Source organism: Nonomuraea rhodomycinica (assembly GCF_013363995.1).
GTDB classification, from domain to species: domain Bacteria; phylum Actinomycetota; class Actinomycetes; order Streptosporangiales; family Streptosporangiaceae; genus Nonomuraea; species Nonomuraea rhodomycinica.
Genome location: NZ_JABWGO010000001.1, coordinates 2096634 through 2152928, shown reverse-complemented (window position 1 = coordinate 2152928; position 56295 = coordinate 2096634). Strand labels below are relative to the sequence as shown.

The 56295-nt window shown below is 73.1% G+C and carries 52 protein-coding genes and 1 pseudogene (2 of these 53 running past the window's edge); 28 read left to right on the top strand and 25 right to left on the bottom strand.

Annotated features, from left to right (window positions below; genetic code table 11):
• Nucleotides 1–403, top strand: partial view of an ROK family transcriptional regulator gene (locus HT134_RS09865; RefSeq protein ID WP_175599820.1) — the final stretch only. It extends 776 nt beyond the left edge of the window; 403 of the gene's 1179 nt are visible here — the last part of the coding sequence; its start codon lies beyond the left edge, outside the window; it ends in the stop codon at nt 401–403.
• A gap of 10 nt (nt 404–413) precedes the next feature.
• Here HT134_RS09865 and HT134_RS09860 read toward each other — a convergent pair whose 3' ends face one another.
• From HT134_RS09860 to HT134_RS09845, 4 genes are all read right to left on the bottom strand, one after another.
• The gene (locus HT134_RS09860; RefSeq protein ID WP_175599819.1) at nt 414–1931 is read right to left on the bottom strand and encodes a glycoside hydrolase family 3 protein; all 1518 of its coding nucleotides are present in this window, start codon (nt 1929–1931) and stop codon (nt 414–416) included.
• 88 nt (nt 1932–2019) lie between these two features.
• Nucleotides 2020–2871, bottom strand: a complete 852-nt coding sequence (locus tag HT134_RS09855; RefSeq protein ID WP_175599818.1) for a carbohydrate ABC transporter permease — start codon at nt 2869–2871, stop codon at nt 2020–2022.
• Nucleotides 2868–3878: a carbohydrate ABC transporter permease gene (locus HT134_RS09850; RefSeq protein ID WP_175600260.1), complete on the bottom strand. Its 1011-nt coding sequence runs from the start codon at nt 3876–3878 to the stop codon at nt 2868–2870. The genes HT134_RS09855 and HT134_RS09850 overlap by 4 nt, the downstream gene beginning before the upstream one ends.
• 2 nt (nt 3879–3880) lie before the next feature.
• Nucleotides 3881–5206, bottom strand: coding sequence for an extracellular solute-binding protein (locus tag HT134_RS09845; RefSeq protein ID WP_175599817.1), 1326 nt, complete (start codon nt 5204–5206; stop codon nt 3881–3883).
• 171 nt (nt 5207–5377) lie between these two features.
• On the opposite strand from HT134_RS09845, the gene HT134_RS09840 reads away from it, so the two are divergent.
• Both HT134_RS09840 and HT134_RS09835 read left to right on the top strand, forming a co-directional pair.
• Nucleotides 5378–6619 (top strand): ROK family transcriptional regulator, encoded by a 1242-nt coding sequence (locus HT134_RS09840; RefSeq protein WP_175599816.1) that lies wholly within the window; start codon nt 5378–5380, stop codon nt 6617–6619.
• 12 nt (nt 6620–6631) lie between these two features.
• A complete protein-coding gene (locus tag HT134_RS09835) occupies nt 6632–7288 on the top strand; it encodes a M15 family metallopeptidase (RefSeq protein WP_175599815.1) in 657 nt (218 codons plus the stop codon).
• Here HT134_RS09835 and HT134_RS09830 read toward each other — a convergent pair.
• Nucleotides 7267–9306, bottom strand: a complete 2040-nt coding sequence (locus tag HT134_RS09830) for a N,N-dimethylformamidase beta subunit family domain-containing protein (RefSeq protein WP_175599814.1) — start codon at nt 9304–9306, stop codon at nt 7267–7269. The genes HT134_RS09835 and HT134_RS09830 overlap by 22 nt on opposite strands.
• A gap of 183 nt (nt 9307–9489) precedes the next feature.
• Between HT134_RS09830 and HT134_RS46830 the strand changes: the two are divergent.
• The 3 genes and pseudogenes from HT134_RS46830 to HT134_RS09815 all read left to right on the top strand — a co-directional run.
• Nucleotides 9490–9807 (top strand): annotated as a pseudogene (locus HT134_RS46830) (NADPH-dependent FMN reductase); the annotation flags it as partial.
• A 57-nt stretch (nt 9808–9864) separates the two neighbouring features.
• A complete protein-coding gene (locus HT134_RS09820; protein ID WP_175599813.1) occupies nt 9865–10758 on the top strand; it encodes a hypothetical protein in 894 nt (297 codons plus the stop codon).
• A gap of 84 nt (nt 10759–10842) precedes the next feature.
• A complete protein-coding gene (locus tag HT134_RS09815) occupies nt 10843–11928 on the top strand; it encodes a carboxylate-amine ligase (protein WP_175599812.1) in 1086 nt (361 codons plus the stop codon).
• Between the two features lie 601 nt (nt 11929–12529).
• Here HT134_RS09815 and HT134_RS45400 read toward each other — a convergent pair.
• Both HT134_RS45400 and recA read right to left on the bottom strand, forming a co-directional pair.
• Complete coding sequence (locus tag HT134_RS45400) at nt 12530–13006, bottom strand: regulatory protein RecX (protein ID WP_312888050.1); 477 nt, start codon at nt 13004–13006, stop codon at nt 12530–12532.
• Between the two features lie 2212 nt (nt 13007–15218).
• A complete protein-coding gene (gene recA / locus HT134_RS09805; RefSeq protein WP_175599810.1) occupies nt 15219–16316 on the bottom strand; it encodes a recombinase RecA in 1098 nt (365 codons plus the stop codon).
• A gap of 434 nt (nt 16317–16750) precedes the next feature.
• On the opposite strand from recA, the gene HT134_RS09800 reads away from it, so the two are divergent.
• Nucleotides 16751–17035, top strand: coding sequence for a hypothetical protein (locus tag HT134_RS09800; protein ID WP_175599809.1), 285 nt, complete (start codon nt 16751–16753; stop codon nt 17033–17035).
• Between the two features lie 65 nt (nt 17036–17100).
• Here the strand turns inward: HT134_RS09800 and HT134_RS09795 are convergent, their stop codons facing one another.
• Nucleotides 17101–17295, bottom strand: a complete 195-nt coding sequence (locus tag HT134_RS09795; RefSeq protein ID WP_175599808.1) for a DUF3046 domain-containing protein — start codon at nt 17293–17295, stop codon at nt 17101–17103.
• A 43-nt stretch (nt 17296–17338) separates the two neighbouring features.
• Between HT134_RS09795 and HT134_RS09790 the strand changes: the two genes are divergently transcribed.
• Nucleotides 17339–17533, top strand: a complete 195-nt coding sequence (locus HT134_RS09790; RefSeq protein ID WP_175599807.1) for a hypothetical protein — start codon at nt 17339–17341, stop codon at nt 17531–17533.
• 116 nt (nt 17534–17649) lie between these two features.
• On the opposite strand, the gene HT134_RS09785 is transcribed toward HT134_RS09790, so the two are convergent.
• Complete coding sequence (locus HT134_RS09785; RefSeq protein ID WP_312888049.1) at nt 17650–18138, bottom strand: VOC family protein; 489 nt, start codon at nt 18136–18138, stop codon at nt 17650–17652.
• A gap of 88 nt (nt 18139–18226) precedes the next feature.
• On the opposite strand from HT134_RS09785, the gene HT134_RS09780 reads away from it, so the two are divergent.
• The 3 genes from HT134_RS09780 (at nt 18227) to HT134_RS09770 (ending at nt 26407) form a co-directional block, all read left to right on the top strand.
• Entirely contained in the window at nt 18227–23023 is a 4797-nt protein-coding gene (locus HT134_RS09780; RefSeq protein WP_312888048.1) for an ATP-dependent helicase, read from the top strand.
• Nucleotides 23024–23685: 662 nt separating this feature from the next.
• Nucleotides 23686–25302: a ribonuclease Y gene (rny, locus tag HT134_RS09775; RefSeq protein WP_175599806.1), complete on the top strand. Its 1617-nt coding sequence runs from the start codon at nt 23686–23688 to the stop codon at nt 25300–25302.
• Between the two features lie 304 nt (nt 25303–25606).
• The gene (locus tag HT134_RS09770) at nt 25607–26407 is read left to right on the top strand and encodes an SDR family oxidoreductase (protein WP_175599805.1); all 801 of its coding nucleotides are present in this window, start codon (nt 25607–25609) and stop codon (nt 26405–26407) included.
• A gap of 6 nt (nt 26408–26413) precedes the next feature.
• Here the strand turns inward: HT134_RS09770 and HT134_RS09765 are convergent, their stop codons facing one another.
• The gene (locus tag HT134_RS09765) at nt 26414–28270 is read right to left on the bottom strand and encodes a S9 family peptidase (RefSeq protein ID WP_175599804.1); all 1857 of its coding nucleotides are present in this window, start codon (nt 28268–28270) and stop codon (nt 26414–26416) included.
• A 158-nt stretch (nt 28271–28428) separates the two neighbouring features.
• Here HT134_RS09765 and HT134_RS09760 point away from each other — a divergent pair, with 158 nt between their 5' ends.
• Both HT134_RS09760 and HT134_RS09755 read left to right on the top strand, forming a co-directional pair.
• Nucleotides 28429–29673, top strand: a complete 1245-nt coding sequence (locus HT134_RS09760; protein ID WP_175599803.1) for a hypothetical protein — start codon at nt 28429–28431, stop codon at nt 29671–29673.
• Nucleotides 29673–30182 carry a hypothetical protein gene (locus tag HT134_RS09755; protein WP_175599802.1) on the top strand — a complete coding sequence of 170 codons (510 nt, stop codon included), beginning with the start codon at nt 29673–29675 and terminating at the stop codon, nt 30180–30182. The genes HT134_RS09760 and HT134_RS09755 overlap by 1 nt, the downstream gene beginning before the upstream one ends.
• Before the next feature lie 83 nt (nt 30183–30265).
• Here the strand turns inward: HT134_RS09755 and HT134_RS09750 are convergent, their stop codons facing one another.
• From HT134_RS09750 to HT134_RS09735, 4 genes are all read right to left on the bottom strand, one after another.
• Nucleotides 30266–31171 (bottom strand): amino acid ABC transporter permease, encoded by a 906-nt coding sequence (locus HT134_RS09750; RefSeq protein WP_175599801.1) that lies wholly within the window; start codon nt 31169–31171, stop codon nt 30266–30268.
• Nucleotides 31168–31836, bottom strand: a complete 669-nt coding sequence (locus HT134_RS09745) for an amino acid ABC transporter permease (RefSeq protein ID WP_175599800.1) — start codon at nt 31834–31836, stop codon at nt 31168–31170. The genes HT134_RS09750 and HT134_RS09745 overlap by 4 nt, the downstream gene beginning before the upstream one ends.
• Before the next feature lie 58 nt (nt 31837–31894).
• Nucleotides 31895–32704, bottom strand: a complete 810-nt coding sequence (locus HT134_RS09740) for a glutamate ABC transporter substrate-binding protein (RefSeq protein ID WP_312888078.1) — start codon at nt 32702–32704, stop codon at nt 31895–31897.
• 71 nt (nt 32705–32775) lie between these two features.
• Nucleotides 32776–33531 (bottom strand): amino acid ABC transporter ATP-binding protein, encoded by a 756-nt coding sequence (locus HT134_RS09735; RefSeq protein WP_281387389.1) that lies wholly within the window; start codon nt 33529–33531, stop codon nt 32776–32778.
• Between the two features lie 136 nt (nt 33532–33667).
• Here HT134_RS09735 and miaB point away from each other — a divergent pair, with 136 nt between their 5' ends.
• A complete protein-coding gene (gene miaB / locus HT134_RS09730) occupies nt 33668–35164 on the top strand; it encodes a tRNA (N6-isopentenyl adenosine(37)-C2)-methylthiotransferase MiaB (protein WP_175599798.1) in 1497 nt (498 codons plus the stop codon).
• Nucleotides 35165–35183: 19 nt separating this feature from the next.
• On the opposite strand, the gene HT134_RS09725 is transcribed toward miaB, so the two are convergent.
• Nucleotides 35184–35921: a hypothetical protein gene (locus HT134_RS09725; protein WP_175599797.1), complete on the bottom strand. Its 738-nt coding sequence runs from the start codon at nt 35919–35921 to the stop codon at nt 35184–35186.
• Between the two features lie 237 nt (nt 35922–36158).
• Between HT134_RS09725 and HT134_RS09720 the strand changes: the two genes are divergently transcribed.
• Entirely contained in the window at nt 36159–36755 is a 597-nt protein-coding gene (locus tag HT134_RS09720; protein ID WP_175599796.1) for a hypothetical protein, read from the top strand.
• 77 nt (nt 36756–36832) lie between these two features.
• Nucleotides 36833–37741 (top strand): isocitrate lyase/PEP mutase family protein, encoded by a 909-nt coding sequence (locus HT134_RS09715; RefSeq protein WP_246363606.1) that lies wholly within the window; start codon nt 36833–36835, stop codon nt 37739–37741.
• On the opposite strand, the gene HT134_RS09710 is transcribed toward HT134_RS09715, so the two are convergent.
• Nucleotides 37729–38142 carry a VOC family protein gene (locus HT134_RS09710; protein ID WP_175599795.1) on the bottom strand — a complete coding sequence of 138 codons (414 nt, stop codon included), beginning with the start codon at nt 38140–38142 and terminating at the stop codon, nt 37729–37731. The genes HT134_RS09715 and HT134_RS09710 overlap by 13 nt on opposite strands.
• 124 nt (nt 38143–38266) lie before the next feature.
• On the opposite strand from HT134_RS09710, the gene HT134_RS09705 reads away from it, so the two are divergent.
• Nucleotides 38267–38947 carry a class III extradiol ring-cleavage dioxygenase family protein gene (locus tag HT134_RS09705; protein ID WP_175599794.1) on the top strand — a complete coding sequence of 227 codons (681 nt, stop codon included), beginning with the start codon at nt 38267–38269 and terminating at the stop codon, nt 38945–38947.
• Between the two features lie 34 nt (nt 38948–38981).
• On the top strand, nt 38982–39335 hold the full coding sequence (locus tag HT134_RS09700; RefSeq protein ID WP_175599793.1) for a hypothetical protein: 354 nt from the start codon (nt 38982–38984) through the stop codon (nt 39333–39335).
• A 12-nt stretch (nt 39336–39347) separates the two neighbouring features.
• Here HT134_RS09700 and HT134_RS09695 read toward each other — a convergent pair whose 3' ends face one another.
• Entirely contained in the window at nt 39348–40262 is a 915-nt protein-coding gene (locus HT134_RS09695; RefSeq protein ID WP_175599792.1) for a ribonuclease Z, read from the bottom strand.
• Nucleotides 40263–40438: 176 nt separating this feature from the next.
• On the opposite strand from HT134_RS09695, the gene HT134_RS09690 reads away from it, so the two are divergent.
• Nucleotides 40439–40957, top strand: coding sequence for a methylated-DNA--[protein]-cysteine S-methyltransferase (locus tag HT134_RS09690; RefSeq protein ID WP_175599791.1), 519 nt, complete (start codon nt 40439–40441; stop codon nt 40955–40957).
• A gap of 33 nt (nt 40958–40990) precedes the next feature.
• Here the strand turns inward: HT134_RS09690 and HT134_RS09685 are convergent, their stop codons facing one another.
• Nucleotides 40991–41431 carry a hypothetical protein gene (locus tag HT134_RS09685; protein ID WP_175599790.1) on the bottom strand — a complete coding sequence of 147 codons (441 nt, stop codon included), beginning with the start codon at nt 41429–41431 and terminating at the stop codon, nt 40991–40993.
• Nucleotides 41432–41518: 87 nt separating this feature from the next.
• On the opposite strand from HT134_RS09685, the gene miaA reads away from it, so the two are divergent.
• Entirely contained in the window at nt 41519–42427 is a 909-nt protein-coding gene (gene miaA, locus HT134_RS09680; protein WP_175599789.1) for a tRNA (adenosine(37)-N6)-dimethylallyltransferase MiaA, read from the top strand.
• A gap of 13 nt (nt 42428–42440) precedes the next feature.
• Here miaA and HT134_RS09675 read toward each other — a convergent pair whose 3' ends face one another.
• The 4 genes from HT134_RS09675 to HT134_RS09660 all read right to left on the bottom strand — a co-directional run bounded on the left by HT134_RS09675 (nt 42441) and on the right by HT134_RS09660 (nt 45601).
• A complete protein-coding gene (locus tag HT134_RS09675; protein ID WP_175599788.1) occupies nt 42441–43019 on the bottom strand; it encodes a hypothetical protein in 579 nt (192 codons plus the stop codon).
• Entirely contained in the window at nt 43016–44272 is a 1257-nt protein-coding gene (locus HT134_RS09670) for a DUF7224 domain-containing protein (RefSeq protein WP_175599787.1), read from the bottom strand. The genes HT134_RS09675 and HT134_RS09670 overlap by 4 nt, the downstream gene beginning before the upstream one ends.
• A gap of 3 nt (nt 44273–44275) precedes the next feature.
• A complete protein-coding gene (locus HT134_RS09665) occupies nt 44276–45073 on the bottom strand; it encodes an ABC transporter ATP-binding protein (RefSeq protein WP_217707259.1) in 798 nt (265 codons plus the stop codon).
• Between the two features lie 102 nt (nt 45074–45175).
• Nucleotides 45176–45601, bottom strand: coding sequence for a hypothetical protein (locus HT134_RS09660; protein WP_175599786.1), 426 nt, complete (start codon nt 45599–45601; stop codon nt 45176–45178).
• Between the two features lie 359 nt (nt 45602–45960).
• Here HT134_RS09660 and HT134_RS09655 point away from each other — a divergent pair, with 359 nt between their 5' ends.
• The 8 genes from HT134_RS09655 to HT134_RS09620 all read left to right on the top strand — a co-directional run bounded on the left by HT134_RS09655 (nt 45961) and on the right by HT134_RS09620 (nt 54763).
• Nucleotides 45961–47154, top strand: coding sequence for a sensor histidine kinase (locus tag HT134_RS09655; protein ID WP_217707258.1), 1194 nt, complete (start codon nt 45961–45963; stop codon nt 47152–47154).
• 47 nt (nt 47155–47201) lie between these two features.
• Nucleotides 47202–47873 carry a response regulator gene (locus HT134_RS09650; RefSeq protein ID WP_175599784.1) on the top strand — a complete coding sequence of 224 codons (672 nt, stop codon included), beginning with the start codon at nt 47202–47204 and terminating at the stop codon, nt 47871–47873.
• A 47-nt stretch (nt 47874–47920) separates the two neighbouring features.
• Nucleotides 47921–48733, top strand: a complete 813-nt coding sequence (gene dapF, locus HT134_RS09645; RefSeq protein WP_175599783.1) for a diaminopimelate epimerase — start codon at nt 47921–47923, stop codon at nt 48731–48733.
• A 52-nt stretch (nt 48734–48785) separates the two neighbouring features.
• A complete protein-coding gene (locus HT134_RS09640; protein ID WP_246363604.1) occupies nt 48786–49541 on the top strand; it encodes an SCO6745 family protein in 756 nt (251 codons plus the stop codon).
• A gap of 19 nt (nt 49542–49560) precedes the next feature.
• Nucleotides 49561–51837 (top strand): tetratricopeptide repeat protein, encoded by a 2277-nt coding sequence (locus HT134_RS09635; RefSeq protein WP_175599782.1) that lies wholly within the window; start codon nt 49561–49563, stop codon nt 51835–51837.
• 289 nt (nt 51838–52126) lie between these two features.
• Nucleotides 52127–52489 (top strand): phosphomannose isomerase type II C-terminal cupin domain, encoded by a 363-nt coding sequence (locus tag HT134_RS09630; RefSeq protein WP_175599781.1) that lies wholly within the window; start codon nt 52127–52129, stop codon nt 52487–52489.
• 268 nt (nt 52490–52757) lie between these two features.
• Nucleotides 52758–53315 carry a hypothetical protein gene (locus tag HT134_RS09625; protein WP_175599780.1) on the top strand — a complete coding sequence of 186 codons (558 nt, stop codon included), beginning with the start codon at nt 52758–52760 and terminating at the stop codon, nt 53313–53315.
• Nucleotides 53316–54079: 764 nt separating this feature from the next.
• Nucleotides 54080–54763, top strand: a complete 684-nt coding sequence (locus tag HT134_RS09620) for an HNH endonuclease family protein (RefSeq protein ID WP_312888047.1) — start codon at nt 54080–54082, stop codon at nt 54761–54763.
• Nucleotides 54764–55053: 290 nt separating this feature from the next.
• Here the strand turns inward: HT134_RS09620 and HT134_RS09615 are convergent, their stop codons facing one another.
• The 3 genes from HT134_RS09615 to HT134_RS09605 all read right to left on the bottom strand — a co-directional run.
• The gene (locus HT134_RS09615; RefSeq protein ID WP_175599779.1) at nt 55054–55434 is read right to left on the bottom strand and encodes a PepSY domain-containing protein; all 381 of its coding nucleotides are present in this window, start codon (nt 55432–55434) and stop codon (nt 55054–55056) included.
• 114 nt (nt 55435–55548) lie between these two features.
• A complete protein-coding gene (locus HT134_RS09610; protein WP_175599778.1) occupies nt 55549–55794 on the bottom strand; it encodes a hypothetical protein in 246 nt (81 codons plus the stop codon).
• A gap of 133 nt (nt 55795–55927) precedes the next feature.
• Nucleotides 55928–56295, bottom strand: partial view of a sensor histidine kinase gene (locus HT134_RS09605; RefSeq protein WP_175599777.1) — the 3' portion only. It continues 871 nt past the right edge of the window; 368 of the gene's 1239 nt are visible here — the last part of the coding sequence; its start codon lies beyond the right edge, outside the window; it ends in the stop codon at nt 55928–55930.

Below are 56295 nucleotides of genomic sequence, written 5' to 3'. Positions count from 1 at the left end.
CCTGCCCGCGCTGGCGGGCGGCCTGCAGTCGCTGGTCAGCGCCGAGGCGGTGGCCGAGCTCGCCGCCGGCTACGGCTTCGCGGCGGCCGGCGCGCGGGAGTGCGTGGAGGTGGCCCTGGCGGCGGGCGACCGGGGCGAGCCGCTGCTGGACGAGCTGGCCCACCGGCTCGCGCTCGGGGTGGCCGCCGTGTGCGTGATCCTCGACCCGGGGCTGGTCGTGCTGGGCGGCGAGGTGGGCCACGCGGGCGGGCGGGCCCTCACCGCCCGGGTGGAGGAGGCCGTCGCCCGCATCTGCCCCGTACGTCCCCAGGTGACGACCAGCACCCTGGAGGGCAACCCGGTGCTGCGCGGCGCCGTCCTGGCCGCTCTCCAGCAGGCCCGCGAGGAGATCTTCGCCTCCTGAGAACCCGCCGTCAGGCGGTGAGGAGCTCCATCGCCGCCTGGGCGTTGGCGCGGGCCGCGCCGTACGTGGCGATGTAGGCGGCGCTGCCCGGCCGCCACACCGGCAGGCCCATCTCCACCACGATCGCGTCGGGCCGGGCGGCCACCAGCGCCGACACCAGCGCCCGGCTGTCGGCGTAGCGGTGGGCGTCCTTGACGATCACGACCAGCGACCGGCCGGCGGCGCGCTCCAGCAGGGCGCCCGCGTCCGCGTCGGCGGGCCGTACCCGGACGACCTCCGCCTGCGGCAGCCACGGCGCGACGCCCCACGGCACGTCCCCGACCGCGATGGTGGGCGGCGTGTCCACCTCCACCACCAGCGGGTCGGTCAGCGGCCCGGCCGAGCCGTCGAGACGGACGGCGCGCCGCGCGGCGTGCAGGCCGATCGAGGCCGCCCCCGCGCCGCCCTCGCCGCGCCCGTCCTCCGCCGTCGCGCCATCGTGTCCGCCCTCCGGCGCGTCGGCGGAACGGACCTCCCGGGCCGCGCCGGCGCGCGTGCCGAACCAGGTGCGCAGCGCCGCCGTACGGCCGGCGGCCTCCTCCAGGCGCTCCACCGGCAGCCGCCCCTCCCGGGCCGCCGCCACGATCGCCTCGATGATGCCCGCCACGTCCTCCGGCCCCGGCTTCGGCCCGAGGCACAGCAGGTCGGCGCCGGCGGCCAGGGACTGGACGGCCCCCTCGGCCAGTCCCACGCCGTCGGTGATGGCCTGCATGTCGAGCGCGTCGGAGATCACCACGCCCCGGTAGCCGAGCTCCTCGCGCAGCAGCCCGGTGAGCGCGGCCGGGGAGAGGGTGGCCGGCCGGTCGCCGGTCAGCGCCGGCACCGCGACGTGCGCCGTCATGATCGACTTGGTGCCCGCGGCGACGGCCGCCCGGAACGGCGCGAGCTCCCTGGCGCGCAGCACGTCCAGCGGCACGTCCACGAACGGCACGTCCAGGTGCGAGTCCACGGTGGTGGCGCCGTGGCCGGGGAAGTGCTTGACGCAGGCGGCGACCCCGACCGCCTGGAGCCCCTCGACGGCCGCCACGGTGTGCCGGGCGACCAGCTCCGGGTCGTCGCCGAACGCCCTGGTGCCGATGACCGGGTTGTCCGCCGCGGTGTTGACGTCGGCGTCCGGCGCCATGTCGAGGTTCACCCCGCAGGCGACCAGCTCCGCGCCGATCGCCCGGTAGACGCGGCGGGTGAGGTCGGGATCGTCCACCGCGCCGAGCGCGGCGTTGCCCGGGTACGGGCTGCCGACGTGGTAGGCGAGCCGGGTGACGTCCCCGCCCTCCTCGTCGAGCGAGACGACGGGGTCGCCGGCCGCCCGCAGGGAGGCGGTCAGCTCGGCCAGCGCCTCCGGCTCGGTGACGTTGAAGCCGAAGAGCGTGACGCCGCCGAGGCCGTTCTCCAGCTCTCTCAGCACCCATCCGGGCGCGGTCGTGCCCTCGAACGCGGCCAGCAGCGTGCCCGCCGCGAGGCGGCGCAGCCCCCGATCACTGTGACTCATGGCTCCTCAATCGTGGACAGGGCGGTCCGCGGCACGGACCGGCGGGTGGAGGGACGCCGGCCGTGCCGGGGACCGCGGCAGGGGAGGGTCAGCCCTTGACGGCGCCGGCCACCAGGCCGGAGACCATGCGGCGCTGCACCAGCAGGAAGAAGGCGATGACGGGCAGCGTCATCAGCGTGGAGGTCGCCATGATGGCGCCCCAGTCGGTGCCGCGCTGCCCGAAGAAGTACTGCAGGGCGACCGGCATGGTGTAGCCGGAGCTCTCCTTCATCAGCACCAGCGCGAAGATCAGGTCGTTCCAGGCGGTGATGAACGAGAAGATGCTCGTCGCCACCAGCCCGGGCGCCACCAGGGGGAAGAGCACCTTCCTGAACGTGGTGAACCGGCTCGCGCCGTCGATCCACGCGGCCTCCTCCAGCGACCTGGGCACCGCCGCGACGAACGTGCGCAGCATCCAGACGCCGAACGGGAGGGTGATGCCGACCTGGATCACGATGAGCCCGAGCAGGTTGTCGTACAGGCCGAGGCGCTTGACGTTCAGGAAGAGCGGGATGACCAGCGCCTCGCACGGGATCATCTGCACGACGAGCAGCGTGATGAGGAACGCGGTGCGCCCCTTGAACCGGAAGCGCGCCACGGCGGTCGCCGCCAGCAGCGCGAACGCCGAGCCGACGAGCACGGTGCCGAGCGCCACGATCGCGCTGTTGCGCATGTAGACCCAGATGGGGTTGCCCGCCACGCCCTCGGTGAGCACCCGCTCGACGTGGTCGAGCGTGAAGTGCGTGGGGAACGGGATGAAGTCCGTGGTGAAGATCTGGTCGTTCGCCTTGAACGAGGTGGAGATCATCCAGTAGACGGGGAAGACGGCGAAGAGGAAGACCAGCACTCCGGCCGTGTTCAGGGCGGCCCGGGTGAGCCGCTTGCGGGCCAGCGGGTTCATGCCAGGTCCTCCTGTTTGACCATCTGCCGGGTGTAGAAGGCGGTCACGACGAGCAGGATGATCGTCAGCACGATCGCGATCGCCGCGCCCGTGCCCATCTTCGGCGGCGCCTTGAACGCCTCGGCGTACGAGTAGAGGGACAGGTTGAACGCCTCGCGGTTGGTGGGCCCGTTGAGCAGCACGTAGAGCTGGCTGAGCACCTTGAAGTCCCAGATGATCGACAGGATGGTCAGCACCGCGAAGACCGGCTTGAGCAGCGGGAAGGTGATCGTCCTGAACGTGCGCCACGGCGTGGCGCCGTCCACCCGGGCCGCCTCGTACAGCTCGGCCGGGATGCCCTTGAGCCCGGCGAGCACCGACACCGCCACGAACGGGAACGACGCCCACAGCACGGTCAGCACCAGCACCACGTACACCGACCAGGCGTCGTTCAGCCACGGCTGGCCCGACCAGTCGCTCCGGCCGAACACCAGCGACGACAGCCAGTCGGGCAGCAGGTTCAGCGCCCAGTTGACGACGCCGGCCTCGGCGTCGAACAGCCACCGCCAGATCGTGCCCTGCGCCACCGGGGGCACCGCCCACGCCGACATGATGCCGATGATCACGAAGGCGGACATGCGCTTGCTCAGCCGGTGCAGCAGCACGCCGACCGCCGTGCCGAGCACCAGCGTGAGCGTCACGGTGACGAGCGCGAAGACGACCGTGTTGCGCAGCGCGGACCAGAAGATCTCGTTGTCCAGGACGCGCTGGTAGTTCCCGAACCCGACCCACTTCGGCTCCGCGACGCCGCGGATCACCCGCAGGCTGATGTCCTGGAACGAGATGATCGCCATCTGCACCATCGGGTACAGCAGCAGCCCCGCGATCACCAGCATGCCGGGGATGAGCAGGACGTAGGGCACCGCCCACGCCGGCATGCCGCCGGCGCGGGAGGGCCTGCGCGAGCCTCGGCGCCGCCCAGGGGCGGAGGTGGCTCCGCCCCTGGCGAGCGTTGACGTGTCCGCCATCGTCACGACTGGTTCAGGATGTCTTCGAGTTCCTTGTTGGCCGCGGCCAGCGCGTCGTCCGCCGTGGCCTTGCCCTCGATGACCGAGCGGGCCGCGTTCTGCAGGACGGCCTTGGTCTCGTTGGCCTCGGTCCACTGCGGGTCGGCGGGGAACGCCTTGGCCTTGGCGAAGGCGGCGGCGAACGGCGCCTGCGCCGGGTCCTTGGCCAGCTCGGCCAGGGTGTCGGGGTAGACCGGGAGCAGGCCGCCGTCCTTGGCGTACCGGTCGGCCCACTTCTTGCCGGAGGCGAGCTTCACGAACTCGGTCGCGAGCTCCTTGTTCTTGGCGTCGTTCCACACGGCGATGTCGTTGCCGCCGAAGAACGCCGGGGTCTCGCCGCCGCTCTTGGAGGGCAGCGGGAAGAACGCCATCTGGTCGTCCTTGATCTTGCCCTTGCTCTCCTCCTTGATGGTGGCGATGTCCCACGAGGCCGTGAGGTACATGCCGACCTTGCCGTTGGAGAAGCGGGTGCGGATGTCGGTGGTGTTCTGCGTCAGGCGCGACTTGCCGGACACGCCGGAGGTGACGATCCCCGTGTACGACGCGAAACCGGCCTTGAAGGCGGGGTCGGTGAGCTTGCCCACCCACTTGTCGCCCTCCTTGACCGCGTACTCGCCGCCCTCGGACCAGGCGAGCGCGCCCAGCAGGTGGTTGGCGTCGGAGCCGCCGTTGAAGGCGAACCCGTCGACGTCCTTGCCCTTCTTGTCCTGGATCTTCTTGGCGGCGGCCAGCAGCTCGTCCCAGGTCTTCGGGACCTCGATCTTGAGCTCCTTGAACCAGTCCGTGCGGTACATGACCGCGCGGGTGCCGGCGCCCCACGGCATGGCGTAGACCTCGCCGTCGATGGTCTCCAGGCCGAAGAGGTTCTTCGGGATCTGGGCCTGCTCTCCGGAGGTGGTGATCGAGGTGACGGGGGCCAGCGCGTCCTGGCTCTGCCACAGCGGCACCTGGTCGTTGCCGATCTCGGTCACGTCGGGGCCCTCACCGCCGGCCGCGGCGGCCGTGAACTTGTCGTTGACCTGCGGCCACGGGATCCACTGGACCTTCGCGTCGGCGCCGGTCTGCGTCTTGAACTCGGCGACGAGGTCGTCCATGTACTTCTGCGACGGCTCGTTGGGGTCGCCGAGACGCCAGACGGTGAGGCTCTGGCCCGCGAACTTGGGACCGGCGGCCGAGGCGGACTGCGCCGGCTGGCTCTTGGACGGCTCGGAGGAGCCGCCGCACGCGGCCAGTCCCAGGGCCAAGGCGGCCGTGGTGACCGTAGCGGCCGTGGTCTTCGCGATCCTCACTAGGGTTCTCCCTTCCCGGCTAAAACGCGTCGGGGGTCTGCGCTCATACGGGTGCCGAGCCCGGGGGTCCCGCACCTGGCTGATCGTCAGTGTCGAATGGTGGTAAACTAACAAGAAACTTTCTTAAAAGAAACCGGCGTTAGCGTTTCGTGACGAGAGGGGAGGGAGCTCGTGACACTCAACCCGGGCGTCCCCAGGCTGCTGCGCCGGCTCAACGACCGCAGCGCGCTCGAACTGCTCATCTCCGACGGCCCGCTGACCCGCGCCGAGCTGGGCGAGCGCACCGGCCTGTCCAAGGTCACGGCCGGGCAGCTCCTCGCCCGGCTGGAGGAGCGCGGCCTCGTCCAGGTGGCCGGCGAACGGGCCGGCGGGCGCGGCCCCAACGCCGCCCTCTACGGCGTCGTGCCCTCCAGCGCCCACGTCGCCGGGCTGGAGGTGCTGCCCGACTCCATCACCGTCGGCGTGGCCGACATCACCGGCCGCGTCGTGGTCGAGGTCGTCGTGGACCCCGCCGGGGGAGAGGACCCCGTCGCCGCCGTCCACGACGCCGTCCAGCGGGCCTGCGCCTCGGCCCGCATCACGCTCGGGCGGCTGCGGTCGTTCGTCATCGGCACGCGCGGCGTCGTGGACCCGCGTACGGGCGACATGCGCTTCTCGCACGACCTGCCCGCCTGGCACACCGGCGTGCTCGCCAGCCTGCGCCGCTCGCTCGGGGCGTCCGTGACCATCGAGAACGACGTCAACCTCGTCGCCCTCGCCGAGCACAGGCACGGCGCAGCCGCCGGGCACGACGACTTCGTGGTCATGTGGGCGGGCGTCGGGCAGGGGCTCGGCGTCATGCTGGACGGGCGGCTGCGGCGCGGCACCACCGGAGGGGCGGGGGAGATCGGCTGGCTGCCGGTGCCGGGGGAGCCGCTGCCGGACGACGTCGCGCGTCCGCAGTCGGGGTCGTACCAGCGGCTCGTGGGCCGCAAGGCGCTGACCGCCCTGGCCCGTGCCCATGGGCTGACCGATCCCGCCGGCCTGCCGCTGCCTCCGGACGGGCCGGCCGCTTCCGGTGCCGACGGGGACGGCGTCGCTCCGGCTTCCCGTGCGGGGTCGGTCGCCGGGCTGGTGGCGGCCGCGGTCGCCGCCGGCAACAGCGGTTTCCTCGACGCCGTCGCCGCCCGGCTGGCCGTGGCCGTCGCCGCCGTCAGCGTCGTCCTGGACCCCGGGCTCATCGTGCTCGCCGGCGACGTGGGCAAGGCGGGCGGCGCGGAGCTCGCCGGCCGCGTCGAGACCGCCGCGGCCAGGATCAGCCCCAGCCGGCCCACGGTCGCGGCCACCGGGGTGACCGGAAACCCCGTGCTGCGCGGGGCTCTGGTGGCCGCGTTGGAGCAAGCCCGGGAGCAGGTCTTCTCCGACACTGTGTGAGAATTGCTGCACATGTGGCACCCAACTGGCGACATCGTGCTGATCTCCGATCCGCGTGTCGCCGCGATCCCCCTCGAAGACAGCGGCGAGCCGCTGGTGGACGTCCGCGGGCGGCTGCGGGTCGACGAGCGGATGGCCGATCCCGGGGGCGCGTACGCCCACCTGCGGCAGGGCGTCGTCGACCGGCTCGAACGCGCCGAGCGGACCCTGCCCGACGGGTACCACCTGCTGATCGTCGAGGGGCACCGGACGATCGCCTCGCAGCGGCAGATCTTCGACGGCTACCGCGCCGAGCTGGCCGAGCGCTTCCCCGGCCTGACCCCGGACGAGCTGCGCTCGGCCACCAGCCGCTACGTCTCACCGGTCGAGGTGGCCCCGCACACGGCCGGCGCCGCCGTGGACCTCACCCTCTGCGACCCCGACGGGGCCGAGTACGACATGGGCACGGCGATCAACGACACGCCGGAGCGGAGCGGCGGACTGTGCTACACGGCGGCCCCGGACCTGCCGGAGACCGCGCGCCGGCACCGCAAGATCCTGGCCGGGGCGCTGGAGCCGGTGGGGCTGGTCAACTACGCGACGGAGTGGTGGCACTGGTCGTACGGCGACCGTTACTGGGCCTTCACCGTCGGAGCCCCGCACGCCCTCTACGGCCCGGCGTCCCTCTGAGCCCCGCCTCCGTCGCCGCCGCTCGTGGATGACGGCGGGCTGTCCTGGCGGCGGCGGACGATGTGGCGGCTGAGCGGGGTCTCGCGGCCGGCCGCCACCAGCGCGCCGGCGTGCGCCGTGAAGGCCGCCGCGACGAGCCTCACGTCGTACTCCTCCCATGGGCCGCCGGGAAGCGAGGTGAGCACCCGGCCGTCGGCGAGCCCCGCGAACAGCCGCCCGTTCATGGCCGCCAGCCCGCTCACCCGCAAGCCCTCCGGGGCGGCGCCCGCCACCGGTCGGATCGCGCCCGCCGGCTCCCACCCCCGGGACGCGAACGGCCGCCGCCACAGCTCCCCGCCCTCGGTCACCGCGAAGAACGTGCAGTCGGCGATCGCCAGCCCCGTCGCCCCGGGGGGCGCCGCTTCGAGGTCCGTCCAGGCGTCGCCGTCCTCCCGGCCGTCCCACCGGACGAGCCGCCCGGCGGCGGTCAGGCCGTACAGCGCGACGGGGAACCCCGCCGCGGCCTCCCTGGGCACGGCCAGCGCGACCACCTCCCCGGAGACTTCGCGGGCTTCGCCGGCTCCGGCGAGTTCGGAGGCCTCGGAGGCTTCGGTGAGTCCGGCGAGTTCGGGGGCCGCTGCTGTCCGGGCGGCGCGGGCGGTCGTGGCGGGCTCCCACGGCAGGTTCTGCCCGCACAGCTCCCGCCGCAGCAGCGCCCCCGACCCGTCCACCGCGTACAGCGTCCGGTCCCGCACCGCCAGCGCCCGGACGTCCGTCCCGGCGGGTCCGACGACCTCCCACGCGGGGGCGGGCGCCGCGCCGCTGAAGCGGTCGAGCACGTTGCGGGTCACGCGTTCCACGACCGGGTCGTGCAGGGTGTTGCCCCAGTTGACGGTGGCGGCGTTGAACACGGCGCCCAGGCCGCTGGTGAAGATCCCCATGGTCGCCGTCCCGCCCTGGCCGTAGGCGCTCCAGTGCCGCAGGTCCGCCGTGGCCAGCACGACGAACGACGCAGGTGTCCCGTCGCGGCACGTGACCCGGGGCACGCCGCCGATCTCCTCGATCTCGGCCGCGTCCGTCTCGTAGCCCAGGCATCCCCGCCCGAACGGGTCGCCGTCCTTGAGTCCCGTCCCCTCGAACACCCAGTGGTCGGCGAAGCGCGCCGTGTAGGACTCCTCCAGCATGCGCCGCATGTCCGGCCCCCACGTCCCCGCCCCGGCGCGGAAGCTGACGCCGGTGAGCGTGTTCTCGGGCCGCCCGGCGGACGACCACTCGACGGTCGCCAGCCGGGGGTCGTCCACCGTGTCGCACAGGGCGTCGCGGTGGCACACCATGGTCCGCCCGCCGTCCTCCAGCCGGATCCGCCACCACGCGGTGTTGCCGGAGAGGACGGCCAGGTTCCCGCCGCGCCGGACGAACTCCTCGACCGCGTCGCGCATCGCCTCCGACCAGTACTCGTCGTGGCCGTTCACGACGAGGACGCGGTGCCTCGCCAGCAGGTCCGGTCCGTCGCCGAGGTCGAGGTCGAGGTTCGAGCAGTACGCGACGTCGTAGCCGGCCGGTCGCAGCCACCGGATCAGGCCGAACTCCCAGCGCTCCGGGCAGGGGCCGCCGCCCGGCCGGTCGAAGCTCACGCGGCCGGCGCGCACCGGCGACTCGGTCCAGTAGAGGCCCTGCCCCGGCCGGCCCGCCCTGTTGTAGGCCTGCCAGGTGGCGAACGGCACGCTCACCAGGATCGGCGCGGCCGGCACCGCCTCGCGGACCACGAAGAAGACCTCGTTGTCCGGGCACGGAGCCTCGCCCGGCAGCCCTTGCGGCCACGGCACCTCGGGCCCGAACCGCGCCCGGTAGAGCGAGCTGGGCCAGTCGGCGCCGATCTCCAGCTCCCAGCGGGGCGTCGCCACACCGGTGAACACGACCCGGTCGCTCGCCACGTCGGCCACCTCGACCGGCGCGGCCTCGGAGACGACGAAGGGCAGCGTGCCGCCCTGCGCGCACGAGGTCGCCCTGGCGTAGGCCCACGTCGGGGGGTTGTCCATGCGGTTCGAGGCTCCCTCGGGAAGGGGGACGGGAGGCTTACTGGAAAGATTGTTAACAGTTATGTCCGCTCGGGAGTCTTCCACGACCGCCGGACCCGCACAAGAGTAAGCGGGTGATGCGAGCGGCGTGGCCGGGGTCGTCCCCATCTCGGTGGGCGCGGCGCCCACGGCAACCACTCCGCCCCCGCCGCCCTGAAGAACGCCGTCGACTTCCTGTACGCCGAGCGGGCCGACAAGGCGGCCGGATTCGTCAGCCACGGCGTGCACGGCGGCGTACGCGCGGTCGAGCACCTGCGTCAGGTCATGACCGAGGTCGGCGCGGCCAACGTGCGCGCCCAGGTGGCGCTGTCAGCGTTCACCGACTTCGAGCTCACCGACCCCGCCGAGCCCGGCGTGATCACGCCCGGCCCGCACCAGGAGGCCACCCTGACGGAACTGCTCGACGAGGTCGTCGCCTGGTCCAAGGCGCTGCGGACGCTGCGCGAGCCGGCAGCGGCATGACCGTCGTCATCGACGGGAGCCGATCCAGCCAGGCGGCGAGCGTGGGAGTCTGGACATGTGACGACTGAGTGGGGCCGGCAGGCGGTTCTCGAAGCGGTCAGGACGCGCTTGCTACGTCCGGGCGCTGTGACGACGGGGTACTCCGCCGTCGACGTCGTGGCAGAGCCCGACGCCATGTCGGTGACCTTCCGCTGGCGGCGAGACCCGACCGTCTACGCCGTCGAGGTCGGGTTTCCGGCAGCGCCGAAGAGTCCGTGGACCGGCCTGCCGGTGACCTCGGTCGAGGAATGGGCCGCGGACGTCGAATCTCTCCTCATGGAGGAACTCGACACCGGACTGGTTCGCCGGAGCCGCCGGACGGTCCGGGAGGGCTACGTCCTGTTGGACACCGGCGATGCTCCGGACCCCTGGCCGGCCGGGTTCTCCATCAGTCCGGTCCCTTACGGCGACGACGTCGTCCTCTCCGTCCGAGAGGGCGCCTACGCCATTCGGAGATCGCGGTCGGCATCGCGCTCCCCGCATGCGGCCGAGCCTGGCAGCTGGCTGGCCGAGGCGGGGATGGACGTCACCATCCCCCGACAGCTGATCGCCGAGGCCAGGCTCGCGTGCTGGCTTCAGGCCTACGCCGACAACGCCCGTGGGGAACCTCATGTCGGTCATGCGGCCGCATCCTGGGAGGACGAACGGCACACCATCGCCCGTCTCGACGTGGCGCACATCCTGCCCGGCGTCCCGTCAGAGGTACGCCAGGCGCTGATGCGCGTCGCGGTCCGCGAGGTCGTCGAGGCCGGCGCCGTGCGCGTGGTCACCGCGATCGGCGACCCCGAGCTCCGCGGACTCGGGTTCCGGCCCGCGAACGACGGCGGCCTCGTGCTTCACGCCGGGAGCACTGAACCGCCAGAGGACCCCGCGGCCGAGGCCGGTCGCGCGAACGGCGGCGAAGATCCGTGAAGCGGTTCGCTCGGGCGCACCAACGGGCACAAATCACAAAAGAACGGTACGGAGGTGGTTCCCTGAACGCGCTGTGAGGTGGTCATGGCTCTGCTGATCGGGATCGAGGAAGAGTACCTCGTCGTCGACCCGCGCACCCGTCAGGTGGTTCCCCGGGCGGCCGAGGTCCTGGCCAGAGCCTCCGGGATGCTCGACGTCGACCAGGAGATCACCCGTTTCCAGGTGGAGGCCCGCACGGCGCCGACGTCCGATCTGGACGCGCTGGCCACCGACCTGCGCCTGACCCGCAAGGACGTGGCGGGGGCGGCGCGGTCGTGCGGCCTGTCCGTGATGGCCAGCGGCAGCCCCGTCCTCGGCGACGTCGCCCGGCCCCCGCTCGGCGACGACGTCCGTTACGAGCACGGCCGTGAGCTCTACCGCGCCCTCCAGGACGAGATCAGCATCTGCGCCCTCCACGTCCACGTGGACGTGCCGGACGACGAGCACGCCGTCTACGTGGCCAACCATTTTCGGCCCTGGCTGCCCACGCTGATCGCGCTGGCCGCCAACTCGCCGTTCTTCGCGGGCCGCGACACGGGTTACGCCTCCTGGCGGGTGATCAGCTGGGGCCGCTGGCCCGTCTCGGGCGCCCCGCCGTACTTCCCGTCCTACGCCGCCTACGAGCAGACGCTGGAAGCGCTGACGGAGTCGGGGGCGCTGATGGACCGGCGCACGGTGTTCTGGGACGTGCGCCCGTCGCCCCGGCTGCCGACCGTCGAGGTGCGCGTCACGGACGTGCCGCTGGACGTGGGCGACAGCGCCACCCTGGCCGGCCTGGTGCGCGCCCTCGTCGTGACGGCCCTGCGCGACGTGTCCGGCGGCGACCGGGGACTGCCCGTGCCGCCGGAGGTGCTGCGGGCCGCGTACTGGCGCGCCGCGCGCGACGGACTCGCCGGCGACAGCCTGGACCTGCGTACCGGCATCCTGGTTCCCGCGCCCGTACTGGCCTGCCGCCTCCTGAACCATGTACGGGCCGCGCTGGCCGAGTCCGGTGACCTGGAACTCGTCCAGGACGGCCTCGGCCGGCTGCTCCGGAGAGGCTCGGGCGCCACCCGCCAACTCCGCACCCACGCGACCACCGGAGACCTCACCAGAGTGGTGGACGACCTGATCCGGGCGACGACCGCCTGACCTGCGACGCCCGGCCGATGTCCCTGCGGGCGAGGCGCTGCGCTACACAGAGACTGCGCCCACAAGGGAGCCGTCCACACGAGCCCCTTCTCGCGCGGGCTCGCGCAGGGCCGTTCACGCGGGCCCCTTCCCAGTTCCCCACGCCCCCGGCGCGCGAAGAGGCATGCCGCTTCACACGGGCAACTCATAGGCCCCTTCACAAGCGGGCCCCTTCACGCAGGACACAGTCCCCCAAGGATGCCCCTTCCCATGAGCACTCACGGAGGCCCCTTCACGCGGGGCACAGTGCCCCCACCGGATGCCCCTTCCCATGAGCACTCACGGAGGCCCCTTCACGCAGGACACAGTCCCCCACCGGATGCCCCTTCACATGGGCACCCACGAAGGCCGCTTCACATGGGAGCCGTGCAGGGCCCTTCGCCCCGAGCCCCTCACCCGGAGCCCCTCACCCGGCGCCCCTCACAACGGGGCCCTCCACGCAGGGCCGAGGGACACGGGAGCCCTCACACGGGGCGGCCCACACGGGGGGCCGCGTCCTCACGTGAGTCATCCTCACGGGGTCGTCCGCGGAGAAGACTCCCCTCCGGGAGCAGTCATCCCTCTAGGGATAGTCGTCCTCCACCTCCACGCCCTCCTGCTCCAGCGCCTCCTTGATGACGCGGAAGGCGAGGCCGGAGGGGTAGCCCTTCCGGGCCAGCATGCCGGCGAGGCGGCGGGTGCGCGTCTGGGGGTCGAGGTTGCGGGTGGAGGCGAGCTTGCGGTCCACGAGGCGGCGGGCCGTCTCGGCCTCCTGGTCGGGGTCGAGCCGCTCCACAGCCTCGTTCACCGTCTCGGAGTCGACGCCGCGGTGGCGCAGTTCGGCGGCCAGGGCGCGCTTGGCGAGGCCGCGACCGTGGTGACGCGAGTCGACCCAGGCTTCGGCGAACGCCTCGTCGTTGATCAGGCCCAGCTCGGAGAACCGGTCGAGCACCGCCTGCGCCGCTTCGTCGGGTACGTCACGTTTGCGCAGTGCCTCGGCGAGCTGAGCGCGCGTCTTGGGCGCCATCGTGAGCAACCGCAGGCAGATGGCTCGTGCCACCGCCTCGGGGTCGGCCGGTGGTGCGGCTGCCGCGGGTGTGCCCTCGTCGGGTCCGTCCGGCAACCACCCCCGGTCCGCCCCCGAGGACCGCCTGCCACGCCCTCCACGGCCGTCCCGGGAACGCCCCTTCCCGGACCGGCGCCCTCGTCCCTTGGCGCGGGGCCCGGCTGTGCTGTCGTCCCCGCTGTCACCGGCCCACTCATCCGAGGGCGTTTCGGGGCTCGCCGCGGCGGTTCCACCTTCTGTCTCGGACCGCGCGAACCACGGCGCCCAGTCAGCGGAGGACTCTTGCGGACCTGCGATGGGCCTCTCGCTCGTGCTGGCCTCGGCACTCGCCGTCGCTTCTGCGGCTGTGGGTTGCTGCTGACTGATGGAGGCTTCCTTGCCTGCAGCGGGTTCTCCGTTTGAGGTGGATTGCCCGCTTGCGGTGGGGTCCCCGGTGGTGGTGGGCTCCCGGTTTGCAGTGGGGCCTTCGTTGGTGGTGCCGTCGGGGTCTCTGGTCGGGTCTTCGTTCGTGGCGCGGTCCGGGTCTGTGGTCGGATCTTCGCTGGCGGTGCGGTCCGGGTCTGTGGTGGGGTCTTCGCTGGTGGCGCGGTCCGGGCCGGCGGTGTGTCCTCGGCTCGTGGCGGAGTCGCGGGCGACGATGGACGCCTGGTCTGTGATGGGCGTTCCGCTCGTGCTGGGCTCTCCGGCTGCAGGGGACTCTCGGCCGGCGGCGGGTTCGCTGCCCCAGCGGGATTCCCCGTTCGCCGGGTGGTCGATGACCGCGGTCATCTCGGGAGCGGACGGCGCGGGGCCGGAAGAGTCGTGGGTGTCGAGGAGCGGCTTCCCCTCCGAGGGAGCCTTGGCCTCCTCGGAACGTCCGGCAGCCGAGGACGGCTCCTCGTCACGTGACGGCTCGGCCTGGCGAGAGGGGTGAGCGTCCCGCGGCTCCGGTACCGAGGAAGAGGGCGAGGGGTCGGCAGCCGACGATGGCGCGTCTGCCCAGAACGGGTGAGTGTCCTGCGAGGTCGGCTCCCAGGAGAATTGCGAGGGCTCGGTCTCCGACGACGACAGTTCACTTCCACGAGAGTGCTGGGCGTCCTGCGGCTCCGCTCCCGGCGCGGGCTTCGAGGGATCGGTGGCCGGGACGGGTGCGCTCTCCCAGAACGGGTGAGCCTCCTGCGGCTCCGGCTCCCAGGAGAACCCGGACGGGGCGGCTGCCTGCGACGGTGTGCTCTCCCAGAACGGGTGAGCCTCCTGCGGCTCCGGCTCCCAGGAGAACCCCGACGGCGCGCTCGCCGACGAAGGCCGGCTTCCCCTGGCAGGCTGAGCGTCTCGCCGTTCCAGTTTCCACGCAGGCTTCGACGGCCCGGACGTCCGCGACGACTCGGCTTCCCAGGAGGGCTGGGCGGTCTGTGACCCTGGCTCCCATGCAGGCTTCGAAGCCTCGGGTGCCCACGATGACTCCGTCGCCCAGGAGGGCTGGGGGGCCTGGGACTCCGGATCCCACGCAGGCTCCGAGCCGGCGATTGCCCACGACGGGCCGATGCCCGGGGATGGTTGGGCGTCCCAGGAGAGGGTGGGGGATCGGCGGGCGCCGCTGTCGTGGGTGCGTTCGGTCTGGTCTGATGCGCTGGAGAGGACGGTCAGGTCGCCTGCGGTGCTGGGCTGCTTCGGGGGGTGGGAGGGCTCTTCGTGCTGGGGATGTTCCCGATCTTCCTGGTGGGGATCTGGGGTGGGGGAGGCCGCGCGCTGGGCGCGTTGTTCCTGCCACTCGGCCAAGGACGGCCAGCCGTCCACGGACGGTGAGGCGTGAGGCGCCTGACCGCGCCGCTCCTCGTCACGCCGGTTCTGGTCGCGCGCGTCACCCCACGCCTGGCCCCGCGGAGCGCCCGTGCCATCCTCGGACGCGGCGCCTCGCCTTCGGGCGTTCCGTCCGTCCTGGCTCTGGTTCCAGCCCGCGCCCGATCGGCGCCGGGAACGGAAGCCCGACGACGAGCTCGATCGGGAGCCGGACGGCAGGCCGGAACGCGTCGAATCGGATGTCGCGCCCGAGCCTGAGCCCGCCCCCGCGCCGGCCGCCGAATCGCGTCGGCCGCGTCGGCCCTTGCGGTCGGTGGGGGAGGACGGGAGGTCTGGCCAGGCGCCCCAGTCGCGATCGTGGGGCGCCTGGTCGTCGCCGCTCATGGCGCCGCCGATGGCCGGTGTTCACTCATGGGGGGATGACCGATCAGACGTCACCGGGCTTCGGCGTGGCGGCGGCCTTCGAGCCGCGGCCCGTGGAGGCGGGGGCGGGCGGCGCCGGCGGGGCGGCCTCGGCGGGGGCGTCGAGGCGCGGGCCCACACCCAGCTTGTCCTTGATCTTCTTCTCGATCTCGTTGGCCATGTCGGGGTGGTTCTTCAGGAAGTTGCGCGCGTTCTCCTTGCCCTGGCCGAGCTGGTCGCCCTCGTAGGTGTACCAGGCGCCGGACTTGCGGACGAAGCCGTGCTCGACGCCCATGTCGATCAGGCCGCCCTCGCGGGAGATGCCCACGCCGTACAGGATGTCGAAGTCGGCCACCCGGAAGGGCGGGGCCATCTTGTTCTTCACGACCTTGACGCGGGTGCGGTTGCCGACCGCCTCCGTGCCGTCCTTGAGGGTCTCGATGCGGCGGATGTCCATGCGGACCGAGGCGTAGAACTTGAGCGCCTTACCACCGGTCGTGGTCTCGGGCGAGCCGAACATGACGCCGATCTTCTCGCGCAGCTGGTTGATGAAGATGGCGGTGGTGCCGGTGCTGTTGAGGGCGCCGGCGACCTTGCGCAGGGCCTGCGACATGAGGCGGGCCTGCAGGCCCACGTGGCTGTCGCCCATCTCGCCCTCGATCTCGGCCTTGGGCACCAGCGCGGCCACCGAGTCGATGACGATGATGTCGACGGCGCCGGACCGGATCAGCATGTCGGCGATCTCGAGCGCCTGCTCACCGGTGTCGGGCTGGGAGACGAGCAGCGCGTCGGTGTCGACGCCCAGCTTCTTGGCGTACTCGGGGTCGAGCGCGTGCTCGGCGTCGATGAACGCCGCGATGCCGCCCGCCCGCTGCGCGTTGGCCACCGCGTGCAGGGCGATCGTGGTCTTGCCGGACGACTCCGGACCGTAGATCTCGACGATGCGGCCACGGGGCAGACCCCCGATGCCCAGCGCCACGTCGAGGGAGATGGAGCCGGTGGGGATCACCTCGATGGGAGCCCTGGCGTCATCGCCGAGGCGCATGACGGAGCCCTTGCCGAACTGCCGCTCGATCTGGGCGAGGGCGGTCTCGAGGGCCTTCTCGCGGTCGTTGATAGCCATGGGAGCTCCCCCTGAAGGGTCGTGGTCCGATTCAGTCGAGTGAAAGCTACGGCCTGCCACCGACATTTTCTGCGGGGTGTCGGGGAGGCGGAGTCCCCGGCGTTCTCCATGGTAGCCGAACGGCTGTTCGATCACATCGGTAACACGCGGCTCAGGGCCCGCGACGCTCCGCGCCCTGCCGGGGCGGGCCCAGTGGGGTCGCGGCCGGGGCCTGTCCCGTCACGGCCGGGCCTGTTCCGTCTCGGCCGGGCCGTTCCGTCCCGGTCGGCGGTGGCTCGCCTTCCGTCCCGGCCGGCGGTTCCGGTCGGGGCGCTGTGTGAGCGTGTCGCGACGGTACGTCCGGGTTCGCCCACATGTTCAGTGGTTTGCGGCTTGCGTGTTGTCAGGGGTCATGAGCTGGGGAGAGTCAAGGGTAGAGGGTTGGAGGCGGCGACGTGTCAGACACGTACACCGGAGAGCGGCGCGCCCATCTGGAGGCTCTCGCCGAGCTGCTGCCCGAGCAGGGGCTGGTGAGCCGCATGATCGGCGGCGACGATCCGATGCTCTGGGTGTGGCATCCGCAGACCGGGCGGCAGACGATCATCTTCGCCACCCCCTCGCGCGGCGGATGGATCTTCCTGTGGGCGCCAGGAGGGCAGGGGCGCGTGGACGAGCTGGCGCTCACGGCCGGTGCGTTGCGGCGGACGCTCGACACGCCGCCTCACGCGAAGTCCTCTTGAGATGATCCGCGCGAGCCCGGCGTCCCTTTGAGGTGATCCGCAAGCCAGGCCGTGGTGGTCTCAGGTCAGCGGAGCTGCGGCGGCACGTCCTCCACCTGGCACACCGCTCGCCAGACGGTCTTGGCGCTCTCGCCCTCCGCCAGCGCCTGCGTGACCGTTCGGCCGCCCAGCGGCGCCAGCACGTAGTCACGCGCCCAGGAGTCGGCATAGGCGTCGCCGAAGTGGGCGCGCATCCGTCTCCAGAACTCGGTCAACCGCATCACTCAAGTATGGGACCACCGGCGCCATGGGTAGGACAGACCCATGGCCAAGACTCACAAACCCTCGCCCCCGAAGACCGCCAAGATCAAGGCGAACCGCGTCAGGCGGCGCGCGTTACGGCTGGCGCAACGGCTGGCCGTGCAGAAGGAGAAGGCGGACAGGTCCGAGCGGCACGCCGGCATCAGGCGCGAGCCGCGCGCGGGCCTGCCGAGAACGCGCCGGGCGTCGCGGCGCTAGGCCGCGCCCGGTCGCACCACCGGTGCCGTACGGCCGGCGACGCGGGCCCGAGTGAGCGGAGAACCGCGAGCGGGATCGGCGACGGCCAGAGGCAGCCGGCACGGCGTCGCGCGAGGTCAGAGCACGCGTGAGCCGTACATCTCGCCGAGATGGTCGGCGAGCAGCTCCAGGCGGGCGCCGTCGGGGTCGCGGAAGTAGATGGAGGCGCCGCTCTCGATCTGGTGCGGCACGCCGGCCATCTCCAGCTTCCCGCGCAGGCGCTCCCACGTGGCCGGGTCGACGGAGATCGCGATGTGGTGGAGTCCGCCGAGCACTTCCTGGTACGGGCCGAGGTCGAGCCCCGGGAAGTCGAAGAAGGCCAGCAGGTTGCCGTTGCCGATGTCGAAGAAGAAGTGGCTGGAGCCCTTGTAGTCGCGGTTCTCGAAGATCTCCGTGAGCGGGAACTCCAGGAGCTCCTGGTAGAACCGGATCGTCCGCTCCACGTCCGACGACACCAGAGCGAAGTGGTGCAGGCCGCGGGCGCTGCTGGGAGGCCGGCGCGGTAAGAGGTAGCGCTCCCTGATCTCGTCACGGCGCGCGTCCATGGCTGCGTTGTCGATGCTCACGGTCGCTCTATGTCCGCCTGCGTGCCGCTCAACCACCCTGGGCGGCCACAATGCGTTTTCTGTCGGTACGGCGAGGCACTATGGGCAGGTGAGCTCGCTCGACCATTTCAGCCAGGTGACCAGGGAGTGGTTCTCCGGGGCCTTCGCCGCGCCCACGACCGCCCAGGAGGGGGCGTGGCGGTCCATCGCGCGGGGTGACAACACGCTGGTGGTCGCGCCGACGGGCTCCGGCAAGACGCTGGCCGCGTTCCTGTGGTCGCTCGACCGGCTGGCCGCCGAGCAGGTCGAGCCGGCCGGGCAGGTCGAGCAGGCCGAGCCCGTGGAGGGCGCCGGGCCCGAGCCGGGCCCGTCCGGCCGGCGTCGGCGCGGCGGGCGCGGCGGCAAGGACGAGACCCCTCGCCGAAGCGGCACGAAGGTGCTGTACGTCTCGCCGCTCAAGGCGCTGGCCGTGGACGTCGAGCGCAACCTCCGCGCGCCCCTGACCGGGCTCAAGCAGACGGCCAGGCGGCTCGGTCTGCCCGTGCCGGAGATCTCGGTGGCCATCCGGTCCGGCGACACCCCCGCCGAGGACCGAAGGCGCTTCGCCACCCGGCCGGCCGACATCCTCATCACGACCCCCGAGTCGCTGTTCCTGCTGCTCACCAGCCAGGCGCGCGAGGCGCTGCGCGACGTGCGCACGGTCATCATCGACGAGGTGCACGCGGTCGCGGCGACCAAGCGCGGCGCCCACCTCGCGCTCAGCCTCGAACGCCTCGACGCGCTGCTCGACCGGCCCGCCCAGCGGATCGGCCTGTCGGCGACGGTCCGGCCGGTCAGCGAGGTGGCGGCGTTCCTGGGCGGCTCCCGGCCGGCGACCGTGGTGCAGCCGCCCTCCGACAAGCGCATCGAGGTCGACGTCGTCGTCCCGGTCGAGGACATGACGGAGATGGAGGGCGCGCGGCGTCGCGACGGCGGCGACGGCGACCTGATGCCCGATCCGGCGAGCCGTTCCATCTGGCCGCACGTCGAGGACCGGCTGTTCGACCTCATCGGGGCCCACAGCTCCACGATCGTGTTCGCCAACTCCCGGCGGCTGGCCGAGCGCCTGTGCACGCGGCTCAACGAGCTGGCGTACGAGCGCGCGTACGGCACCGACACCGTCGACCTGTCGATCTGGGAGACCGCCCCGGACGGTGAAGGGGGCGGCGGCGCGCCGGTCCGGCGCCCGCCCGCCGAGATGATGGCCCAGGCCGGCGCGAGCAAGGGCGTGACGACCGAGATCGTCCGCGCTCACCACGGGTCGGTCTCCAAGGAGGAGCGGGCGCAGATCGAGGAGGCGCTCAAGTCGGGCCGGCTGCCCGCCGTGGTCGCCACCTCCAGCCTGGAGCTGGGCATCGACATGGGCGCCGTCGACCTCGTCGCCTGCGTCGAGGCGCCGCCCAGCGTGGCGAGCGGCCTGCAGCGCATCGGCCGGGCCGGCCACCAGGTGGGCGCCGTGTCCAAGGGCGTGATCTTCCCCAAGTACCGCGGCGACCTCGTGCAGACCGCGGTGGTCGCCGAGCGCATGAAGAACGGCGAGATCGAGGAGCTGCGCTACCCCCGCAACCCCCTCGACGTGCTCGCCCAGCAGATCGTGGCGATGACCGCCCTCGACGAGTGGACGGTCGACGAGCTGGAGGCCGTGGTCAGGCGCGCCGCCCCCTACGCCACGCTGCCGCGCACCGCGCTGGAGGCCACGCTCGACATGCTGGCCGGCCGCTACCCGAGCGAGGAGTTCGCCGAGCTGCGCCCGCGCCTCGTGTGGGACCGGGTGACGGGCGTCCTGCGCGGGCGTCCGGGCGCCCAGCGGCTGGCCGTCACCAACGGCGGCACCATCCCCGACCGCGGCCTGTTCGGCGTGTTCCTGGTCGGCGAGAAGGCGTCGCGGGTCGGCGAGCTGGACGAGGAGATGGTCTACGAGTCGCGGGTCGGTGACGTGTTCGTGCTCGGCGCGTCGTCGTGGCGCATCGAGGACATCACGGCCGACCGCGTCCTCGTCTCCCCGGCTCCCGGCCAGCCGGGCAAGCTGCCGTTCTGGCACGGCGACGCCCCCGGCCGGCCGGCCGAGCTGGGCAGGGCCATCGGCGCGTTCCTGCGCGAACAGGCCGCCGACGGCTCGGCCGAGCGCGCGCGGGCCGCCGGGCTCGACGAGTACGCCGCCGCCAACCTCCGGTCCTACCTGGCCGAGCAGCGCGAGGCGACCGGCTACGTCCCCGACGACCGCACGCTCGTGGTCGAGCGCTTCCACGACGAGCTGGGCGACTGGCGGGTGGTGATCCACTCTCCGTACGGCGCCCGCGTCCACGCGCCCTGGGCGCTGGCGATCAACCGGCGGCTGCACGAGCGCTACGGCCTCGACGTGCAGGCCGTTCACTCCGACGACGGCATCGTGCTGCGCATCCCCGACACGCTGGCCGAACCGCCCTCCGACGTGGCCGCGTTCGACCCGGAGGAGATCGAGCAGATCGTCACCGAGGAGCTGGGCGGATCGGCGATGTTCGCCTCGCGCTTCCGGGAGTGCGCCGGACGGGCACTGCTGCTGCCGCGCCGCACCCCCGGCCGGCGCAGCCCGCTGTGGCAGCAGCGCCAGCGGGCGGCCCACCTGCTGGGGGTGGCCTCGAAGTACGCGTCGTTCCCGATCGTGCTGGAGACGATGCGTGAGTGCCTGCAGGACGTGTTCGACGTGCCGGGGCTGGTCCGGCTGATGCGCGACATCGCCGCGCGCCGGGTGCGCGTGGTCGAGGTGGAGACGTCGCAGGCGTCGCCGTTCGCCGCGTCGCTGCTGTTCCACTACGTGGGCGCGTTCATGTACGAGGGCGACGCCCCGCTGGCCGAACGGCGGGCGCAGGCGCTGGCCCTGGACACCTCGCTGCTGGCCGAGCTGCTGGGCCAGGCCGACCTGCGCGAACTGCTCGACCCCGACGTGATCTCCGACGCCGAGCGGGAGCTGGCCAGGCTCGACCGGCCGCTGCGCGACGCCGAGGACCTGGCCGACCTGCTGCGCTCACACGGGCCGTTGCTCGCGCCCGACGTGAGCGTGCGCGGCGGCGACCCGGCCTGGCTGGAGGAGCTCGAACGCGCGCGGCGCGCGATCCGGGTGCGCGTCGCCGGCGAGGAGCAGTGGGCGGCCATCGAGGACGCGGCGCGGATGCGCGACGCGCTCGGCGTGCCGCTGCCGGTGGGGGTGCCCCACGCGTTCCTGGAGCCGGTCGCCGACCCGCTGGCGGACCTGGTGGCGCGCCACGCCCGCACGCGGGGGCCGTTCCACGCGGGCACGGCGGCGGCCCGGTTCGGGCTGGGGGTGGCCGTGGTACGCGACGCGCTGCACCGCCTGGCCGCGTCCGGACGGGTCGTCAACGGCGAGTTCCGGCCCGGGGGCCGGGGCGAGGAGTGGTGCGACGCGGGCGTGCTGCGCATGCTGCGCCGCAGGTCGCTCGCCCGGCTGCGCAAGGAGGTCGAGCCGGTCGCGCCCGAGACGCTGGCGCTGTTCCTGCCGGCCTGGCACGGCATCACCGGCTCGGCCGGCCCCGCGGGCACGGCGGGGCCCGGAGGGTCAGCAGCGGCGGGCGCCGCGGCGGCGGGGGCGGCCGGAGCGGCCCGGGCGATGGACGCGCTGGTCCACGCCGTCGAACAGCTCCAGGGCGCGGCCGTGCCCGCCTCGGCCCTGGAGTCCCTGGTCCTGCCGTCGCGGGTGCCCGGCTACCATCCGGCGCTGCTCGACGAGCTGACCTCGTCCGGCGAGGTGATCTGGGCCGGGCAGGGATCGCTGCCGGGCGGCGACGGGTGGGTGTCGCTCTACTTCGCCGACACCGCGCCCCTGCTCATGCCCGAACCCGCCGAGATCACCATGACGCCGGTCCACGACCACGTGCTGGAGGCGCTGGCCGGCGGAGGGGCGCTGTTCTTCCGCGGGCTGTCCGACCGGCTCGGCTCGCTCGACGACGCGGCGCTGGCCACGGCCCTGTGGGACCTCGTGTGGTCCGGCCGCGTGTCGGGCGACACGCTGGCGCCGATGCGGGCGACGCTGGGGTCCGGGCGTCCCGCGCACCGCCCCGCCACCACGCGGCGCCGCCGGGCCGTGCTGCCCACCCGGAGCGGGCCGCCGACCGTGGGCGGGAGGTGGTGGCTGCTGCCGTCACCGGCCGGTGACCCGACCCAGCGGGCGCAGGCCCAGGCCGAGGCCCTGCTCGAACGCCACGGGGTGCTGACCCGCGGCGCGGTGACGTCCGAACGGCTGCCCGGCGGGTTCTCGCCGGTCTACCAGGTGCTGCGCGCGTACGAGGAGAGCGGCCGGTGCCGGCGCGGCTACTTCGTCGAGAGCCTCGGGGGCGCGCAGTTCGCGCTGCCGGGGGCGGTCGACCGGATGCGGGCCATGGCCCCGTCCCTCGCGAGCGCCGCGGAGCCGCCGAGCCCGGGCGTGTCGCTCGACGGGCCTCACGGGCAGGTCGAGTGGGCCCAGGGGCAGGCCGGTGGGTTCCGGTCCGGCGAGCGCCGGGGGACGCGGCGGGCCGTGGTGCTGGCGGCGGCCGACCCGGCCAACCCGTACGGGGCCGCCCTGCCGTGGCCGGCGCATCCCGGCGACGTCGCGCACAAGCCCGGACGCAAGGCCGGGGCGCTGGTGGTGCTGGTCGACGGGTTCCTCGTGCTGTACGTCGAGCGGGGCGGCAAGACGCTGCTGTCGTTCACCGACGACGAGCGGCTGCGCCCGGCGGTGGACGCGCTGGCCCTGGCCGTGCGTGACGGGGCGCTCGGCAAGCTGACTGTCGAGCGGGCCGACGGCGCCGCCATCACCGAGTCGCCGCTGGCCGAGGCGCTCGAGGCGGCGGGCTTCCACCCGACGCCACGAGGGCTGCGCCTGCGGGCCTGACGGAAGCCCCGGGAGGGCCGGCTCTGCCAGCCTGACGGATGACGGCCGGGCGGGCGGCTCAGTAGGGCGGTCGGCCGGGCGGGCGGCTGGGAGTCGCGTCGCCCGAGCGGTGTGCCGGCCTTTCTCGGCGTGGCCTTCTTTCGCCGCGAGCGGTCCCTTTGGGCCCCGGTTTCCCGGGAATCTGGGGAGAGTGGGGCTGCTGTGGTTTATGTGAGGATATTTCGGGGATGGGGGATACCGCCGGGACCCGTGCCGCCCCTCGGGCTGGCTCGCACAGGCCGCCCCGCCGCACCCTGGGTTCGCGGCCAGGGCGCATCTTGGCGTACACGTACCATTTCCCAGATCGCTCGATATCCGGGCGAATGGCGAGAATCCATCCCGTAAGACACGCTTGATAACGCGTTTGCTTGCTCGTGACTTCTTCGACGCATAACCTCGACGGCAGTGAGGAGTTACTCCGCGCTGCGCGGATTGCCATACTGGTGACGTACGAACGAACGAGCGAGCTTGACTGATGGAGGCGGGCGAGACCCCGGCTGCCGCCTTGGCTTGATATCAGCGTCGTGATGACGCCGACCGGGCGTTCCGCGCCGCGCATGTGACCCCTCGCGTTCTGTGACCGCGTTTACGGGTGTTGACGACGCGAGGAGGGCGGGGAGCGCATGGGGCCGCTTGTCGTTGTGCTGTCGGTGGCGGTGCTCCTGCTCACGTTCGGCATGATCGCCGCGCTCCTCGTCGTGGTACGCCGCACCTCGGGTCTTCTGCCGCAGTCCGGCAAGCCGTCGGACGAGCAGCTCCAGGCCGTCCACGAGGAGCTGGAGCAGGCCCGGCAGGAGGCCGGTGAGATCCGCGGCAAGGCCGAGTCCGACGCCGAGGAGATCCTGCGCCGCTCCGAGGCCGCGGCCGAGAGCGCCGCGCGGATGCGGCGCGAGGTCGAGGAGGAGGGCCGGATCCTCAAGTCCGAGCTCAAGGAGCTGCGCGCCGATCTCGAACGCCGGGAGTCCCGGCTGGCCGAGCGTGAGGAGCGCCTGGACGAGGAGGCCCGGCGGCAGGCCGAGCAGCAGCGCAAGCTGGCCGAGCACGAGGCCCGCCTCGCCGACCGGAAGGCCGAGCTGCTCCAGATCGAGGACGAGCGGCGGGCCCTGCTGGAGCGGGTGGCCGGGCTGACCGCCGCCCAGGCCAAGGCGGAGCTGGTCAGGGAGATCGAGAACCAGGCCAAGCGCGAGGCCACGCTGATCATCCGGGAGATCGAGGGCCAGGCCCGCAAGGAGGGCGAGAAGCGCGCCGCCAAGATCGTGACGCTGGCGGTGCAGCGGGTGGCGGCCGAGCAGACGGCCGAGTCCGTGGTGAGCGTGCTCCACCTGCCGGGCGACGAGATGAAGGGCCGCATCATCGGCCGCGAGGGCCGCAACATCCGGGCGTTCGAGTCGACGACCGGCGTCAACCTCATCATCGACGACACCCCCGAGGCCGTGCTGCTGTCCTGCTTCGACCCGGTACGCCGGGAGACCGCCAGGCTGACCCTGGAGAAGCTCGTCCTCGACGGCCGCATCCACCCGCAGCGCATCGAGGAGGCCCACGAGCGCAGCCGCGCCGAGGTCCAGGACCTGTGCGCCCGCGCCGGCGAGGACGCGCTGGTCGAGCTCGGCATCACCGACATGCACCCGGAGCTGACGCTGCTGCTCGGCCAGCTCCGCTACCGCACCTCCTACGGGCAGAACGTGCTCAAGCACCTCATCGAGTCGGCGCACATCGCCGGCATCATGGCCGCCGAGCTCAAGCTCGACCAGCGGCTGATGAAGCGCTGCGCCCTGCTGCACGACATCGGCAAGGCCCTCACGCACGAGGTCGAGGGCAGCCACGCGCTGATCGGCGCGGAGATCGCCCGCCGGTACGGCGAGTCGGAGGACGTGGTCCACGCCATCGAGGCGCACCACAACGAGGTCGAGGTGCGCACCGTCGAAGCGGTTCTCACCCAGGCGGCCGACGCGATCAGCGGCAGCCGTCCCGGCGCGCGCCGCGAGTCGCTGGAGGCGTACGTCAAGCGGCTGGAGCGGCTGGAGGAGATCGCGCAGTCGTACGAGGGCGTGGAGAAGGTCTTCGCCATGCAGGCCGGCCGGGAGATCCGGGTCATGGTCAAGCCGGACGCGATCGACGACATCCAGGCGCAGGTGATCGCCCGGGACGTGGCCAAGCAGGTCGAGGAGGAGCTGACCTACCCGGGGCAGATCCGCATCACGGTCGTCCGCGAGTCGCGCGCCACCGAGTTCGCCCGCTGACCGTTCGCCCGCTGACCCACCGCGTCCCGCAGGGCAGGATGTGACAGGCGCGGATAGCCATCCTCGGGCCGTTGGAGGTCGAGGGCGACGAGGGACCGGCCGCGGTCGGCGGGTTCAGGGTGCGGGCGTTGTCCCCACGGTGTCCGGGCCCGCCGGCATCCGCCTGGCAGAGACCTGTCAGCGGATGGCGCCCGCCGGTAGGGGCGGACCTTCGCGGGCAGGGGGCTGGAGAGCCGCCGTCCGGCGCACGCCGCGACACGCGACGGAGGCCCGGCACGAGACCGCCACCGACGAGGGGAGCGTCATGACCGAGGGGTACGACCGGGTCGCGATCATCACGGGAGCCGACTCCGGCATCGGCAAGGCCACCGCCGTGACACTGGCCGAGCAGGGGTTCGACATCGGGATCACCTTCCACTCCGACAGCGACGGAGCCGAGGACACCGCCAAGCAGGTGCGCGACCTGGGCAAGGCCGCCACCGTGCGCCAGCACGACCTGACCGACCCCGTGGCCGCCGCGCAGGTCGTGGACGACCTGGCCGAGGAGCTGGGCGGCCTCGGCGTGCTCGTCAACAACGCGGGCACCGGCAGCTCCGAGCCGCTGCTCGACATGGACTACGAGCGCTGGCGGTCGGTCGTCGCGGTGGACCTCGACGGGCCGTTCCTGTGCGCGCAGCGCGCCGCCCGGCGGATGATCCAGACGGGGCGCGGCGGGCGCATCGTGAGCGTGACCAGCGTCCACGAGGAGTACCCCCGGGTCGGCGCGGGCCCGTACTGCGCGGCCAAGGGCGGCCTGCGGATGCTCAGCCGCGTCCTCGCGCTGGAGCTGTCGGAGTACGGGATCACCGTCAACACCGTGGCCCCGGGCGAGATCGCCACGCCCATGACCGGCCAGGACGACCTGCCGCCGCAGAACGGCACCAGACCCGGCTACCCGATCAACCGGCCGGGCGACGCCCACGAGGTGGCCGCCGTGGTGGCGTTCCTGGCGAGCCCGGCGGCGTCGTACGTCACCGGCTCGACGGTGTTCGTGGACGGCGGGCTCGGCCTGATGGGGCCACAGGCCGCCGGCGCGCTCGGCTCGGGGGAATGGCGCAAGGGCTGACCCCGGTCAGCTGAAGATCTGCTGGTAGAAGGCCAGCTCGGCGGCGAGGGCGGTGGCGCGGGTCTCCGCGCGGCGGAACCCGTGCGACTCGCCCTCGAACGCGAGATACGTGCACGGCACCCCGCGCTCCGCCAGGGCGTCGGCGAAGGCCGCCGACTGCCCGGGCGGCACGATCGGGTCGTCGAGTCCCTGGAGGAGCAGCATGGGGCAGGTCACCCCGCCGACCAGGGCGAGCGGCTCGCGCGTGGCGTACAGACCGGTGTCCTCCGGGCCGACCAGCCACTCCACGTAGCGCGACTCGAAGTCGTGGGTGTGGGTGACGAGCGGGGCCAGGGCGCTGACGCCGTAGTAGGAGACGCCGCCCGCGAACACGCCCGACCGGCAGCAGGCGGCCATCACGGTCCAGCCGCCCGCGCTGCCGCCCCGCACGGCGACCCGGGCGGGGTCGGCCAGGCCCTCGGTGGCCAGCCACTCGGCCGCCGCGACGACGTCCTCGACGTCGACGACGCCCCACCGGCCGCGCAGCAGCTCGCGGTAGGCCCGGCCGTAGCCGGTGGAGCCGCCGTAGTCCACGTCGAGCACGCCAATGCCGCGCGAGGTGAGCAGGGCCTTCTCCAGGTCGAGCGCGGTGCCCGCGTGAGCGGTCGGCCCGCCGTGCACGAACACGACGTACGGCGGGGCCGCGCCCGGCTCGCCGTCGGTCCGAGGAGCCGCGCCGGGCTCCCCGCCGGTCGGCGGGTAGAGGTGGGCGTGGACGCGGCGGCCCTCGCGGCCGGGCAGCTCCACCGCCCGCGGCGACGGCAGCCAGGCGGGGCCGGGCAGCCGCTCGGCATCGCGCGCCAGGGTCTCGGCGCGTCCGGTCGCGGTGTCCACCCGCAGGACGGCCCGCGGCGCCGTGGGGCCGTACCCGACGCCGATCAGCGCGCCGCCATCGGCGGCCAGCGCCGGGTCCCACCCCGCGCAGGGCGCGTCGAGGTCGCGCAGCGCCCCCGTGCGCGGGTCGAGCAGGCCGAGCCGCAGGTCGCCGCGGCCATGCAGCACCGCGAGCCGCCCGTCGCCGAGCACGGTGTACGGCACGCCGCCCAGCCGCCACAGCGGCCCCGCGAACTCCTCCTCGACCGGGTGCAGGGGCCTGGACGGCCCGCCGCGCACCGGCACCTCGTGCAGGTTCCACCAGCCGGAGCGGTCGGAGACCAGGTAGAGGTGGCCGTCGTCCTTCCACTGGGGCGCGAGGACCGACTCGGCCGGGCCGCCCGCGACCGTCCACGTGGCGCCGTCGGACAGGCGGGTGACGCGCAGCTCGGTGCCCTCCCACGGCATGCGGGGATGGTCCCAGCAGACGAAGGCCAGGTGGCGCCCGTCGGGGGAGAGCGCGGGGAAGGCGTAGAAGTCGGCGCCGGTGACGTGCACGCGCAGGTCGCCCGGGGCGTCGAGGGCGAAGGAGACGACGGAGCGGGTCACCTTGCCGGCCTGGTGGCGTTCGCGCACGCACCACACCCGGCCGTCGCGCACGAGCAGGTCGGCGTAGCGGGAGCCGTCGCCCGCCGGGGTGAGCGGGACGGGGTCGTCGTGGCCGAGATAGAGCCGCTGGTCGGCGAGGTTGCAGAAGATCACCTCGCCGGCGGGCGTCACCGCGTAGGGCCGCCCGCCGTACTCGTGGACCCGGGTGCGCGCGCACCACGGCGCGGCCAGCAGCTCGCTGCGGGTGCCGTCGGCGGCGCGGCGCACGATCGTCGTGCGCCCGCCCTCGTCGGGCCGGTCCTCGGTCCACCACACCTGGCCGTCACGCGCGACGGGCCAGGACGGACGGAGCCCGGAGCGGGCGACGTCGGTCGTGGAGACGGGGGAGGGCCAGAAGGGCATAGGGGCATCCTGCCGGATCCACCGCCGGTGTGCGCCGGTTACCTCTGTGTCGGCCTTGCTCTGCGGGCCCGTATCGCGGTTCGGCCAAGAGACGCCTGACCCACGGCCCCTTGGACTAGATTGGCCGAGAAACAGCTGACAATCGAACCGGGGCGAAGATGGCCTACAGCTACCATGCGGACCTCTCGGTGGGGCAGTTTCTGCGACTGCCGTTTCGTACGCTGAGCGATGGCGGCTTCGCCGGGCTCGTCTTTCTGCTGGCACGTTCGGCGGACGCTCCCGAATTACAGCGCGCATTCTTTCGGGACTGGGCCGACATCGATGACCTCACGGGACGTTATCTGGGGGTTTTCGCGCCGTCGCCCGGTCACATCGAACTGGCGACGGGGTATCGCGAGTGGAGCAGCCACTACGAGCCCGTGACGTTTCTGGTGGACGGCGTGCAATGCTCGGCCGACGGGCGAAGACTCTACGGGTCGTCCCATGGTTCGCCGTGGGCGGTCCGCATGGCCGCCGAGCGTTCGACAGCCCGCGGGTTCGACAGGCAGACGCCTACCGCGATCTCCACGCCGACGCTGCCGGGCCCGGTCCGCAAACATCAGGTGGCGCTCACCCGAGCGGTCACGGAGATGCAGGAGTTCTTCGGAGTCCCGGAATCCCTGGTGCCCTGTGTCGTGGTCGTGTCGCTGGAGGAGAAGGCGGCCTTCGTGGTCCCGCTGGAGGAGAGTTCCAGCGTTTACCACTTCCTCAAGAGAATCAAATCGGAAGTCGAGTCCGTTCTGTCGGAAATCAGAGAGAGGGATGAGAGGCTGGACGCGCTGAAACGGGCGCGCATCAGCAATCGCAGCGACCTCGGCATGCGAAAAGCCGCGATGGCCGCTGTCGACAGGGAGTGGGAGCGGCACAGGACCGCACTCGCGACGGACCTCGACAGCATCTCGGCGCATTGGACAGGGGAGGCGGCGCGCCTCTGCGGGTGGATGAGCGGACGGCTTCATGACGGCGGCCCCCTCACGGAGGCCGAGCGCATGTCCGCGCGAACCCTCATGCGTGTGCTGAAGGGAGGAGGACGGCTCGGCACGCTTCCCAGAAGGTTGGGGCGCACGCTCGGGAAGATGGCCAGGGGGTACCCGGAAGGGCACCCCGCGGTGTTGCGGTTGGCGGACAGCAGGGCAACAGCGGATGCCGTCGAACGGGAAATCGGTCACATCAAGCGGGAGCTGGGCCTTCTCGGCAAGGAACTCCGTCTGGCCGACGCCGTGGTCGCCGCTGCGCGAGAGCTCAACCTGACCCTGGACGACCCGGGCGAACTGCCGCTGTTCCGAGACCTGCAATGGCCGATCTCCGTCTTCTCCCGGCAGTCCAGGTCGTCCGGGCCGTCGATCAGGTCCAGGCGCGGTTGATGGGGGACACGACACCGGCCGGTGGCCGCTACACGTCCCTTCTCGCCGACCAACTGGCGGACGAACGGGCGCTCAAGGGCACCCTCGAACAGCGCGCCATCGTGGTCATCTCGACCTCCGGCACTCTGGTCGCGATCGTCTTCGGTTTCGTCTCACTGGTCACGCGTACTCCGGGCTACGCCATGCCGCAGGCGGTGGTGATACTGCTGGGGTGCGCCTTCGCCGTGCTCATCGCCGCGTCCATCACCGGCTTGCTCATCAACCTGCCCGTTCGCATGGACGTCGTCGACGACGCGGAGCTCGCCGGCGCGGCCGAGCACCCCGATTGGAACGTGGCCGATCCAGAGAGTTCGCGTGAGGAGTACCGCCTCCAGGCGGCTCTCCTGATCAGGCTGCGGCGCGTCAACGGACTGCGTGCCCGTCTGCTGTTCCTCGCCCTGGTGCTGGAGGTGCTGGCTCTGGGTTTCATGGCCGTGAGCGTGGTTCTCGCCCTTCGATCACTGCTCTAGCCGGAAAAGCCCCGGCAAGGACGAGATCGGGGCGGCCACCCCGGCAGGTGACCGCCCCTCGTGAACCCGTGCCCCGGAGGGCGTCAGTCGACCATGGGCAGGTCGCCGCCGCCGGTCGGCTGACCGGCGCCCACCGCCGCCATGGCGCTGGGCGGCCCGACCGGGCCGCCCGCCAGCTTGCGGCTGCGCCGCGTGCGGCGCTCCAGCCAGGTCGCCAGGTAGCTCAGCGACATGTTGAGCGCGACGTAGATGATCCCGATGACGATGGCCGCCGGGATCAGCGAGCCGAAGAACGCCGCGGGCATGATCCTGAAGCCGGTGTTGAGCAGGTCGACGTAGGCGATGATGTAGCCGAGCGCGGTGTCCTTGAGCAGCACCACGAGCTGGCTGACGATCGCCGGCATCATCGCGGTGACGGCCTGCGGCAGCAGGATCACCCGCATCACCTGGTTCTTGCGCATGCCGATCGCGTAGCCGGCCTCCGACTGGCCCCGGGCCACCGACAGCACGCCGGCCCGGACGACCTCGGCCAGCACCGACCCGTTGTAGAGGGTCAGGCCGAACACGACCGCGAAGAACGCGTAGTCGCCGCCGCCCATCACGCTGGGCGCCAGGTAGAAGATGAAGAAGATCAGCAGCAGCAGCGGGATGGCGCGGAAGACCTCCACGATCACGCCCGCCGGGACGCGGATCCAGGCGTGGTCCGACAGCCGCGCCAGACCGAACACCGCCCCGAACAGCATCGCCAGCACCGCGGCGGCGGCCGCGGCCCTCAGCGTGCCGATCAGGCCCGGGATGATGTAGACCTCCCAGGTCTCGGCCCGGAGGAACGGCTCCCAGATCTTGCCTTCCCACTGGCCCTTGGCGTCGAAGCCGCGGTACACGCCGTACAGCGCGGCGGCCACCAGGACCACGCTGACGACCGTGAGCAGGTGGTTGCGCACCCGGGCGCGCGGCCCGGGGGTGTCGAACAGGACGCTCGTGCTCATCGGACCACCGCCAGCTTCCGCGACAGCCACCCGGTGAAGTAGCCGATGGGCAGGATCAGGGCCATGAAGGCCGCGATGACGCCGAGGAAGATGGGGATGGAGGCGCCGGTGTCGTCAAAGATGATCTTCATCCTCGCCGCGGAGTCCAGGAGGTAGCCGCCCGCGGTCGCGACCGTCGAGTTCTTGATCATGGCGATGACCACGCTGCCCAGCGGGGCGATGACCGCCCGGAACGCCTGCGGCAGAATGATCATCGTCAGGGTCTGGAAGAAGGTCAGCCCAATCGCGCGGGACGCCTCGGCCTGCCCCATGGGCACCGTGTTGATGCCGGCGCGCAGCGCCTCGCAGACGAAGGCCGCGGTGTAGGCCCCCAGGCCCAGGCTCACGATCCAGAAGGAGTTGGTCTCCGGCTGGTCCGAGAAGACGAGGCCGAGCTGGTCGCTCAGGCCCAGCGCGGAGAAGGCCAGCACCAGCGTCAGCGGGGTGTTGCGCACCACGTTGACGTAGACCATGCCGGCGGCGCGCAGCACCGGCGTCGGGGAGACGCGCATCGCCACCAGGATCGTGCCGAGGATGAAGGAGACGACCAGCGCCACGAGCGAGAGCTTGACGTTCTCCAGGAAGCCCCGAGCGAGCTCGGGGGCATGGGTAATCAGTTCGTCCATCGTGCTCCACCGCATAGGACGGCGGCGGCCGGGTCACCGGCCGCCGCCTCGGACGTGACTAGGCGCAGCCCTCGGCCGGCGGCGCGGTCTCGGTCAGCTTCAGACCCTGGATGCCCCCGAACCACTTCTCCTGGAGCTGCTTCATGGTGCCGTTGTCCCACAGCTTCTTCACCGCGGTGTTGACGGCCTCGCAGGTCTTGGTGTCGCCCTTCTTCAGGCCGATGCCGTACTTCTCGTCGGTGAAGCCCTGGCCCAGCACCTTGAAGTTGCCGCCCGCCTGCTTGGCGAAGCCCGCCAGGATCAGGTCGTCGGTGGTCACGGCGTCGAGGTTGCTGCCGTTCAGCTTCTGCACGCACTCGGAGTAGCTGGCGGCGTCGACCGTCGTCGCGTCGAGGTCGAGCTGGCCGTCCGGCGGCGGGTCGGTGATCCGCTTGTAGGAGTTGGAGCCCGCGGCCTTGCAGATCTTCTTGCCCTTGAGGTCCTGCGGCGTGTTGATGGAGGTGTCGTCCTTGCGCACCATCACGTCCTGGTGGGCGATGACGTACGGACCGCCGAAGGTGACCTTCTGCTTGCGGGCCTCCGTGATGGAGTAGGTGGCGAAGATCAGGTCAACCGTGCCGTTGGCCAGGAACGGCTCCCGGTTGTCCGACTTCGACTCCTTCCATTCGATGGAGACGTCCTTGCCGCCGGCCAGCTCCTTCACCACGGCCTTGGCCACGTCCACGTCGAAGCCCTCGGGCTCGGCGCCCTTCTTCAGGCCCAGGCTCGGCTGGTCCCATTTGGTGCCGACGACCACTTTTCCGCCACCCTGGATCTTCTCCACGACAGTGGCGTAGGTCTTGTCGTCACCGCCCCCGCACGCGGCCACACCACCCAAGAGGGCCGCAATAGAGAGCACTGCTCCGGTTCGACGCATGTGCATGTGTACCACCTCAATAGTCAGTGCGTGAGAATCTTCGACAGGAAGTCACGCGCCCGGTCGGTCTGCGCGTTGGTGAAGAACTCGTCCGGGGTGTTCTCCTCCACGATCTGCCCGTCGGCCATGAACACCACCCGGTTGGCGGCCTTGCGGGCGAACCCCATCTCATGCGTGACGACCACCATCGTCATCCCGTCACGTGCCAGCCCGACCATGACGTCGAGCACCTCCTGGACCATCTCGGGGTCCAGGGCGGAGGTCGGCTCGTCGAACAGGATCATCTTCGGGTCCATGGCGAGCGCCCTGGCGATCGCCACCCGTTGCTGCTGCCCACCGGACAACTGCGCGGGGTACTTGTCCGCCTGGGCCGCGATCCCGACGCGCTCCAGCAGCTCCATCGCGCGCCTGTCCGCCGCGTCCTTGGCCACCTTGCGGACCTTGACCGGGCCCAGGGTGACGTTCTCGCGGATCGTCTTGTGCGCGAAGAGGTTGAACGACTGGAACACCATGCCGACCTCGGAGCGCAGGCGCGCCAGCGCCTTGCCCTCGGCCGGCAGGGGCTGCCCGTCGAAGATGATCTGCCCGCTGTCTATCGTCTCCAGCCGGTTCATCGCCCGGCAGAGCGTCGACTTACCGCTACCCGAAGGGCCGATCACGACGAGGACCTCGCCACGGGAGACGGTCAGGTTGATGTCCCTCAGGACGTGCAACGCCCCGAAGTGTTTGTCGACGTGCTCCAGCTTGACCAGTGGAGTCACGTCCCCGTTCTCCGTCATGGGTCAAAACCTAGGGTGCGTTAGGACGCTGCGCACTAACCAGGTGGTACCGATCCGATCACATCATGCCGTCGAGCTGGACTTTTGGCCCCACACGGTATCTCTTCCCCGTGCAAGGACTACCCTAGAACGCGCCATGACTGTGACCCAGGAGAGCCCCCGCACGTACGAGGTCCGCACGTACGGGTGCCAGATGAACGTGCACGACTCCGAACGGCTTTCGGGTTTGCTGGAGGACGCCGGCTACGTCCGCGCGGCCGACGGCGAGACCGCCGACGTGGTCGTGTTCAACACGTGCGCCGTGCGCGAGAACGCCGACAACCGCCTCTACGGCAACCTCGGCCATCTGCGTCCCGCCAAGGTGGGCAACCCGCGCATGCAGATCGCCGTGGGCGGCTGCCTGGCGCAGAAGGACCAGGGCGAGATCATCCGCAAGGCCCCCTGGGTCGACGTCGTGTTCGGCACCCACAACATCGGCTCGCTGCCGGTGCTGCTGGAGCGGGCCCGCGTCGCCGGCGAGGCGCAGGTGGAGCTGAAGGAGTCGCTCGAGGTCTTCCCCTCGACGCTGCCCACCAAGCGCGAGTCGGCCTACGCCGCCTGGGTGGCCATCTCCGTCGGCTGCAACAACACGTGCACGTTCTGCATCGTGCCCTCGCTGCGCGGCAAGGAGAAGGACCGGCGTCCCGGCGACGTCCTCGCCGAGGTCGAGACCCTGGTCGGCCAGGGCGTGCTGGAGGTCACGCTGCTCGGCCAGAACGTCAACACCTACGGCGTCGAGTTCGGCGACCGGCTGGCGTTCGGCAAGCTGCTGCGGGCCTGCGGCGGCGTCGAGGGGCTGGAGCGGGTCCGCTTCACCTCCCCGCACCCGGCCGCGTTCACCGACGACGTGATCGCCGCCATGGCCGAGACGCCCAACGTCATGCACCAGCTGCACATGCCGCTCCAGTCGGGCTCCGACCGGGTCCTCAAGGCCATGCGCCGCTCCTACCGCGCCGAGCGCTACCTCGGGATCATCGAGCGGGTCCGCGCCGCCATGCCCGACGCGGCCATCTCCACCGACATCATCGTCGGCTTCCCCGGCGAGACCGAGGAGGACTTCCAGGCCACCCTCGACGTCGTCCGGCAGAGCCGCTTCGCCAACGCCTTCACCTTCCAGTACTCCATCCGCCCCGGCACCCCGGCGGCCACCATGGACGACCAGATCCCCAAGGAGGTCGTCCAGGAGCGCTACGAGCGGCTCGTCGCGCTGCAGGAGGAGATCTCCTGGGAGGAGAACAAGAAGCAGGTCGGCCGCACGCTTGAGGTGCTGGTCGCCGAGGGCGAGGGCCGCAAGGACGACGCCACGCGGCGGCTGTCCGGCCGTGCCCCCGACAACCGCCTGGTCCACTTCGCCGCCGGCGACGAGACGCCGCGGCCCGGCGACATGGTGACCGTCGAGGTCACCTACGCGGCGCCGCACCACCTGGTGGCCGACGGCGCGGTCCTCGGGCTGCGCCGCACCCGGGCCGGCGACGCCTGGGAGGCCCGTCAGGGCGCCTCCTCGCAGGGCGCCGCGGGCGTCATGCTGGGCATGCCGTCCATCGGCCGCCCGGCCGCCGCGCCCGCCGCCTCCGTGGGCGGCTGTCCGGCCTGAGCAGGGTGAGCGCCGGGGCTCACCGGCCGCCGAGGAGGCGGTAGCAGTAGTCCCGGCGGGCGTCGGGGAAGGTCGCGCACGGGTCGGGCGCGGGAAGCCGGTCGGCGGTCGCGTCGCGTCCCGCGTCCTCGGGCTCCTGGCCGCGTCCGGTGCCCGCCGGTTCCCCGCGGCGAGCGGCGGGCTCGGGGTCCTGGCGGCGCCGTTCGGCGGGCTCGGGCGGTGCCACGGTCTCGGGCTGCACATCCGGTACGGGCGTCGCCCGGGGACGCGGGGGCGCCACCGGGACGGGAGACGGCGACGGGGCCACCCGGGCGGCGGGCGCCGGCTCGCCCGGCGCCTGCGGCAGCACGCTTTCCCGCGGGGTGTCCGCGACCGACGGCGTGGCCGCGCCCGCGTCCAGTGGCGGCGTGACCCACGGGGACATCGCCGGCGGCACCCCGAGCCGGGGCGGGCGTCGCCTCTCGCCGCGCTCGCGGGCGGGCGGGCTGACGCGTTCGAGCCACCTGTCCGGGCCGGGAGGGGCGGGGACGCCCGCCGGCGCGAGCGTGGGCCCCGGCGCGGGCCCCGGCGAGGTGCCCGCCCAGTCGGCCGGCCACTCCCCGGGCCACTCCGCCTTCCCCTGCCGGCGGGCTCGGGGCGGCGCGGAAATGCTCGCGTCACCGGTAAGCAGGTTTATCCGATCATTGGCCGGCGTGCTTTTCTGGGCCGTACGCGGGGTGCCGGCGAACGCCAGGACGACGCCCATTCCGGCGATCATGAGCACTCCGGCCACGCTCGCCGCCGGCGCCATGCGGTCCTGACTACCTGCGCGAATGCCCTTGAGGCGAGACAAGTCGTGATTCCTTCGTGATTGTCGCTGTGATCGCTGATTGTGGATGTGATGGCGATTTGTCAGTGAAGGGTGAGCGAGCATTCCACTGATGCGGCTAGTGTGGTCCATCACCCGCGGAAGCCGGCGAGCTTTCCCGATACGACCGCAGGGAGTTGTGCCACCATGCAAGATCCGAACGAGCCGGACCGCCAGGAGATCCTGACAGGACCGGGCGACGATCCCAGACCGCCCAGGTCCGCTCGTACCACCCCCAAGAGCCGCAAGACCGCTCTCATCGCCGCGTCGGCGCTCGTGGCGGTGCTCGCCGCGGGCGGCGTCGGGTTCGTCCTGGCGGACGGCGGCTTGCCCGGCGCGCAGCCGAGTGGGACCGCTCAGCAGGGCGGGACGGTCGAGCAGGGCAGCACGGTCGAGCAGGGCGGCGGCGACCGGCAGGGGTCCCCGGAGGCGGACGACGGGCTGGCCGATGACGAGGAGGCCGCCATGGGCGACGCCGTCACCGACGACCCCGCCGCCGACGAGGGCACGGCCGACACCGGCGGCGACTCCGGCACCGCGAAGAACCCCGCCGACCCGGGCACGACCACGCGCTCCGACACGGGCTCTGCGGGCAAGGACAGCACGACGGGCACGGGCACGGCCGAGAAGCCGACCGCCTCGCCCGCCGAGCCGCCGCGGGACCAGGAGGGCGACCCCTCCGACGGCGCCGCCGACGGCCCGGCCGGTCAGGTCGCGGGGCAGTGCTCCAAGAGCGGCTGCTGAGACGCCCTCAAGTGGCTCGGCCCTTCAGGCACGCAGTGGCCCTGGGACCGGGCTCGCCGCGCGCCTAGGGTCGCGGCATGACGCGCGGTATGAAGAGAGACGAGCAGCCCGGCGGCCCGGCGGCGACCGGCGAGGCGCCCCGGGCAGAAACCCCGGCGGGATCCCCGGCAGAAACCCCGGCCGGCTCCCCGGTGGAATCCCTGGCGGAGGCCGCCGCCCTGTTGCGGCGGCTGCACGTGCCGGGCGATCCCCTGGTCCTGCCGAACGCCTGGGACGCCGCCTCGGCGCGCGCCGTGGTGGAGGCGGGGTTCCCCGTGGTGGCCACGGGCAGCGCGGCGGTGGCGCCGGTCCTCGGGTACGAGGACGGTGAGGGGACGCCCGCCGCCGAGATGATGGCCGCGATCGGCCGCATCGCCAGGGCCGTCCCGGTGCCGGTCACCGCCGACGTCGAACGCGGCTACGGCCTCGACCCGGCCGAACTGGCCGAGCGGCTGCTGGCGGCCGGGGCCGTCGGGTGCAACCTGGAGGACTCCGACCCGCGTACCGGCGAGCTGGTCCCACCGGAGCGGCAGGCGGAGTTCCTGGCCCGGGTCCGGGACGCCGCCGGTCCCCGGCTGGTGATCAACGCCCGCGTGGACACGTACATCGGCGGCGACGGCAGCCGCGCGGCGGCCGTGGACCGGGCGCGGCGCTACCTGGACGCGGGCGCCGACTGCGTGTACCCGATCGGGGCGCACGGCGAGCAGGAGATCGAGCTCCTGGTCGCGGAGATCGGGGCGCCGGTGAACGTCCTGTTCCGGCCGGGGACGCCGCCGGCGGCCAGGCTGGCGGAGCTGGGGGTGGCCCGGATCAGCTTCGGCCACGGCCTCCACCAGGCGGTCCAGGCCCACACCAGACTCCTCCTCCAGGCCGTCGCCGCCGGCCGCGATCCCTACGCGCCCGGCTACTCCGCGCCCGGCTACTCCGCGCCCGGCTACTCCGCGTAGGGCTGGTCCTCCCCCTGAGCGCTGTAGCCGAGGCTCCAGACGTAGCCGTCCGGGTCGGCGAAGGAGCCGCCGTACCCGCCCCACGGCAGGAGGCCGGCGGGCTTGAGGATCGTCGCGCCGGCCTTCTCGGCCTCCGCGATGATCTCGTCGACCCGCGCCTCGCTGCGGACCACGTAAGTGAGGACCAGCCCGCTGAAGCCGCTGCCCTCCGGGCTCGTGCCCACCTGGGCGGCCAGGCCCTCGCGGCCGTAGAAGCCGACGGGCGAGGCTCCGTCCGACTCGAAGAACACCGAGATGCCGTAATCGTGCTGGACCTTCCAGCCGAGACCCTCCGTGTAGAACCGCTTGGACGCCTCCATGTCCCGGACGCCGAGAAGAATCGAGCTCACGTGCGCTTTCATGCCTGGTCTCCCTTAAGAGCGAGTGCTGTTGCACGTCACGCTACGGAGACCCGGCGGCCGTCGCTTCTCCGATCCTGATCGGTTCAGAGGCGGGCGAAGCCGCGGGTGGGCATACGCTGGCCCTGTGCTTGTCGCAGCGGCGCTCTGCCCGCATCCGCCCCTGATGGTGCCCGAGCTGGCCGGTGCGGCCGCCCACGAGCTGGACGGCCTGCGCGCGGCCTGCCGTGACGCGCTCGCCGAGCTCGACGCCGCCGCCCCGGACCGGCTCGTCGTGGTGGGCGGCGCCGCGTCCGCGGGCTCGTACGGCGGCCGGGCGGCGGGGAGCCTGCGCCCGTGGGGCGTGGACGTGCTGGTCGGCGAGGGCGAGCCGGTGCTGCCGCTGTCGCTGACCATCGGCCGCCGGCTGCTGGGGGAGCGGCCGGCGGACGGGTTCGAGGCCGTGGCGTTCGACGCGGAGCCGGCGGGCTGCCTGGCGCTGGGGGAGTCGCTGGCGCGTGAGGGCCGGGTGGCGCTGCTGGTCATGGCCGACGGCTCGGCCCGGCTGACCGCGAAGTCGCCGGGCTACCACCATCCGGACGCCGAGCCGTACAACGCGATGCTCGTGCGGGCGGTGGCCGACGCCGACGCGGCGGCGCTCGCGGGGCTCGACCCGGAGCGGGCGGCGGAGCTGTGGGTGGCCGGGCGCGCGGCCCTGCAGGTCCTCGCGGGCGCCGCGGGCCGCGGCGGAGCCGGAGGGCTCAAGGGGAGGCTGCTGGCCGACGTCGCCCCCTACGGCGTCGGCTACTTCGTGGCCGCCTGGACCTGACCGCGCCGCGCCCGCGTGGCGCTAGGTTGGTGCGATGCCGCTCGTCGAGATCACCTACGCCCCGCACGTCGCCGAGTCCACGCTGCGCGAGCTCGCCTCCGCGCTGCCCCACCTGGTCTCCAAGGCCGTGGAGTGCCCCGAGGAGCCCTACGACGTCGACCTGCGGCCCGGCGACGTCGACCTGAGGTTCCGGCCGTACGGCCCGCTGGACCGCGGCGGCCTGGACGTCGTGATCGAGGTGCGGTCGAAGTGGTTCGAGAGCCGGGCCGCCGACCGCCAGGAACGCGTGGACCTGCTGCACGAGGGCATCGCCGAGGCGACCGGGCTGGACGACTTCGGCGTCTATCTCACGCTCCCCGTGGCCGCCTGGTCCCAGGGCGAGGACTGACCGGCCCCGCCGTCACCCCAGGGTCAGGTGCCGGGGACGGCTCGGGACCGGAACGGTCGTCAGGTCGCGGGCGACCACGACCTCGCCGTCGTAGTGGCGGCCCGCCTCGGCCAGGAAGGCGGGCTCGTCGGCGAAGCCGTACCGCTCGGAGAAGTGCGTCAGGACGAGACGCCGGGCGCCGGCGCGGGCGGCGACCAGGCCGGCCTGCTCGGCGGTGAGGTGTCCGTACTCCTGTGCCAGGCCCTCCTCGGCCGACAGGAACGTGGACTCGATGACGAGCAGGTCAGCGCGGTCGGCCAGCTCGAAGACGGCGTCGCAGAGGCGGGTGTCCATGACGAAGGCGAAGCTCTGGCCGGGCCGCGGGATGCTGCACTGGTCGAGGGTGACGCCCCTGACCGACCCGGTGCGCTGCAGCTCGCCGATCTCCGCGCCGCCGATGCCGTGCGCCGCCAGCCGGTCGGGGAGCATGCGGCGGCCCGCCGGCTCCTGGAGGCGGTAGCCGTAGGACTCGACCGGGTGCGACAGGCGACGGGCGGAGAGCTGCCCGAGGGCCGCGTGCTCGCCGCTGAGGGGGTGCTCGCCGATGACGTCCGTGTCGGCGAACGCCGTGGCGTGGCGAAGGCGCTGCCAGTAGGTCAGGCCGGAGGCGGGGAACACGGCGCGCACCGGGTGACGCACCTTGTCGCGCGCGATGCGCTGCACGACGCCGGGGACGCCCAGGCAGTGGTCGCCGTGGAAGTGCGTCACGCACAGCCAGTGCACGTCGTTGGCGCTCAGCCCGGCGTAGGCCATCTGCCGCTGCGTGCCCTCGCCGGGGTCGAACAGGAATCCCTGACCGTCCCAGCGCAGGAAGTAGCCGTTGTGGTTGCGGTGCCTGGTGGGGACGGCGCTGGAGGTGCCCAGCACCACCAGCTCACGCGACGACATGACGGGCTCGGCGGCGGAGTTCCATCCCCGGATCGTACGGCCTTCACGGCGACGGCCGGGATCGCATCCCGCGAGGGCCGATCGGTGTTCACCACTCGAAAGGATTTTCCAGCCGTAGGAGTTACGGTGACAGGGAGGCGCCGCGCGGGCGGCGCCGCACGAGTTCAGGCGAGGACATGATGACCACAGTGGCGTTCGCCGAGGTGCCGAGCCCGGTGGGGACGCTGGTGCCCGCCGTCACCGAGAAGGGGCTCGTCGCCCTCGGCTGGGGCGGCATGGTGGTGGCGCGCGAGCGCGTCGGGCCGGGCATCGCCGAGGTGCGCGACCCGGCTCGCACGGCCCAGGTGGTCGCCGAGCTGGAGGCGTACTTCGCCGGTGAGCTGCGCGCGTTCGAGACGCCGGTCGACTGGCGGCTGACGTCCGGCTCGCGGCGCGTGGTGCTCCAGGCCCTCCACCGGGTGCCGTACGGCAGCGCGGTGACGTACGGGGAACTGGCCACGCGCAGCGCGTCGGCCGTGCCGGCCCGCGGGATCGGCTCCATCATGGCCGCCAACCCGATCCCCATCGTGGTGCCCTGCCACCGCGTCATCGCGGGCAACGGGCTCGGCGGGTTCAGCGGCGGCGAGGGCGTGGAGACCAAGCGCTGGCTGCTGACCCACGAGGGCTACCTGCAGCCGACCCTGCTCGACCTCTAGGGCCGGCGGGCTCCAGCGCGGGCGGGCGGAGAGTCAGCCCTCGGAGCCCTCGGCCGGGCCGCCCTCGTCGCCGTCGTGCTCCGCGCTCTCGCGGGCGGCGCCGCCCATGGCTCCGCCGGCGGCGGCGCCGGTCATGCCGCCCATGGCCCCGGCGGCGCCGGCCAGCCCGCCGGTCGTCTCACCGCCCATGTCCTGGCCCGTGCCCTGGCCGGTGCGACCGGTGCCCGGCGTGCCGCCGGCCCCCGGGCCGGATCCGGTCTCCGGTCCCGGCGCCTCGGAACGCGTCGTGTCGGAGCCGCCGGCCTCCGGACCGGTCGTGTCGGAGCCGGTCGCGTCCGACACCCGCTCGCGCAGGCGGTCCAGCAGGTCCTCGTGCTCCGCCGCCGGCCGCTCCGCCTCCCCGGCCTGGCCGGGCACGTGGTGGTGCTTGCCGTGAGCGGTGAACATGTCCTTGATCTTCTCGAGAATGGACATCTGATCCCCCGATCAGTGATCCCCCGGACGGCTCCCGAGGGGTGCCGTCTGTCACCCCATACCCCGACAGTTGACACACTTATCGGTGTGCGCCAGCAGCCAGTCATCGCCGTCGTGGGTCCCACGGCGGCCGGGAAGTCGGATCTCGCCGTGGACATCGCCCTCAGGTTGGGGGGTGAATGCGTCAACGCCGACTCCATGCAGCTCTACCGCGGCATGGACATCGGCACGGCCAAGCTGACCCCCGAGGAGTGGCGCGGCGTGCCGCACCACTTGCTGGACATCTGGGACGTCACCGTCACCGCCAGCGTCGCCGAGTACCAGAAGCTCGCCCGGGCGCTGCTCGACACGCTCGCGGTGCCCGTGCTGGTCGGCGGCAGCGGCCTGTACGTACGGGCGGCGGTCGACGACCTGGAGTTCCCCGGCACGGACCCGGCGATCAGGGCCCGCCTGGAGGCGGAGCTGGCCGAGCACGGCCCCGCGCCCCTGTACGAGCGGCTGACCCGCGAGGACCCGGTAGCCGCCGCGGCGATCCTGCCGAGCAACGGCCGCCGCATCGTGCGCGCGCTGGAGGTGATCGAGCACTCCGGCCGGCCGTTCTCGGCGACCATGCCGTCCTACGACGGCGTCTACCCCTGCGTGCAGATCGGGCTGGAGGTGCCCAGACCGGAGCTGGACGAGCGGATCGCGCTGCGGGTGGAGCGCATGTGGGCGGCCGGCCTGGTGGAGGAGGTGCGCGGGCTGCTCGGGCAGGGGCTCGCGCGGGGCCGCACGGCGAGCCGCGCCCTCGGGTACGCCCAGGTGCTGCGGTTCCTGCAGGGGGAGTGGACGGAGGAGCAGGCGTTCGAGGAGACGGTGCGGGCGACCAAGCGCTTCGCCCGGCGGCAGGAGTCGTGGTTCCGCCGCGACCCGCGGGTGCGCTGGCTGCCGTACGACGCGCCCGACCTGCCCGACCGCGCCCTCGCGCTCGTCACCGCGGGCGGCGGCGAGCCCTGAGGCGGCCTGGTCGTCACCGCGGGCGGCGGCGAGCCCTGAGGCGCGGGAGCGCCGGGGCGGCCAGTCCGAGCCCCAGGCACGCGGCCGGGACCACCCAGGTCGCCGGGTGCGGCGACGGTTCGACCGGCCAGTCCCACCACGACCCGGCGCCGGGCCGGCCCAGGAGCATCGCGGCGACCAGGTAGGCGGCCGGCGCCGCGGTCGCCGCGTCCCGCCGCCACAGGGCGGCCAGCGCCGCCAGCCCGGTGAAGCCCACGAGGTTGCGGGCCGCCGCCGCCCCGTACGGCACCGTCTCCACCAGCGCCACGGCCACCGACAGCGCGCACGTGACGGCGACCATGCCGGTGCGGTAGGCGAGCACGGGACGCACGGCCACCGCCTCCGGCCCTCCGGCGCCCGCGAGGGCGCCGCGCACCAGCACGGAGCTCGCCACCAGCGGCGCGACCAGCGCCACAGGCACCCCCGCCAGGTCGTCGAGGGCCACGCCCGGGACGGGCACGAGCACCTCTCCCACCACCGCCACCAGCCCCGCCGTCAGGGCGAGCGCGACGCACACCTGCGCGGCGCGGTGCACCCGCAGCCAGGTCCTCACGGGAGCGTCACCTCCGAGGGCGCGACGTCGCAACGGCGCAGCGCGTCCAGGTTGTGCCGGAACCAGCGGACCTGCGCGGCCTCGGGCCGAGCGAGCGCCCGCCGGGCGGCGCCGAGGGAGCGCGGCCCGGTCCTGCGCTCGACGGCGTCCTGACCGGCGCCCGCCTTCAGGGCCAGCCAGGCGCTCAGCGGGCCGTAGGCGTCGGCGCCGGACCAGCCGGGCCCGCACACCGGCGGCTCGGCCGGCAGCAGGCTCGTGGCCAGCCCGAACAGCACATCATCCGGCTTCGCGCCGGGCGGCGCCGCGAAGCGCCAGGAGTCCCCGCCGGTGGCCGGCCCCTCCGTGACGCGCCGGGGCGCGGGCAGCCCGGTCGCGGCGGCCAGCCGCCGCGCGCCCGGCACAGCGATCAGGGCGGCGGTGCCCAGCCGCTTCTCGCGTTCGCGCCACACGCACACCTCGACGCCGTCGCTCCGGCCGCACGCCAGGCCGCTCGTACGGGGCACCTGCGCCTCCGGCCCCATGTCCCGTACCAAGGGGACCGCCACGGCCACGGCCAGCAGAGGCAGCCCGGCGATCCCCGCCCACGCCAGGCGGGCGCCCCGGCGCCGGCTCCAGACCAGGAAGGCCGCACCGGCCAGGCACCCGGCGACGACCGCCTGCGCGTACAGGGCGCGCTGGTCGTAGACGGTGTGGGTCTCGCAGCAGAAGCCCAGGTTGTTCCCGGTGAGGTGGCGTACCCAGAAGGTCTCCAGCGCGGCCGGGTACGCCAGCCAGAGCCACGTGCCCACCAGCAGCAGGGGCACGCCGACCAGCGGATGCAGGTGGCGGCCCGCGGCGAACCCGGCGAGGGTCCAGGCCACGATCACCAGCAGCGCCACCGCGAGCACCAGCGGGTCCGGCAGGCCGGGGACGCCCGCCATCGCGACCCCGGCCAGCGCCAGCCCGCCCAGCAGCGCCACCAGCGCCGCCCCCAGGATCGGCAGCAGCGACCAGGCCAGCACCGCCGCCCGCGACCGTGCCGCGGCGGCGCCGTCCACCCCGCCCCGCGCCAGCCTGGCCCCCTCCCACGCGCCGGCCGCGGCGCACACCGGACCGGCCGCGAGGACAGCGGCCGAGGAGACGAGCACGGTCGCGGACAGCCAGTTGTCCTCCAGGACGTCCACCGAACGGCTCATCACGAAGAACAGGTAGGCCATCAGGACCGGGAGGGCGAGCACGGCCGCGGAGGAACGCGCCCAGCGGCGAAGCGGCACGGCTCACACCTCCCCGGCGATCCCCGCGGCGGCGCCCGGCCACGCGACCGCACCCGGCCCCGCGCCCAGCCCCGTGGTCGAGCCGAGGCCCGTGACCGAGTCCAGGCCCGTGACCGAGTCCAGGCCCGCGACCGAGTCCAGGCCCGCGACCGGCCCGGCGTAGCGGACCCGGTCCCGGTCGAGCACCACGACCGAGTCGTACGTCCGCGCCAGCTCCGCGGTGTCATGGGTGGACACGATCAGGTGACCGCGCTCGCCGATCCGCGCCACGATCCTGCGGAACCGCTCCCGCTGCTCCGGGTCCAGCCCGGCCGTGGGCTCGTCCAGCAGCACCACCTCGGCGTCGTGCACCAGCGTCTGCGCGAGCCCGACCCGGCGGAGCTGGCCCCCGGACAGCTCCGCGCACCTCGTGTCCGCCAGCGCGCCCAGCTCGACGGTCTCCAGGGCCTCCAGGGAGCGGCGCCAGGCGTTCCCGCGGGACATGCCCTTCAGCCAGCCGGCGTAGCCCACCTGCTCGCGCGCGGTCAGGCCGGGCAGCGGCCTGACCCCCTGGGGCATCCAGCCCACCAGGGCGCGGTAGCGCGCCAGGTTCCCGCGCCGGAACGGATCGAGCCCCTGGTACGAGACCCGCCCCCTGCGCGGGCGCAGCGCCGAGGCGGCCAGGGCGAGCAGCGTCGACTTGCCGCACCCGTTGGGGCCGATCAGGGCCGTGCGGCCCGCCGGGACGTCGAGGTCCAGCCGGGTGAAGACATGGGAGCCCCGGCGATGTCCGAAGGCGCACCCGTGAAAGGAAATAGGCATCTCTTCCTCGCCTGCCGCGGAATTCGGAAACGTCTCGCGGGAAACCGCGGCCGGCCGCCCGGATCGTTCTCCGGAGACCGGCCGGCCGCGATTGCGCGATTCCTAGTACCAGACCTGGACCTTTCGTGCCGACACCCGGTACCAGCTCTCGGGCATGTTCTTGACGGTGAAGTGGTATTTGCCGGAGCGGACGTCCCCCCAGTCGCCGCGCACCATCCGCCGGTCGCAGCCGCCGTACCCCCTCGTGCCGTAGTTGCTGTCCGGGCCGAGGCGCTCCCGGAACAGGCCGAGCGCGGGCGCGGCCTGCGGCGAGTTCGACGAGCAGCCGGACAGCTCCACAGCGGTCCGCCAGTGGTCGCTGTTGCGGTCCTTCCAGGTACGCGACTCGAAGCCGCCGGCGACGTTGGCCATGCTGGTCCTGAAGCCCCCCTCCGCGGAGGCCAGAGTGGCTCCGGCGGCGCCCACCGCGCAGATCGTGGCGGCGATCACGGCGCCTTTCCCGAGAACGCGCCCCATGGAAACAGCCATGCGAATCTCCTCCTTCGGTCGTGGAATCCCGAATCGCCTTCGCGGTGATCGGGACCCGTTTCGGTCCGGTGGGGTCACAACGTAATTCGCGGCCGGTCGGCGCGGCGTCAACCGGCGAATGGATTTCTCCGTCAATCGGGCGCGGTAGCGCGCGGCGGCGTCATCCGACCGGCTTACTCCGGTCGTTTCAAGCGGGCCGGCGACCATGGGCGTCCGTGACGGCCGGGGAGGCCGCGCCCCGTGCGGGCCGCGACGCCCGTGACTCCACCTCCCGCGGTACGTCCGCGTCAATCGAAGGATGGATGTGCGGCGCGGCGGCGCCGGATTAGCATCCAACGATGCACGGTGGTGCCGCTTCGATGCTCCGGCGTCTCGCCTCCGTCGATCCCCTCCTGCTGGACGTGGGCCTGGCGCTGCTGCTGTTCGGGGGCACCTGGTTGTGGGCCTGGTACGAGCCGGGCCGGGGGACACGGCCGGTGGACGCGGCGTCGGTGCTGCTGACGGCGGTCGCCGGCCTGCCGCTGGCGCTGCGGCGGCGCGCCCCGTTCGCCGTGCTGGTCGTCTCGACGGCGGCCGCCGCGGTCTACCACGCGCTCGGCTACCACTACGGCCTGAACAGCATGGCGCCCCTGCTGGCCCTCTACACGGTGACGCTGTACCGTTCGACCGTCCTCGTCGTGGCGGGCGCCGTGCTGGTCACCGCGGAATGGGCGCACGCCGGCACGCTGCACCCGGGCGTCGCGTGGTGGTCGGCCCTCGGGCAGGCTCTCGTGGTCGCCGCGATCGCCGTGTGCGTCGGCACCAGCATGCGGTTGCTGGCCCTGCGCACCAGGCAGCTCACCGATCTCGCGGTGGAGCTGCACCGCGAGCAGGCCACCGCCGCGGCGCACGCGGCCATGCAGGAGCGCGTGCGCATCGCGCGGGAGCTGCACGACGTCGTCGCGCACCACATGTCGGTCATCTCGGTGCAGGCGGGCATGGGCCGTTACGTGGCCCTGTCGGACCCGGCCACCGCGCACGCCACCCTGGAGGTCATCGCCGACACCAGTCACGAGGCGCTGACCGAGATGCGGCGCATCCTGTCCGTCCTGCGCACGGAGGGTCCTCCGCGCGACGACGAGGACAGGGACGACGGCGCCGACCTGTACGCCGCCATGCCCGGCCTGGGCCGGCTGGAGCCGCTCGTCGAGCGGATCCGCATGGCCGGCCCGGCGGTCGAGACGCGGGTCGAGGGAACCGCCCGGCCCCTGCCCCCGGGGCTCGACCTGTGCGCGTACCGGATCATCCAGGAGTCGCTCACCAACGTGCTCAAGCACGCCCGCGCGGCCCGCGTCGAGATCGTGCTGGCCTACGGACCGCGGGACCTGACCGTCCGCGTGACGGACGACGGCGCCGCCCCGCAGCCCGCGCCGGGCTCCACCGGGCACGGGTTGATGGGCATGACCGAACGTGTCAGGCTCTACGGTGGAACGATCACCGCAGGCCCACTCCCGGAGGGCGGATTCGACGTGCGGGCCACCTTCCCGCTGCCGGTGCCCGACGAACGTGGGTGACGCCGGGCGCCCGCCGGCCGGGCGCCCCCCTACCCGTGAGGACGCGCATGGTCACCGTGCTGGTGGTCGATGACCAGGTCCTGATCCGGGCCGGCCTGGCCGCCCTCATCCGCGCCGCGCCCGGGCTGGACGTCGTGGGGGAGGCCGCCACCGGCGAGGAGGCCGTGGAACTGGCGGCGTCGGTCCGGCCCGACGTGGTGCTGATGGACATCCGGATGCCCGGCATGAACGGGCTGGCCGCGACCGAGCGCATCCTGGCCGAGGGGGGCGAGCGGGCGCCGAAGGTGCTGATCCTCACGACCTTCGACATCGACGAGTACGTCTACAACGCGCTGCGCCTGGGCGCCGGCGGCTTCCTGCTCAAGGACACCCCGCCCGAGCGGCTGATCTCCGCGATCCACACCGTGGCCGCCGGTGACGTCCTGCTCGTCCCCGGCGCCGTCAAGAGGCTCGTGGAGGCGTTCGCCGGCACCCCCGCCACGGACCCGCGCGAGGTCCCCGACCTCGCCCAGCTCACCACGCGCGAGACCGAGGTGCTGCGCGCCGTCGGGCGGGCGCTGTCGAACAGGGAGATCGCCGACCGGCTGCACGTGAGCGAGGCCACGGTCAAGACCCACCTCAACCGGCTCATGACCAAGCTCAACCTGAGCAGCCGGGCCCAGGCCGTGGTCCTCGCCTACGACTGCGGGCTCGTCAAACCGCGCGGCGCGACGGCCTGACCGGCCCCTTCAACGGCCCTTTACGCCGGCCCGTATAAAATTGTTCGATGCGTTTTCTCAAGGGGCACGGCACCGAGAACGACTTCGTCATCCTGCCCGATCCCGACGGCGAGCTGGAACTGTCGGCCTCGCTCGTGGCCGCGATCTGCGACAGGCGCGCCGGCATCGGCGCCGACGGCGTGCTCCGCGTGGTGCGCACGAAGGTCAGCCCGGAGGTGTCCGACCTCGCGGGCGAGGCCGAGTGGTTCATGGACTACCGCAACGCCGACGGCAGCGTGGCCGAGATGTGCGGCAACGGCACCCGGGTCTTCGCCCGCCACCTCGTGGACGCGGGGCTGGCCCAGCCCGGCGAGTTCGCGATCGCGACCCGCGGCGGCCTCAAGCGGGTCAGCCTGGACGTCTCCGGCGACGTGACCGTCGACATGGGCCTGCCCGCCGTGCACGGCCGCAGCGTCGCCACGGTCGCGGGCCAGGAGTTCGAGGGGCTGCACGTCGACATGGGCAACCCCCACCTGGCCTGCGCCATCGGCGAGCCCGTGGTCCAGCTCGACCTCACCCACCAGCCGGGCTTCGACCCGGGGGTCTTCCCCCACGGCGTCAACGTCGAGCTGTTCAACGCGGTGGGCCCGGCGCGCGCGGTCATGCGCGTGTACGAGCGCGGCTCGGCCGAGACCCGCGCGTGCGGCACCGGCGCGGTCGCCACGGCCGTCGCGGCGGCGGCGCTCAGCGGCGAGAGCACCGGCTCCTGGACCATCGAGGTGCCGGGCGGCACGCTGACCGTCACGCTCACCGCGGACACCAGCTACCTGGCGGGCCCCGCCGTGATCGTCGCGGCCGGCGAGCTCATGCTTGCAGAATAATGTTCTCTTGAGCGATGCTGGGTCCACTTCCCGAACCGAGAGGGGTGGACCCATGGCCGACCCACGCACGACCGCACGACAGGTGAAGGCGCCCATCGGGCAGTACGGCGGCGGCTTCATGCTCTCGCGCGAGGCCAAGGCGCTGTGCGAGAAGCTCGGTCTCGGCGCCCGCGAGCTGTACTTCCGCGGGCGCTGCGGCGTCCTCGGCGAGTGCGCGGCCGACGTCGTCACCTCGGTCGCGGTCTTCTTCCCGCCGGCCCACGTCGAGGAGAGCTGGAACGGCGGGCGCAAGCTGCCCGCCGAGGAGGCGGTCGAGCTCTACGCCGGGGTCTGCCACGCGTGGGGGCGGCGCAAGCTCGGCGAACACGACGGCTGCGCCCGGATCGCCGAACTGCTCGAACGGGTCGTCGCGCGGGCCCCCTCGCCCGGCGCGCCGCTGTTCGCCGGGTGGCGCGCCGTCCCCCTGCCCGACGACCCGCCCGCGCGGGCCGCGCAGCTCATGCACGTCGTACGCGAGCTGCGCGGCGGCCTGCACGCCAACGCGGTGATCGCGGCGGGCATGAGCCCGCTGGAGGCGATGCTCGCCCGAGCGCACGACGGATCGCCCTTCGGGCACGTGACCGGGGAGACGATGGCGAGATTCTTCCAGTGGCCCGAGCCGTATCCCGAGCCGACGCCCGAGCTCGTCGCCCGCCGGGCAGCGGTGGAGGACGCCACGGACGAACTCCTGGCACCGGTTTTTTCGGTGCTTAACGAGGATGAATCGGACGAGCTCATCGAGCTTCTGCGTTTTGGGCAGGGTCATTGACCTGGCAGACTGGCATGCCATGGACGTGGACATCTGGGCCTGGGTCGGCGACACCCAGCAGCAGCTTTCCGAGGCGGGCAACGTGGGCCTCGCCATGGCGCTGGGAGACCTCCCCGCACAGGCCTACGAGGGCCGTTACCCGCAGCTCGACGTCATGGCCCCGGCCATCGCGCAGCAGGCGGAGACCCTGGAGCTGCCCTGGCTGGAGTTCTACGCCCGCTACTGGCACCTGATCGGCCGCGTCGGCGACCGCGCCCAGGGCGCGGTCGCGATCGGCGACGCGGAGCAGCTTCTCGCGTTCGCCCAGCGCGAAGACGTCCGCGACTGCCCGGCCGCCCCGGCGGCGGTCGAGGCGCTCGCGCTCGCCTGGGCCAACGCCGACGGCCCGGGCTACGCGGCCCTGCGCCTGGAGAAGCTCGGCCCGGCCATCGAGGCCGCCGACCCGGCCGACCCGGTCTACACCGGCCTGGTCACGCAGTACGTCTCGGCCCTGACCGACGCCGGCCGGGCCGGCGAGGCCGTCACCTACGCCGAGTCCGCCGTCGAGCGGCTGGTCGCCGCCGGCCGCCAGGCGAGCTGGGAGCTGGGCGCCGAGAGCGCCCGCGCGCTGCTGGCCGCCGGCCGCGCCGAGGACGCGCTCAGCGCCCTGCAGGCCGCGGCCGACTTCCAGGCCGACGACCCGGTGGCCAAGGCGCAGCGCGACGGCGTGCGCCGCGCGCTCATCCTCGCCACGCTGGGCCGGGTCGCCGAGGCCGTCGACGCGCTGCCCGACCTCGACGTCGTGGGCGAGCACCCGCGCTCCTGGGTCGAGTGGACCCGCGCGGTCAGCCTGCTGGCCGGCTCGTCCCAGATCACCAACACCTGGCAGCTCGGCCGCGTGATCCGCCAGTGGATCGACTACTTCGGCATGATGGGCGGCTACCGCGCCCGCGTCGAGCTGGCCCTGGTCGCCGGCGACCTGGCCATCGCCCGGCAGGGCGTGTGGCAGGCCCGGCTGCTGGCCGACCTCGCCGAGTCCGGCATGGGCGAGCTGCGCGACAGCACCGGCCTGGCCGAGCGCGTCGCGGCGCTGCGCGCCGCCGCCGACGCCACCCCCGAGCCGCCCGCGCCCGGCCCGGTCGCCGAGCGCGTCGCCTACTTCGACGCCGCCGACGGCCACAACGCCGACCCCGAGCGCTGGGCCGGCTGGCTGTCCCCGCTGTCCGGTCAGGACCTCGAGACCACCCGCCGGCACACCACCACGCTCGGCTACCTCGGCTACCCCGCCACGGGCGCCGACATCTACTGGAAGCTGCTCGTGGACGAGGGCGACGTCGCCTCCGCCGACGCCGACGACATCGCCTACCTGACCACCCTGCTCGTCGAGGCCCGCCAGGACGAGCGGCTGGAGCAGATGGCCGCGCTCCTCCCGCACGACCAGCAGCACCTCACGCTGGCCCGCCTGCACATGGCGCGCGAGCGCTGGCAGCAGGCGCTGGAGGAGGCCGAGCACGCCGTCGCGGCGGGCGCCGGCCTGGAGGCCCGGCGCATCGTCGGCGCCGCGGCCCAGCAGCTCGACGACAACGCCAAGGGCGCCCAGGCGCTGCTCGAGATCCTCGACGAGCTCACCGAGGAGGACACCTGGCGCATGATCGTCATGGCGACCTCCGCCGAGGACTGGGACACCGTGCGCAAGGGCGCGGCCAAGATCGGCATGCCGATCAAGTCCACGTCGGGGCCGATCGAGGAGGAGATGGGCCTCATCCGGGTCATCCTCCCGGCGCCCGACGGCGGCCAGCGCCAGGTGCTGTCCATCCGCACCGGCCCGGCCACCGCCCGCCTCGCCCTGCCGCAGCCGCGCGGCATGGACTACAACGCGGGCGACCTCGTCGTGTTCGACCCGCAGCTCCTGGAGCCGGTGCCGGAGGACCCGCAGGAGGCGCAGAACTTCGTGCCGCCGTTCGCCGCGGTGCGCATCCTGCGGCCCGGCGGCTACACCAGCTACTTCTTCGACGGCGCCGCGCCGGCCGAGGACGACTGGGCCGACTTCACCGAGACCATGGCCGAGCGCGGCTGGCCGATGTGGGTCTACAGCGACGAGAACTACACGGTCACCCACCCCACCAGCGGCGAGGCGCTGCCCGGCGTCTTCGGCTGGGTGGCGGTGCCCCCGGGCGTGTCGGCGGTCGAGGTCGACGCCCTGCTCGACGACGCCACCGAGCGCTGGTCGCACCCGCTGGCCTGGCTCGACCTGGCCCGCGAGGTGAACGTCGAGGTCGAGCGGCACGAGCGCATAGTGAAGGAGTACGGCCTCTGACCGAGGCCGACGGAGTGTGGCCTCTGAGCGAGGCCGACGGAGTGTGGCCTCTGAGCGAGGCCAGTGGAGTGCGGCCTCTGAGCGAGGCCGCGGACGTCGCGCCCTGCGGAGGGTGATCCGCGGGATCACGCCGGTGGGGCGCGACGGTGTGATCCGCCGGGTGGCTCCGGTGGATCACCTGATAGCTTGCGCTGCGGATCGGAGCGGGCCCGGACGCGCCCCGGGACCGCTCCGGCGCCGTACACCACGCGCGGGCGCGTCTGCCCGCGCGGCACACGTGGAGGGGACCATGCAGGACATCGACAGGCTGGCCGCGGTCATCCGCGACGAGCGGCCCTGGGGCGGCTTCGAGCGGTTCACGCTCAACGAGCCGTCCACCGTCAAGATCATCGAGGTCCTGCCCGGGGAGCGGCTGAGCCTCCAGCGGCACGAGCACCGCGACGAGCTGTGGGTGGCGCTCGACCCGGGCTGCGTGTTCGAGGTCGACGGGCAGCGCGTGGAGCCCGAGGTGGGCGAGCGCATCCTGATCCGGCGCGGGCAGACCCACCGGCTGAGCTCCTCCGGCCCGGCCACCCGCATCCTGGAGATCGCGTTCGGCCACTTCGACGAGGACGACATCGAGCGCCTCGAGGACGCCTACGGGCGTTCCTGACACCCCGTGGCCCTGCCCGGCTGTCTTCCTTCTTCGGTCGTCGCGTGATCCGGTGGCGGCTGCGTAATAAGAACCCGGAGGGCGCGGGGTAGGCCGGCCGCGTCTCGTCGTCGCGGGCTGCTGCGTCGCAGGCCGTGGTCTGGTCGGCGAACCCGCCGAACGCGGCCGGACCGACCTCACCGTCGCACAGCAGGGCCGCCTCCACACCGCCGGAGACCCCGGCCCGCACGCCCGCGCCCTGCTCTTCCCGGCCAGGCCGTCCCCGGCGGTGCCCGAGTTCGCCTGCGGCGTCACCTGCCGCGGCGGGCTGGGCCGCGGCCGGGGCGAGAGCGGTGGACGGCCACACTTCGACCGGGTCGGCGAGGCGGAGGCCGCCTCCTGCGAGCGCCGGACCGGCCTGCCGCACCGTCACGGCCGCGTTGGAGCGAGGGGCTGCGGGGCGGAGATCGTCTCCTGCGCATGCCGGAGCGGCCTGCTCCACCAGCACGGCCGCGTTGGAGCGAGGGGCTGCGGGGCGGAGATCGTCTCCTGCGCATGCCGGAGCGGCCTGCTCCACCAGCACGGCCGCGTCGGAGCGAGGGCCCGCGGGGCGGAACTCGTCTCCTGCGAGCGCCGGACCGGCCTGCCGTCCCAGTACGGCCGGGTCGGAGCGCGGGGCTACGCGGCCGCGCCGCTCGCCGCCGACCTGTGCGCGGGGTTGTGGCGACTGGGCGGCCTCGAGCGCTGCGCGGAATGGTGCCTGCTGGCCGGACTGGAGCGACGCGTGCCGGCACGGCTGCTCCTCGAAGACGAGTGCTCTGCGCGATCGGGCCTGCCGCTCGCTTGACAGCGATGCACGCCTGCGCGACTGCTCGGCCCTGAGCGGCTGGCGTGGCTCTAGCGATGAGGCGGCCACGAGCGGCCGGCGTGGCTCTAGCGATGAGGCGGCCCTGAGCGGCCGGCGTGGCTCTAGCGATGAGGCGGCCCTGAGCGGCTGCGGTGGTTGTGGCGACTGGGCGGCCTCGAGCGCTGCGCGGAATGGTGCCTGCTGGTCGGTCGCGCGCGGGTGCTGGGCGGGCTCTACTCGTCCGGCGGCCGGGGCGCGGCGGTGGGGGCGAGCCGTGAAGTGTGGGCACGTGGCGCGGACCAGCGCGGAGTGCGGGGAAGTCAGGAGCGGCTCGTCCCGTGGCGCCGAGGGGGCGGCCTGGGGGCGGTGCGGGGGAGGGGTTCGGCGAGCGTGCCTGAGGCCGTGGCCGAGCGGCTCGTGGCGGGTGACCCCCCGGTCGGCCCGCACGAGTGTGAGATCGATCGCGTCGATAAGGTCCGGCCGGCGCCGCGCTTCGCCGAGCAGCCCGGCCTGGGGAACCTCGCCGACGTGTACGACGTCCTCCACCTTCCCCAGGGTATGGACGCTTCCCCGCCACCGCGAGCCGCCCCCTCCCCTTCGCGCCGGCGCCCGGCGGGGGCTTTGCCCTGGTCGGCGCGCGTCACCGCCTGGTACACCGCGTACCTGATGAAATGGCACCTCAGCGCCATGGCGGGATACTTGGGTGATTAAGGGTAATTTCTCTACCTAGGCTTTACACCATTCTGAAGTCTGGGGGAGTGGACGTGCGGGTTCGGGCTGGTCTGGCTGGATTAGCGGCGGTGGTGGCGCTCGCCGGATGTGGGGGCCTGGAGGCCCGGACGGGGGCGGACACCGGCACCTCGTCCTCGTCGTCCAAGTCCGACAAGATCGACGTCGGAGAGGCGCGGAAGAAGCTCGGAAAGCTGGAGGTCAAGGGCCGGGCGCCGCGGACGGGCTTCGAACGGGACAAGTTCGGGCCCGCGTGGGCGGACGTCGACCGCAACGGTTGCGACACGCGCAACGACATCCTGAAGCGCGACCTGCGCGACGAGAAGTTCAAGGCCGGCACGCACGACTGCATCGTGCTCAGCGGCGTCCTGGACGACCCCTACAGCGGGAAGACGATCCAGTTCAAGCGCGGCCAGGACACCAGCACGGACGTGCAGATCGACCACCTGGTGCCGCTGTCCGACGCCTGGCAGAAGGGCGCCCAGCAGTGGACGGCCGCCAAGCGCAAGGAGTTCGCGAACGACCCGCTCAACCTGCTCGCGGTGGACGGCCCGCTGAACGGCCAGAAGAGCGACTCCGACGCCGCCACCTGGCTGCCGCCGCGCAAGGCGTACCGGTGTGCCTACATCGCCCGGCAGATCGAGGTGAAGGCGAAGTACGGCGTGTGGGTCACGAGCGGCGAGAAGGACGCCATGCAGGGCATCCTGTCCTCCTGCTGAGCCCTCCTCCCGCCCGCTGAGCCCCTCCTCCCTCTTGCTGAGCCCCCCTCCCGCCTGCTGAGTCTCCCTCCCGCTTGCGGAGTCCGGCTCCGGCCTGCGGGGTCCGGCTCCGGCCTGCGGGGTCCGGCTCCGGCGTGCGGGGTCCGGCTCCGGTCTGCGGGGTGCGTTCCGGCCTGCTGGGTCTCGCTCCCGTTCGAGACGCCCTCCGGCCGGTCGGCCGGAGGGCGGCGGGTCACGTGGCGGGGGTTCGGCGCCGGAGCGGAGGCGTCCGGTCAGTCGCCGTCGTCGTCTCAGTTGCCGTCGTCGTCGTGGTCGTCGTCCCGGTCGTCGCGGCCGTCGTTGTCGTCCCGGTGGTCGTCGTCGGCCTTGTTGGACAGGACCTTGCCGGTGGTGGCGTCGATGTCCAGGTCGCTGCGCGTGTCGCCCTTGACGACGTCGACGTCCCAGACGTCCTTGCCGTCGTCGTCCCGGTCGAGCGACAGGTGCGCGACCCAGCCGCCCGGCACCTCCTTCTCCGCGATCTTGAGCGCCTGCTCGGCGAGCACCTTGGGTGCGGAGGGGGCCGCGACGGAGACGGCCCGGTCCCGGGCTCCCTCCTCGGAGGTGGCGGCCGCCGCCAGCGCGTAGCTCCCGCCCGCGATGGACAGCACGACACCGGTACCGACGATCATGAATCTCTTCGTGAGCTGCATGTCCTCAGGTAAGCGCGGCGAGCGGTAAGCCGGCGCTAAGCCGCGGTTATGGACTTTTTAGCGCCGTACGCGGTTGGACCCCGGACGGCGCTCTCAGGCCGTCTCCTCCCCGGCGTCCGCCGGGGCGCGCAGCTCGGCCAGGTCCACGATCTCCTGGAGCTGGTCGAGCTGGTAGTAGCCCGTGCCGAGGGCGTGGCCGTGCCGGGTGACCCGGTACCAGACCTCGCCCGGCCGGGCCGCGGGCTCGATCATGCGCGCGAACAGCCAGTGGACCGTGTCCACGCGCAGTTCGACCGGCTCCACCCGGAGCCCGTCCGGCCCGACCAGGTACGGCGTCATCCCCCCGGTGTACCGCGTGGGCACCCGACGACGCCAGCCGCACACCCTGTCCGCCCACCCTGTCCGTCCACCAGGCCCCTCGTCTCACCCCGTGACCGCCCGCCAGGGTCCGTGCCGCTCGACGGCGCCGGACTCAACCGGCGCCCAGGACCACCTCGACGACCGCGCCGCCGTCCGGGCCGCGCGAGATCCCGAGGGAGCCGCCCGACGACTCCGCCGTACGGCAGGCGATGTCGAGCCCGAGCCCGGTCGAGCCGCCTCCGCTGTCGCCCCGCCTGAGCAGCGCCGGCTCGAACCCCGGCCCCTGGTCGGCCACCACCAGCACCACCCCCTCCGGGCGCGGCCCGAGCCGCACGGACAGGGCCGCGCCCTCGGGCGTGTGCGCGAAGATGTTGCCCAGCAGCGCGTCCACGCACGCCGCGAGGTCCTGCGCGCCCACCGCCACCGGCAGGGCCGTCGCGGGCACGGACACCTCGACCTCGCGCCCCTGGTCCTCGGCCA

Excerpts from the sequence above, each read along its gene's own strand:
- HT134_RS09860 (WP_175599819.1), bottom strand. The coding sequence starts at position 1,931 with ATGAGTCACAGTGATCGGGGGCTGCGCCGCCTCGCGGCGGGCACGCTG.
- HT134_RS09855 (WP_175599818.1), bottom strand. The coding sequence starts at position 2,871 with ATGAACCCGCTGGCCCGCAAGCGGCTCACCCGGGCCGCCCTGAACACG.
- HT134_RS09850 (WP_175600260.1), bottom strand. The coding sequence starts at position 3,878 with ATGGCGGACACGTCAACGCTCGCCAGGGGCGGAGCCACCTCCGCCCCT.
- HT134_RS09835 (WP_175599815.1), top strand. The coding sequence starts at position 6,632 with ATGTGGCACCCAACTGGCGACATCGTGCTGATCTCCGATCCGCGTGTC.
- HT134_RS09830 (WP_175599814.1), bottom strand. The coding sequence starts at position 9,306 with ATGGACAACCCCCCGACGTGGGCCTACGCCAGGGCGACCTCGTGCGCG.
- HT134_RS09815 (WP_175599812.1), top strand. The coding sequence starts at position 10,843 with ATGGCTCTGCTGATCGGGATCGAGGAAGAGTACCTCGTCGTCGACCCG.
- recA (WP_175599810.1), bottom strand. The coding sequence starts at position 16,316 with ATGGCTATCAACGACCGCGAGAAGGCCCTCGAGACCGCCCTCGCCCAG.
- HT134_RS09795 (WP_175599808.1), bottom strand. The coding sequence starts at position 17,295 with ATGCGGTTGACCGAGTTCTGGAGACGGATGCGCGCCCACTTCGGCGAC.
- HT134_RS09790 (WP_175599807.1), top strand. The coding sequence starts at position 17,339 with ATGGCCAAGACTCACAAACCCTCGCCCCCGAAGACCGCCAAGATCAAG.
- rny (WP_175599806.1), top strand. The coding sequence starts at position 23,686 with ATGGGGCCGCTTGTCGTTGTGCTGTCGGTGGCGGTGCTCCTGCTCACG.
- HT134_RS09770 (WP_175599805.1), top strand. The coding sequence starts at position 25,607 with ATGACCGAGGGGTACGACCGGGTCGCGATCATCACGGGAGCCGACTCC.
- HT134_RS09765 (WP_175599804.1), bottom strand. The coding sequence starts at position 28,270 with ATGCCCTTCTGGCCCTCCCCCGTCTCCACGACCGACGTCGCCCGCTCC.
- HT134_RS09760 (WP_175599803.1), top strand. The coding sequence starts at position 28,429 with ATGGCCTACAGCTACCATGCGGACCTCTCGGTGGGGCAGTTTCTGCGA.
- HT134_RS09755 (WP_175599802.1), top strand. The coding sequence starts at position 29,673 with ATGGGGGACACGACACCGGCCGGTGGCCGCTACACGTCCCTTCTCGCC.
- HT134_RS09750 (WP_175599801.1), bottom strand. The coding sequence starts at position 31,171 with ATGAGCACGAGCGTCCTGTTCGACACCCCCGGGCCGCGCGCCCGGGTG.
- HT134_RS09745 (WP_175599800.1), bottom strand. The coding sequence starts at position 31,836 with ATGGACGAACTGATTACCCATGCCCCCGAGCTCGCTCGGGGCTTCCTG.
- HT134_RS09735 (WP_281387389.1), bottom strand. The coding sequence starts at position 33,531 with ATGACGGAGAACGGGGACGTGACTCCACTGGTCAAGCTGGAGCACGTC.
- miaB (WP_175599798.1), top strand. The coding sequence starts at position 33,668 with ATGACTGTGACCCAGGAGAGCCCCCGCACGTACGAGGTCCGCACGTAC.
- HT134_RS09725 (WP_175599797.1), bottom strand. The coding sequence starts at position 35,921 with ATGATCGCCGGAATGGGCGTCGTCCTGGCGTTCGCCGGCACCCCGCGT.
- HT134_RS09720 (WP_175599796.1), top strand. The coding sequence starts at position 36,159 with ATGCAAGATCCGAACGAGCCGGACCGCCAGGAGATCCTGACAGGACCG.
- HT134_RS09715 (WP_246363606.1), top strand. The coding sequence starts at position 36,833 with ATGACGCGCGGTATGAAGAGAGACGAGCAGCCCGGCGGCCCGGCGGCG.
- HT134_RS09710 (WP_175599795.1), bottom strand. The coding sequence starts at position 38,142 with ATGAAAGCGCACGTGAGCTCGATTCTTCTCGGCGTCCGGGACATGGAG.
- HT134_RS09700 (WP_175599793.1), top strand. The coding sequence starts at position 38,982 with ATGCCGCTCGTCGAGATCACCTACGCCCCGCACGTCGCCGAGTCCACG.
- HT134_RS09695 (WP_175599792.1), bottom strand. The coding sequence starts at position 40,262 with ATGTCGTCGCGTGAGCTGGTGGTGCTGGGCACCTCCAGCGCCGTCCCC.
- HT134_RS09690 (WP_175599791.1), top strand. The coding sequence starts at position 40,439 with ATGATGACCACAGTGGCGTTCGCCGAGGTGCCGAGCCCGGTGGGGACG.
- HT134_RS09685 (WP_175599790.1), bottom strand. The coding sequence starts at position 41,431 with ATGTCCATTCTCGAGAAGATCAAGGACATGTTCACCGCTCACGGCAAG.
- HT134_RS09665 (WP_217707259.1), bottom strand. The coding sequence starts at position 45,073 with ATGCCTATTTCCTTTCACGGGTGCGCCTTCGGACATCGCCGGGGCTCC.
- HT134_RS09660 (WP_175599786.1), bottom strand. The coding sequence starts at position 45,601 with ATGGCTGTTTCCATGGGGCGCGTTCTCGGGAAAGGCGCCGTGATCGCC.
- HT134_RS09655 (WP_217707258.1), top strand. The coding sequence starts at position 45,961 with ATGCTCCGGCGTCTCGCCTCCGTCGATCCCCTCCTGCTGGACGTGGGC.
- HT134_RS09650 (WP_175599784.1), top strand. The coding sequence starts at position 47,202 with ATGGTCACCGTGCTGGTGGTCGATGACCAGGTCCTGATCCGGGCCGGC.
- dapF (WP_175599783.1), top strand. The coding sequence starts at position 47,921 with ATGCGTTTTCTCAAGGGGCACGGCACCGAGAACGACTTCGTCATCCTG.
- HT134_RS09640 (WP_246363604.1), top strand. The coding sequence starts at position 48,786 with ATGGCCGACCCACGCACGACCGCACGACAGGTGAAGGCGCCCATCGGG.
- HT134_RS09635 (WP_175599782.1), top strand. The coding sequence starts at position 49,561 with ATGGACGTGGACATCTGGGCCTGGGTCGGCGACACCCAGCAGCAGCTT.
- HT134_RS09630 (WP_175599781.1), top strand. The coding sequence starts at position 52,127 with ATGCAGGACATCGACAGGCTGGCCGCGGTCATCCGCGACGAGCGGCCC.
- HT134_RS09615 (WP_175599779.1), bottom strand. The coding sequence starts at position 55,434 with ATGATCGTCGGTACCGGTGTCGTGCTGTCCATCGCGGGCGGGAGCTAC.
- HT134_RS09610 (WP_175599778.1), bottom strand. The coding sequence starts at position 55,794 with ATGACGCCGTACCTGGTCGGGCCGGACGGGCTCCGGGTGGAGCCGGTC.